The organism is Streptomyces sp. NPDC050388, from assembly GCF_040655635.1.
Lineage (GTDB): Bacteria > Actinomycetota > Actinomycetes > Streptomycetales > Streptomycetaceae > Streptomyces.
Map to the genome: position 1 here is coordinate 1 of NZ_JBFAKH010000012.1, position 55,271 is coordinate 55,271.

Sequence of the window (55,271 nt, forward strand, 5' to 3'; positions counted from 1 at the left end):
GTGGGCGAGGCCCTTGCCCTGCGGTCCGGTGCCGCCGAGCACGCCGACGACGAGCCCGGAGACGTCGGGCAGGTCCCAGGGGTCCTTGGCGGGGGCCTTCGCGGGGGCGTTCCCGGGCTGCTGAGCGCTGTCGCTGGGGATACTGGAAGTCATGGCCTGACTCTATGTGCGCGGCGGCGCCGTTTCCGGCCGAGTGAGCCCCGTCACTCCGCCGTCCGCCGTTTCCCCCGGGCCGGTGAATCCGCGGCGAACCCCGGGACGCGGCGGCCCGGCCGGGGGCAGGATGCGGCGCCATGGACGCCGTACGGGTCGCGCTGCTGCGCGAAGTGCTCGCCGGGACCGAGTGGCTGGGGGCCACCCGGCGGTTCGCGGGGACGCTGCGGGCCTCGGTGGTGTCGCACGGGGGCGGGCTGCTGATCGTGGGCACCCCGGAGTACGAGCCGTGGCACCTGGCGGCGCATCTGGTGGACGAGGCAGCCTGGTCGGGCACGCCGGAACTGGCCCCGACGCTCGTACGGCACGGCGCGCGCCCCTCGGATCCCGCGCATCTCGCGGTGGGCCTGGGGCGGCTGGAGGCGGCGCGGCGGGGCGAGACGCTGCTGGTGGTGGCGCCCGAGGAGCCCACGGCCCCGCTGCTGGAGCGGGTGTCCGACGCCCGCCGGGCCGGTGCGACGCTGCTTTCTCTCGGCGCCGGCGACGGTGAGCTTCCGGCGCTGGCCCACGAGACGCTGGCCGTCCCCGAGGGCGCCGAGCTGGACCTGGACACCGTGCAGCACCTGGTCAGCGCGGCGGCCGGGGAGAACGCGCTGCCGCCGCGGGGCCGCCGCGGCTTCCGGGACCGGCTGTCCCGGCTGGCGGACCTCCTGACGGCCCCGCCCCCGGCCCGCTGGTAGCAGGAGCGCTCCCGCCCCGCCCGTGCTCAGTCCCCGCGACCGCCCTCGGGGCCGCCCTCGGGGGCGTCGTGCCACTTGGGGTCGTTCTCCCACTGGAGGTCGCGCTCACGCGCCGTCGCCATGGCGTGCTCGGCCTCGGTGCGGCTGGTGTAGGGACCGAAGCGGTCCTTGGCGGGACACTCCGGGCCCTCCTCGACCTTCTGGTGCTCCAGGCAGTAGAACCACTCGCCCGGCTTCCCGACCGTCCGCTTCTTGAACAGGGGCATGACCGGCTCCTTTCGTCACGGAAGATGGTCCCCCGCGGCCGCTCAATTAGACTCGCCGCCATGTCTGGCCAGTCGCTGCTCATCCCAGGGGAGCTGTCTCCCACCCGTTCCGTACCCGGAAACATCCGTCGCCCCGAGTACGTCGGAAAGCCCGCTCCCACGCCGTACACCGGTCCGGAGGTGCAGACCCCCGAGACCGTCGAGGCGATGCGGACCGCCGGGCGGATCGCGGCGCGGGCGATGGCGGAGGCCGCCAAGCACATCGCGCCCGGCGTGACCACCGACGAGCTGGACCGGGTGGCGCACGAGTACATGTGCGACCACGGCGCCTACCCGTCGACGCTCGGCTACCGGGGTTTCCCCAAGTCGCTGTGCTCCTCGGTCAACGAGGTGATCTGCCACGGCATCCCGGACTCGACGGTGCTGCGCGACGGCGACATCGTCAACCTGGACGTGACGGCGTACATCGGCGGGGTGCACGGCGACAACAACGCGACGTACCTGGTCGGCGACGTGGACGAGGAGAGCCGGCTGCTGGTGGAGCGCACCCGTGAGGCGCTGAACCGGGCGATCAAGGCGGTCAAGCCGGGACGGCAGATCAACATCATCGGCCGGGTCATCGAGTCGTACGCCAAGCGTTTCGGCTACGGCGTGGTGCGGGACTTCACCGGCCACGGCATCAACACCTCGTTCCACTCCGGCCTGATCGTCCCGCACTACGACAGCCCGCACGCGACGACGGTCATCCAGCCCGGGATGACGTTCACGATCGAGCCGATGCTGACCCTGGGGACCCACGAGTACGACATGTGGGACGACGGCTGGACGGTCGTGACGAAGGACCGCAGGCGAACGGCCCAGTTCGAGCACACCCTGGTGGTCACGGACACGGGCGCGGACATCCTGACCCTGCCCTAGCCCCACCGACCAGCCCTCGGCCTCGAAGCCCGCCCTCCTCGGAGGGCGGGCTTCCGTCGTTCCGCAACGGGGCGGGGGATGCCGACGAGCTGTCGGCAAGCCATTGACTTAGGTAAGCCTAACCGTAAAAGATCTGGGCTCATGGACTCCTCCTCGACCTCCTCGGCCTCCTCGGCTTTCTCGACCCTCCTCCGCACCGCCTCCCACGAGCAGCACCTGGAGGCGGAGACCTCGACCTTCATGAGCGACCTGCTCGGCGGCCGACTGGGCATGGACGCGTACGCCCGCTACACCGAACAGCTGCGGTTCGTGTACGAGGCACTGGAGTCGGGCGCGCGGCAACTGGCGTCGGACCCGGTGGCCGGCCCCTTCATCCGCCCGGAGCTGCTGCGCCTGCCCTCCCTGGAGCAGGACCTGGCCCACCTGCGCGGCCCGGACTGGCGCTCGAACCTGAGCGCCCTGCCCGCCACCCGGGCCTACGCCGACCGGGTCGCCGAGTGCGCCCGGGACTGACCGGCCGGCTACATCGCCCACCACCACACCCGCTACCTCGGCGACCTCTCCGGCGGCCAGATCATCCGCGACAAGGCGGAACGCACCTGGGGCTTCCCGAAGAAGGGCGACGGCGTCCGCTTCTACGTCTTCGAGGGCATCTCGAACCCCGCCGCCTTCAAGCGTGAGTACCGCGAACTGCTGGACGGAGTCCGCGCGGACGACCTGGAGAAGCAGCGCGTCATTCGCCTCCAGCCGCAGCGGCCCTTCCCCCGTGGAGTGTGCGATGCGCGCCCCGATCTGCCGATCACTCGGCACCGGCACACGCAGCGCGTTGGTCACCAGTTCGGAGAGCACCAACTCGGCATCATCCAGAACCTCTTGGATGATCCCCCAGCCCCCGAGTGCCGCATGCAGCATCGCCCACGCCGTCCCCGCCCTGGCCCCCGTACGCGACAGCAAGGCCCTCAACGGACCAGTCATCCCCTCCGGCCGTGCCGCCTGGGCGCTTTCGTCACGCACCTGGGCTGACGTCGACCGGGCAAGGAACGCAGGATCAGAGCGAGGCCGCTCCCGACTACCGTTTCCCCCATGACAGCCGCTGCGAGGGACATCACCGAGGACCTGATCCGGGATCTGCTGCGCGAGCAGCAACCCGACTTGGCGGACCTTCCCCTGAAGCTCGGAGCGCTCGGCTGGGACAACCAGGTGTGGCGGCTCGGCGACGACCTCGCCGTCCGGTTGCCCTGGGCGACACAGTCCGCGGACGCGCTGCTGCGCAAGGAACACACCTGGCTGCCCCTCCTCGCCCCGCACCTTCCGCTGCAGATCCCCGTTCCGCAGCGCCTCGGTGAGCCCTCCGAGCGGTTCCCGCGGCCCTGGCTCGTCACCACCTGGGTGCCGGGCGAGCCCGCCGACCGTGCCCCCGCCACGCGCCCCGCGGAGGCGGCCGTGGCCTTGGCCGGCTTCCTGACCGCCCTCCACCGCCCCGCCCCCGACGGGGCGCCCGCCGGCCGGGACCGCGGTGGCCCGCTGGCCGACACCGCCGAACACTTCACGCAATCGCTCGCCTCAGCCACCGAGCTGGGGCTGGTGCGCGACCCGGACGCCGTCCGCGCCGTCTGGGAAGACGCCGCCGCCGCGCCCGACTGGGCGGGCCCACGTCTCTGGCTCCACGGCGACCTGCACCCGGCCAACATCCTGACCTCGTACGGCACTTTCTGCGGCGTGATCGACTTCGGCGACCTCTTCGCCGGCGACCCGGCCTGCGACCTGGCCGCCGCCTGGATCCTGCTGCCGGACGGCGCCGCCGACCTCTTCCACCAGGCCTACCGGCCAAGTCCGGACGCCGCGACCCTGCGCCGCGCCCGCGGCTGGGCGGTGCTGCGCGCCCTCGTCGGCATCCACATCGGGGACGCCGGCGTCCACGGCCGTCCCGGAGGCAAGCCCACCTGGGGCCCACCCGCCCACGCCGCACTGCAACGCCTCACCGCAACGGCCCACCAGTGACCAAGCACTCCGACAGGAGGGCAAAAGGCAAGCTCGGGGATCGAGGATCCGAGGAGTGCGGAGTGGCTCGGCCGGATGCGGCCCCGTCCGTGCGCGATGCCGGGGCAGGTGCCCGCGCCCCGGGGAGGACACACCACCCCAAAACCGTGAACACTTCGGCCGCCACTGTCCTGATGCCGCTCGTTTGAGCGCTTAAGTGACACCTGCCCGCCGACTGCTCACGGTTTTCAGCAAGGCACCCGTCCCCGGCCCCGCAGCGTCGGGACCACGGAGATCCCTCACACCACCCGGCGGGACGCGCCCACGGCGCGCCGCAGCGACCATCGTCTTCCAGGGAGGTACCGCCTACAGTCGGCGGCCCGGCGGGGTTTGCGAACCGGCGATGTGCCTCTTGAGCGCCGCGAACTCGTTCGCCCCTTCCACCGGTCGACAGGCGCCGGTCTCCGGGGCGACGAGGACGGGCCGGTTACCGCCGACGCGGATCTGACGCCCGCCCTCGTCCCTCGCGGTGGGGTACCGGATGAAGCCGAACCTGCCCGTGACGACCGGGGTTGCCCACAGGAGCCCCTACGAGAACGGGCACCGGCCCGGCGCGCACCTCCATACTCGGCGAGGTACGCTGGCAGGTGCGTCATCAGCCATCCCGTCAGCAGTTCCCAGTGCCGGACGGAGCCTCAACTCCGGGCGTGACGGATCTTCAACCGTCCGAATCCCACGCTCCCGGAGATTCGGATCTTCGGCCCGCCGGGGCAGGAAGGGCGCCGGGCCTTTTGACATCCTCGCCCGGTGAACGGGGGCGATTCCCGCCTACCGCGCCGTTGAAGGCCGCGGTGTCGGGTGGGTTCCCGCTTCGCCGCGCGGTGCCGGGACGAGTCCCGGTCTCACCTGCGCTCCACGGGCTGACACGGCCAGTCCGGCCGCCTTGGCGACGTTGACCGCCGCGTTCACATCCCGGTCCAGGACCGCCCCGCACGCCCCGCACGTCCACACGCGGACGTGCAGAGGCTTGGGGCCGTCCTGCACGCCGCACTGCGAGCACACCTGCGAGGTGGGCTCAAAGCGGCCGATCCGGACGAAGGTGCGCCCGTACCGGGCTGCCTTGCACTCCAGCATGGCCACGAACGCCGACCAGCCGGCGTCGTGCACGGACTCGGCCAGGCGCGTGCGGGCGAGTCCCTTCACCGCCAGGTCCTCCACGGCGATCGCTTGGTTCTCGCGGATCAGCTTCGTGGAGAGCCGGTGGTGGAACTCGCGGCGCGCGTCCGCGACCCGGGCGTGCGCCCGTGCGACGCGGACCCTGGCCTTGTCCCGGTCCTTGCTGCCCTTTTCCTTGCGGGAGAGGGCGCGCTGCGCCTTCTTCAGCCGTTTCTCGGCCCGGCGCAAAAAGCGCGGACTGTCGATCTTCGTGCCGTCGGAGAGGACGGCGAAGTGCCCGAGGCCGAGGTCGATGCCCAGCTCGGGCGTCGTCTCCGGCAGCACCTCGTGCGGGCCGGTCTCCACGACGAAGGACGCGAAGTACCGGCCCGCGCTGTCCTTCATCACCGTCACCGTGGACGGCGTCGACGGCAGCGTGCGGGACCACCTCACCGTGAGGTCGCCGATCTTCGGCAGGCGCAGCTTCCCACCCGCCGTGACGGACCAGCGGGCGTTCGCGGTGAAGCGGACGGCTTGCCGGGTGTCCTTCCGCGACTTGTACCGGGGCGCACCCATCCGCGGGCGCTTGCCCTTCAGGCCGCCGAAGGTCGCCGTGTCCAGGCTGGTGAACTCCCTCAGGGGCGTGTCCTCGCGCCGTCTGCGGCTGGGGGCACCTCGACCAAAGGCCGGGGGAGATTTCCCCGGCCTCGTTTCCCCGAACTCCATTGCAGAGATGAGTACTTGCACTCATCCCTGCACGGGCTCCCTGGTCCACCGTGGAGAACACCCGGCTTGGACCGACCTGAAGGAACCCGCGATGCCGAATGACTCCCGTCCGCGCAGCCTCCCGCACCGGCTCCTCGTACTCGCCACGGGCAACTGGCTCGCCAGGAGCTATCTGACTGTCTTCGCCCTCTCCCTCCTGGTCATGTTCCTCTTCCCGGAGAGCGGCTTCGCCCTGGGCTTTCTGCTGCTCACGGCGCCTCTCTCCTTTCTGGCCATGGCCCTGCCCTTCGGTCCGGGCACCGAGGGCAGCGGGGTGGTCGAGGTACTGGCCATCGGCTTCTGGGCCGTATGGTTCCTTCTGTGCGCCTTCGTGAACGCCGCCGTGCTCGGCGCCCTCCTCCGGAGATCCGCGACCTCCGCATCAACCGGCTTCCGCAGGCCCTTCCCCCGTATCTCGGGTCTCCCGGAACGGGAGGGAACGGGCACGGCGCACCCCGTGCCCCCTCGTCTGCACAGGACGCGGGCCCTGCTGGCTCCCGCGGTGGACAACTGGCTCGCGCGGGGGTATCTCGCCATGGTCGCGGCGTCGCTGGGGTTCTTCCTCGGTGCCGCGTACCTGCTGCCGGATCCGGGGTTCGCCGGGATCTGGCCGATCATGACCACGGCGCCGCTCAGCATCGTCGCCCTTCTGGTGGCGTCCCCCGTCGAGTGGGCCTCCTCCCTCGCCTGGCTGAGTCCGTTGGTCTTCTCCGCCGGTGCGGCCCTGTCCGGACTGTTCAACGCCGTACTGCTCGGCCGGCTCGCACGCACGCTGCGGGCACGGGAGACGCGCCCGGCCGCCTGATCGAACTCTCGGAGCGCACACCGCAGAGCCCGAAGACGGGCCGTGCGAAGTGACCGGCAGGCCCCTCCAACCAACGACGTGGTCGGCTGTTCACGATCGGGGCTGCCGTGCGGTCGAGGATCCGGGACACCGGCCGCAGTGCTGGTTCGGCCGCTGGTGAACGCCGGTCCTCCAGCAGGCCCTTCCTCATGTCCTCCGGGCATGGTTGATCACCGCTCGGTCGACGTGGGAGGGATCCGGCTGGCCTACCAGGTGTCGGGTCCGCAGGATGCTCCGCCGCTCGTCCTGGTCCACGCGCTGGGCGAGGACGCCACCGACTGGGATCAGGTGGTGCCCGCCTTTGCCCGCAGTCGACGGGTGTACGCCCTCGACCTGCGCGGGCACGGCCGAAGCGACTGGCCGGGGGACTACTCGCTCGAACTCATGCGGGCCGATGTGCTGCAGTTCCTGGATGCGCTGGGACTGAACCGCGTGGACCTGATCGGGCATTCCCTGGGCGGGATCGTGGCCTACCTGCTCGCACAGGACCATCCGCAGCGGGTGAGCCGACTCGTCCTGGAGGACGTGCCGGTCCCCCGTCCCCGGGAACCGAATACCCCGACCAGGCCGGACGGCGACCTGACCTTCGACTGGGCGATGGTGCCGGCCGTCAGGCCGCAGCTCGACCAGCCCGATCCCGGGTGGCTGGAGCGACTCAGCCGGATCACCGCCGAGACCCTCGTGGTGGCCGGCGGCCCACGCAGCCATGTACCTCAGGACGGCATCGCCGAGTTGGCCCGCCGCATCCCCGGCGGGCGCATGGTCACCATCCCGGTCGGACACCTGATCCATCACGCGGCGCCGGAGGCGTTCACAGAGGTGGTTGCGACGTTCCTGCCCGCGGAGGAGGACGTCCGCCCTGCTCGCCGGCCATGAGCGCGCATCTCGGCAGTCTGATGAGGAGTCGGCCGGACCATGGCAGACGCGACGCGCGTCCGTGCTGCGTGACCGCCGCAGTGGGCGCCGTCGACGGCAGACCGGGGCAGCCTTGCTCTTCGAACGTCGGTGCCCCCGAGGCACTGGCCTTCCTCAGCAGCCGTGACGCGGCCGACCAGGCGTTCGTAGCGCTGTCTGGCTGCTTGAGGAGTGCCGAGCCCGAGGCCAAAGGCGATCTCTTGCCACGTCATGCCGCGGCCGCGTGCCATCTGGATGAGTCCGGTTTCCAGTTCGGCCATGTCCCCGCGAACCAGCGGGACGAGGCTCAATGCAGCAGTGATGTCGGCGTGGTCCACCTCCGGCTCACCGTCGTCGAGCTGTACGGCCCCACTGAGCAGGAACGACACGAGTCTGACGGCCTCGTGCGGTCCGATGACCGAGGGATGAACCTGTCGGTGGCGTTGCTCGTCGGTGGTCGCGTGCCGCTCGGCGATGCGCAACAGGGACGCGTAGACGCGGTGTGCTCGCGCCTGCTCCGGCTGTGGGGGCGTCCACGCCACGTGAGCCGAGGAGTCGCTCGAACACCGTCGTGGCGTCCGCTCCTTGGACGTGCGTGCGTTCCGTGCGGGTGGTGCCATCCGGCCGGCGAGCGGGTGAATGGCACCACGGTTGTCCGCCGACCGGCTACTTGGCCGCCTCGAGAGCGGCCAGTGCCTGCGCCCACCGGACGTACTTCAATTCGGCCAGGTCCGCGACGGTCTTGACTCCGAACGCCTCCTGGAGCAGCTCGCCGTCGCGATCGGAGACTCCCTTCAGCGCTGCCACCGGGGCGGCGAGTATCTCCGGCAGGCTCTTGTCCGCCCACGCCTTGTCCAGCACCTTGTCCAGATCGATCGAAGCCATGTGTGTCGTCTCCAGGGGTGCACGACCCGGACCTCGCCCGGGCCTGTTTCTACAAACGCGTAGAAGCATAGAGTCGTCCCGGCAGGCAAGGAGCGCGCTCCGGACAGCCTCGCCGGGAAAGGCCGAAATACGCTCCTGAGCTGGCCAAAGGCCACTGCCCGCCGGCCCCGACGGGCCCCTTCGGGACACAGTCCCCGACCGTCCCGCCCAGCACTTCCTGAGCCCAGCACGCGCGGGGTGGTGCCGGAGCGGTCGCCGTTCACGCTCTCGGGCGCCCAGTTCGGCATCACCTTGTGCACACGGGGCCTCAGTTCGGTGTCCGAGCCCGCGATCTCCCACCGACCGGATTCCCTGAGTCGGTGGACGGAACGACCGCACACCTCGATGTGGAGAGCACGGCCAAGGGCGTTCTCCATGCGGAGATCGTCGCGGACCACGCGCAGTCGCAGTGGTGCTGAGGGCACGGACTCCCTGAGGGGTGTGCCGCTTCCCTCCGTGCCGTCCCTTGGTGGGGACGAGGCTCCCAGCCTTAGGGGAGACCCCGAGAACCGGGCCCGGAAGATGAGGGGTTGGTCTCCTCTGCATGCAGGATCTCGGCGGCGTACGTGATCACCAGGATGGGGTTCGTCGGAAGCGCACCCCTCTGGGAAGCAGGAGCACCCGTTCATGAATGCCCATGGCCATGTCCGTATCGCCGTTTCCTCCGCGTTGTTAGCCGGTCTGGTTTTCGGTCCCGTTGCCGGAGCGACCGCCGCCCCGCCCGTCGGAACGGCTTCCGCGGTGGCGGTGCCGAACTCCGAAGGGCCCGACGTCGCCGCCCTGGAGAAGGCCCTCACCGGGATCCCCGACGGGGACATCTCTGCCGCCCTTGTCCGGGTGGGAGGCAAGGGCAGTTGGACGGGGGTCGCCGGGGTGCGGGACCTGCGGACCGGGGCACCGGCTCTGGAGCACGCGCGGTTCCGGGCCGGGTCGACGACCAAGGTGGTCACCGCGGCGCTGGTGCTCCAACTCGTCGCGGAGGGGCGGGTGGAGCTCGACGCACCCGTCACCCGGTATCTGCCCGGCCTGCTGCCGGACTCCTTCACCGAACCGCCGACCGTACGGCACCTGCTCACGTACACCAGCGGCCTGCGGCCCGGCGCGAACCTCGGGTCGACCACCGAGGAGATGTACCCCCACCGGTTCCGGACCCTCAGCCCCGAGCGGGTGGTGGCCACCGCGGTCGCGAAGGGGCCGGCGTTCGACCCCGGGGAGCGGCAGGTGTACCAGAACATCGACTACACCGTGCTCGGTCTGCTGATCGAGAAGGTGACGGGCGACCGTTACGAGCACCGGGCCGAGGCGCGGATCTTCCGTCCGCTGGGCATGCGGCACACGAGCTTCCCGGTCGGGCCGGACCCGCGTGTCCACGGCCCGCACCACCGGGCCTACACGGACATCGGCGGCCGGACCACCGACGTGACGGAGTGGAACATGTCCGACCGCTGGGCGGTCGGCAACATGATCTCCACCACCGCCGATCTGGAGCGGTTCCTGGTGGCCCTGTTCCGGGGCCGGGTGGTGCCGCAGCCGCTTCTGGACCAGATGCTCACCGTCCCCGACGCCGAGGGCGCGACCTACGGCATGGCGTTGGAGCGCTTCGTCCACAACGGGACGGAGATCTGGGGCAAGACGGGGTCCCGGCCCGGCTACCACACGGTGCTGGCCGCGACTCGTGACCTGTCCCGGACGGTGGTGTACTCGGTGAACGCCAAGAGCGCCCGGGAGGACGGCTTCCCGCTCATCGCACGGTTCGCCCTGCCCGCCTTCAACCGCTAGACCTGTCCGTCCCCCCGGGGGGGCCGGGGCCGGGGCCGCACCATACAGGTGCGGCGAAGTGTCCCTCAGCCTTCCCGAGGTTCGACCGAACCGGCCCTCCGGGCGACTGAATCCTTGCGGGCCGAGAGCAGGAACAGGACTACAGCGACGGCCATGAAGCCCATGCCCACGTACGTGCAGGTCATGACCGTGTCGATGGAGGCGTCGGCGATCCGGGGGATGCCATTGGCGAGCATGCAGGCGTAGACACCCAGCATGCCGTAGGCGCGAAGCCGCATCCCGGCCTGTCGCTCCCGCATCCACGGCGGCGTCCACCCTGCCAGTATCGCCACCGACAACGGCACCGCGAGCACCGTGGCCACTGCCAACGCTGTCCAGTGGTACAGGGGATTGCCGTTCACCCCGCCCCCTTCGTAGATGGTCACCAACCTACGGGAGGCCGGCGTGACCTGTCCATGTCGAACATCGCGAGTTTCAGGGGAACTCGGCCGGTCGGAGCACCAGCGGCGTCGCGGGTGGGCGCTGGACGTCCGGACGCTTCGGGTCAGGCGGACGGTTCCGGGCGGGGGGTGGTGATGATGGCGGTGCGCAGGGCCTCCACGGCTCGGGTGCGGGCGCCGGCGAGTTCGGGTTCGGGGACCTGGGCCGCGGCGACCGGGACGCTGCGGGGCAGTCCGGCGAAGTGGTCGCGGATCGCCTCGGCGATGCCCGGCTCGGCGCCCCAGGTACCCCCCAGGACGATCAGTCGGGGGTCGGCCAGGGCGACCGCCGCCGCCAGCACGCCGCCCACCGCACGGGCCAGCGCGCCGCGGGTCCGCCGCGCCGTCGCGGAGTCTCCGAGGGCGGCCGCGCGCAGGGCGTCGACGTCGATGGCGGTGGACTCGGCGCGGCGCAGGCCGAGTTCGGCGAAGACCTCGATGAGCGGCAGCGCCGTGCCCCGGGGGCCGGCGGTGAAAAGGTGGGCGATCTCGCCGGCCAACCCGTGGTGTCCGCGGCGGACTTCCGCGTCGGTGACCACCGCGCAGCCCAGTCCCTCGCCGAGGTGGACGTAAACGAAGTCGTCGACGCCGAGGGCGCATCCGGTGGCGCGCTCGGCGCGGGCGGCCCAGTTGATGTCGTTGTCGACCAGCACCGTCCCGTCCACCGCACCGGCCAGCACCGCCGCCGGGTCCAGGTCCCCCACCAGGAACGGGGCGTCCGGCAGATGCACCAGGCGTCCGGTGACGCGGTCGACCGGATCGGCCGCGCTGACCACGGCCGTACGCAGTGGGCCGTGCACCCGGGGCCGGACCAGCGCGACCGCTTCGGTCAGGGCCTGTGCGGTCGCGTGCGGGCCCGGGGCGCGGCCCAGGCCGACCTCGGCGCGGGCGGTGGCGGTGCCGAAGGCGTCGACCGTCTCCGCGACGACGCCTTCGGGGCTGATGCTCGCCACCAGGGCCGCCCCGGTGTCCGCGGCCAGCGAGTAGTAGGTGCCGACCCGGCCGCGGCCGGTGGTGCGCTCGCCCGTGTCGGCGAGCAGACCGGCCTCGCTCAGCCGCCGCACGCTGTCGGAGACCGTCGGCTTGGAGATCCCGGTCCGGGCGGCGATCTCCGCGCGGGTCAGGCGCCCTTCCTCCATCAGCGCGCGCAGCACGTTCTCGTCGGTCAGCGCGCGCAGCATTTCGAGTGACGGCTTGGCCAGTGACATGCCGAGGATTTTAGTCAGGACTCTTGCCCAAACGTGGGCGGGCGGTTAGGTTGCCGTCTAGTAAGGAGTCCTGACCAAAGGAGCCGAGCAATGACGCTGGCAACCGAGACGCGGCAGGCCGGTCTCCCCGCCCTGCCGCACTGGGAGACCACCCCCGACGACCTGGCCGCCGCCATCCGCGAGATCAAGCCCGCGCTGCGCGCCCGCATCGAGGCCTCCGGACGCACCGTCGAGGAGGTCTTCGCCGTCGTCGAGGAGCGCGTCCGCGCCCGTCTGGCCGAGATCCAGGCGGACAAGGAGCGCGGCGAGACCGTGTGGCCGGTCATCGACTACGCGGACATCGCGAACGGCACCGTCACCCCGGAGCAGCTCGACAAGCTCCGCCGCCGCGGCTGCCTCGTCGTCCGCGGCCACTTCGAGCGCGACCAGGCCCTCGCCTGGGACGCCTCGATCGTGGACTACGTGGAGCGCAACGAGTTCTTCGAGAACTACCGGGGCCCCGGCGACGACTTCTTCGGCAGCGTCGGCTCCAAGCCGGAGATCTACCCCATCTACTGGTCGCAGGCCCAGATGGAGGCCCGCCAGAGCGACCGGATGGCCAACGTCCAGTCCTTCCTCAACTCCCTGTGGAAGCACGAGTCCGAGGGCGTGCAGTGGTTCGACCCGGACCGCGACGCGCTGTACCCCGACCGCATCCGCCGCCGTCCCCCGGGCACCGACTCGGGCGGGCTCGGCACCCACCTCGACCCCGGCACCCTCGACCTGTGGATGACGCAGGCCTACCAGCAGGCCTTCCGCCACCTGTTCGACGGCAGCGTCGAGGAGTACGACCCCTGGGACGCCGCCCACCGCACGGCCGGCCCCCAGTACCCCGGCTCCACCATGTGCTCGGCGTTCCGCACCTTCCAGGGCTGGACCGCCCTGTCGGACATGGACCACGACCAGGGCGTCCTGCACACCGTCCCGATCCCCGAGGCCATGGCGTACCTCATGCTGCGGCCGCTGCTCCCGGACGTCCCGGACGACGACATGTGCGGGGTGACCACCAACCAGGTCTTCCCCGCCGACGAGAAGTGGCACCCGCTCCTCATGGAGGCCCTCACCGGCATCCCCGACGTCAAGGCGGGCGACTCCGTCTGGTGGCACTGCGACATGATCCACAGCGTCGCGCCGATCACCGACCAGAAGGGCTGGGGCAACGTCATGTACATCCCCGCCGCCCCCTGGTGCCCCCGCAACGAGGAGTACTCGGCGAAGGTCCGCGAGGCGTTCCTGACCGGCTCCAGCCCCAGTGACTTCCCCGAGGAGCACTACGAGCGCACCTGGACCGACCGCTTCGACGTCGGCCGGCTCAACGAGACGGGCCGACGCGGCCTGGGCCTCGACGACTGACGGACCCGCCCCCGCGCACCGGGTCGGCGCCGTGACCTCTCGGCTGGCACGACCCGGTGTGACTCCACGTGACACGGACGGACGACGCCCGACCCTCCGCAGCCCGGTCCTTCCCGGGCGGCGGGCGGGCCGGGTGCCGTCCGGGCTCGGGCCTGCTCAAGCGCCCCGACCGACCGGTCGACCGCCCTGCTTCCCACGTCCGGAAGCCGGGCCCCCCTTCTCTTCCGAACCGAGCGCCGCCCTCCGCGGTGCGTGCACCCGCCGCGGCGCTCCCCGTCCTTGCTTCCCGCGTCTCGCTCCCCACCCGAGGCGGACGGCAGCGACACACATCACCACAGGAGTCCGTAGGTGACGAGCACAGCACAACAACCTGCCGCCGGGGGCCTCGAGGCCCGGCCGGACCGGCTGCGTCACGTCGTCTTCGTCGCGGCGTCCGCCGCCATGGGCGGCTTCCTCTTCGGCTACGACAGCGCCGTGATCAACGGTGCCGTCGAGGGCATCAGGGGACGGTTCGACGTCGGCGCCGCCACGCTCGGCGCCGTCATCGCCATCGCCCTGCTCGGCGCGGCCGCCGGCGCCATGCTCGCGGGACGGCTCGCCGACCGCCTCGGCCGCCTCCGGGTGATGCAGCTGGCCGCCCTGCTCTTCCTGGCCAGCAGCATCGGCTCGATGCTGCCGTTCACGGCATGGGACCTGTCCTTCTGGCGCATCGTGGGCGGCGTGGCCATCGGCATGGCCTCCGTGATCGGCCCGACGTACATCGCCGAGGTCGCGCCCACCGAGTACCGCGGCCGGCTCGTCTCCTTCCAGCAGGCCGCCGTCGTGCTGGGCATCGCCGTCTCCCAGCTGGTCAACTGGATGGTGCTCTCCCTCGCCGACGGGGATCAGCGCGGCAGCCTGCTGGGCCTGGAGGCGTGGCAGGTCATGCTCGGCATCGCGGCCGTCCCCGCGCTGGTCTACGGTCTGCTGGCGCTGCGCATCCCGGAGTCGCCGCGCTACCTGATCTCGGTCGGCAGGACCGACGAGGCCAAGGACGTGCTGCGCACCCTCGAGGGGGCGCAGGTGGATCTCGACGCCCGGGTGGCCGAGATCGAGCAGGCCGCGCGCAGCGACAAGGCACCGCGGTTCAAGGACCTCCGCGGCCGTTTCGGCCTGTTGCCGATCGTCTGGGTCGGCGTCGGCCTGTCGGTCTTCCAGCAGTTCGTCGGCATCAACGTGATCTTCTACTACAGCTCCTCGCTGTGGCAGTCGGTGGGCATCGACCCGTCGAGCTCGTTCTTCTACTCGTTCACCACCTCGGTCATCAACATCGTGGGCACGGTGATCGCGATGGTGCTCATCGACCGGGTCGGCCGCAAGCCGCTGGCCGCGATCGGTTCCGCCGGCATGGCGGTCTCCCTCGCGGCCGTCGCCTGGGCCTTCTCCCACAAGACCGGAACGGGCGACGACATCTCGCTGCCCGACACCCAGGCCGCCGTCGCACTGGTCGCCGCCCACACCTTCGTCCTCTTCTTCGCCATGTCGCTGGGCGTGGCGGCCTGGGTGCTGCTCGGCGAGATGTTCCCCGGCCGCATCCGCGCGGCCGCGCTCGGCGTCGCCGCCTGCGCGCAGTGGGTCGCCAACTGGCTGGTCACCGCGACGTTCCCGACCATGGCGGAGTGGAACCTGTCCGGTTCGTACGTGATCTACGCGATCTTCGCCACGCTGGCGGTCCCGTTCATCCTCAAGTGGGTGCCGGAGACCAAGGGCAGGACGCTGGAGGAGATGGGCTGAGCGCAGGCTCAGTGCTCCAGGAGCACCCGGCCGCCGATCTCGGTCCAGCCGTGCGGCTGCGGCGCGGTCAGGATCTGGGAGCCCGCGCCCTGAGTGATGTTCAGGGCGCGGCCCAGCCGGTCGGTGAGCAGGAGGGCGGCGGCGCCGGTCGCCTCGTCCTCGTCGATGAAGTCGTCCCGGCCGGGGAAAGCGCGGGCGCGGATGCGGCCCGCCGCCTCGTCCTCCCAGGCCCAGGCGTAGAGCCACTCCCCCTTCGGGGGTACCGCCAGGTCGTCGACCTCGGCGGCGGTGGCGTACTGGCGCAGGGTGCGCGGCGGCGCCCACTCCGCGCGCGCCTCGATCCAGCAGAACTCCCCGTCCTGCCGGGCGCCCACCACCCCTGCCGGGGTGACGAGTTCGGGTACGTCGAGCAGCCAGGCCGCGCCGACGCACGGGTGGCCGGCGAAGGGCAGGCGCAGGGTCGGGGTGTAGATGTCGATCACCCCGCGCTCGGGGTCGTCGACGAACACGGTCTCGCTGAAGCCGAGTTTCGCGGCGAACTCCTGCCGGTCGCTCCGCTCGGGCATCACGGACCCGTCGCGGACGACACCGAGTTCATTGCCGTACCCGCCCCGGGGGCCGCAGAAGACGCGCACCACGTCGTAATCAGTCACCGGGGCATTCAAGCATCGCGGAGGCGCGGTACCGGTCCTCCCCACCAGGGACGGCTGACGTCGGCGGGCCCCGGCCCGACTGCTTCCCGCTCCGGCTCGGTCACGGTGTGGCCGCTGTATACCGTCCGCATGTTCGCGCCGTCCCTCGTCCCGGTAGGGTTCGCCTCCGGGAAGGGGAAGGTGAAGGAACCGGATGTGCAGGGATCTCGGCCTTCGAAGGCTCCGCGGGTTCGACCGGAGCGCGCTGCTCGCGGCATCGGTGACCGCTCTGTCGTTGACGGCGAGCGGCTGCGTGGTGGTGCACGGCGAGCGCGAGGTGCTTCCGGCCACCACCCGCGCCGAAGCCGCGCAGGCGCTCCAGGAGTTCACGGTCGCTTACAACAAGGCCGATGAGGCGTACGACAGTTCCCTGGACGCCGAGTACACCACCGGCGCGCTCGGCGACATCGACAAGGCGCGGCTGACGGCCGGGAAGGCCAACAACCCGGACGGCAACCCCGGGCACTCGCCGCTGAAGCTGACGGACGCGAAGTTCACCATCCCCAAGAAGGCCGGCTGGCCCCGCTGGTTCCTCGCGGACGCGGCGGCCAACAAGGGCGGCGACGTGCGCTGGCTGCTGGTGTTCACCCGCAGCGGTCTCGAGGAGACCTGGGAGGCGGCGTATCTGACGCTGGTGGCCCCGGACGACATACCCGAGTTCCCGCTGGACAAGGACGGCTGGGCCGAGGCCGTCCCCGCGAACGCCACCGATCTCGCCGTACCGCCCGGCGAGTTGAGCGCGACCTACGCGACGTACCTGAAGGACGGGAAGGGCGGCGGTGCCGCCTTCGCCGAGGGCCCGCACACCAGCGCGTGGCGGGCGCTGCGCACCAAGCAGTCGGCGCGGCCGGGACTGGCCACGCAGTACATCGACGAGCCGCTGACGAACGGCGACTACGCGCCCCTGGCGCTGCGCACCGAGGACGGCGGGGCGCTGGTGTTCTTCACCACGCGCCACTACGAGAAGCAGACCGCCGCGGACGGGGCGTCCGTGCCGACCCCGAACAAGGACGTGCTGGCGCTGACCACGGGTGAGATCCGGCAGACCCTGACGATGGAGTTCGTCTCCAACGAGGTGGCCCTGGCCCCGGGCGACGGCCCGGTGGAGATCCTGGGGCGGATCCAGGGGCTGACGTCGGCGAAGGGCGAGTAGGGCCGGGGCCGCACGGTCCGAACACCCCGAACAACCCGAACAACCCCGAACAACAGGGCCTTATCGACGCAGGGGCCAGGTCGTGGCCGCCTGGTCGGGGTGCTCGACCGCGTGGCGGGCGCAGGCGTCGGTGAGGTACTCCAGCAGGCTCAGCGGGTCGGGCAGCGGATGCTCCGGACCGCGTACCCAGTGCACCGACCGGTTGTCGTCACCGGGCAGCCGCGCGGGCGGTACCAGGACGTAGGAGCCGCGGCAGTGCCAGCGCAGGCCGGGGTGCTCGTCCATGGTCTCGGGGTGGCAGTCTAGCTCGCACGGCCACCACTCGTCCTCATCCTCGGGGGTGCCCCGGGTGAGGGTGAAGAACAGTGTGCGGCCGTCGTCGCTCTCCGCGACGGGCCCGACCTCGACCCCTGCCGCCAGCAGGCGCTCCAACGCCTCGCGACCGGCGTTCAGGGGCACGTCGAGTACGTCGTGCACCATGCCGGTCGCGGTGATGAAGTTGGCCTGCGGCTGGTGGCGGGCCCAGCGCTCGATCTGGGCGCGGTCGGTGGTGGACTGCGTCTGCCAGGCGAACGACACCGGGTGCCGGGCGGGGGTGGGACAGCCGACGCGGTCGCACGAACATCGGTATCCGGCGGCGGGGTGGGCGGCGGGCGCGAGCGGCAGTCCCGCCTCGGCGGCGGCGAGCAGCAGTTCCTCACGGCCGCCTTCGTCGGCGGCCGGTTCCGGGCGGCGGCCGCGCAGCCACCGGGAGAGTTTGCCCTGCCTGCCGGTCCTGCCGCCGAACTCCGCGCTCATCTAACTCCTCGCCTCGCCGTCGTGCCCCTCAGCATGCCCTATGGTCCCACCATCGTGCGCATCGGGGGGCCGGAGCCCACAATAGGCGCACCTGGGACAAGCGGTGCGCGGACCGGACGAGGGGCGCCCCGGGGGGCGAAAGGTACACCCCGGGGGCACGCCGGTGCGACCGGGGAGACACCGCGGGCGACCCCGGTCAGCGGGGGGCGAGGCCGTACAGGGCGTAGTCGACGAGGGTGTCGGTGTACTCGTGGGTGATCGGCCCCGTGTACTGCAGCCAGCGCTGGGCGAGCGGGGAGACGAAGAGTTCCAGGGCGATGCGCGGGTCGATGCCGGCGCGGACCTCTCCGGCCTCCTGCGCGGAGCGCAGTCGGTCGACGTACAGCTGGAGCGACGGCTCCAGCAGCTGGGCGACGAACCTCCGGCCGAGCTCCTCGTTGACGACGCCCTCGGCGGCCAGCGCGCGGGACGGCGCCTCGAACGCCGGGTCGCGCAGCTCGTCGACCGTGGCCCGCAGGACGAGTTTGAGGTCGGCGGCGAGGTCCCCGGTGTCCGGGATCACGTACCTCTCGCCACCCTCCGACTCCTGTCCGGCGGTGCGGGCGGCCTGCTCGCTCAGGTCGAGGAACGCCTCCAGCAGGACGTCCGCCTTCGACGGCCACCACCGGTAGATCGTCTGCTTGCCGACGCCGGCGCGGGCGGCGATGCCCTCGATGGTGGTCTTCGGGTAGCCGACCTCCACGACCAGGGCGATGGCCGCGTCGTAGATGGCGCGGCGGGAGCGCTCACTGCGGCGGGTGGAGTCGGGGGGTGCGGGGTTGTTCGTGGCCATGGGTCGAATTTATCAGGTTGACAAGACGCCGCGTCTCGCCTGACAGTGAGGGAGACCGGACCGAGACGATACGTCTCGTCACCTGCGTCCGCAGAGGGCGCTCACCGGAAGGAGACCACCATGTCCCGAGGCGGATCCGGAAACATGCTGGGCGTCGGCGGTACCCGGAAGCACCTCGGCCGCGCGGCCCTGCGCGGCGGGGGGCGCGACGGACGCGTCGGGGGCCGCCTCGACCCCCGGGCCCAGAAACGCGAGCTGCTGCGCAAGCTCCAGGAGCAACGGGAGGAGCAGCAGAAGCAGCGGGAGGACCGGGAGGACCAGGAGGGCCAGGACGAAGGGGACGCCGGGCAGGAAGGCCGGCCCTAGCTCCCGCCGTCAGTCCCGTCGTCGCCGGCCGCCGGCGGCCAGGGGTCGCCCCAGGACGTGTCCCTCGCCGCCCGGTACAGGTCGCCGTGGCGCTTGGTCACGGTGGTGCGGCTCAGGGCCGGGTCCCTCTCGCAGAGGTCGAGGAGGACCTGGCCCTTGCGGATCTGCGGCTTGCGGACGACACGGGCGGCGGCCGGGGCGGCGGGCAGGCGGGTGGCGGCGACGTAGCTGAACTTCTCGTCCTCGTAGGGCAGGGAGCCGCCCTTGACCTGGCGGTGCAGTGAGGAACGGCTGACCCGGGCCGCGAAGTGGCACCAGTCCGTGCCGGGGACGATGGGGCAGGCGAGGCTGTGCGGGCAGGGGGCGGCGACCCGGAAGCCGGCCGACACCAGCCGGTCGCGGGCCTCGATGACCCGGGTGTAGCCGTCGGGGGTGCCGGGTTCGACGATCACGACGGCCTGCGCGGCGCCGGCTGCGGCGTCGACGAGGGCGGCGCGGTCGGCGGCGGTCAGTTCGTTGAGGACGTAGGAGACGGTGACGAGGTCGGTGCGCTCGAGGGTGAGCTCCGTGCCGATCCGGGAGCGGTGCCAGCGGGCGTCCTCGAGGGCGGGGTTCGCGACGGCGAGTTCCCGGCCGAGTGCTAGTGCGGGTTCGGCCCAGTCGAGGACGGTCACCGGCCGCTCCCCGTCCCAGGTGGCGCTCACCGCCCAGGCGGCGGCGCCGGTGCCGCCGCCGATGTCGACGTGGTCGCCGGGCGTCCACCCGGGTACGGCGTCCGCGAACGCCGCCAGCGCCGACCGCACGGCCTCGAACGTGGCCGGCATGCGGTACGCGGCGTAGGCGGCGACGTCCGCGCGGTCCCGCAGGATGGGCGCCCCGGTCGGGGTGGCGCCCCGGTAGGCGGCGATCAGCCGCTCGACGGCCTGCGCGGCCCGCCGCGGCGGGAGCCCGTCGAGCAGTCCGGCGAGCGCGCCGCGCAGGACGTCGGCGGGAGAAGCGGGAGAGACCGGAGAGGCGGCAGCGGGGTCGTTCACCTGGAAATTCTATGGCGCGGACCGGCCGCCGGATTCACCTCCCCCGGACCGCGCGGGCCACCCGCGTGGCCGCACGCGCGCGGGGGCCGTTGGCCGGAGCCGTGGGGCGGCGGGGGTGGACCGTGTTGGCGAGCAGGACGAGGTAGGTGCCCGTGGCGCGGTCGAGGACCAGGGACGTGCCCGTGAAGCCGGTGTGACCCGCTGCTCCGCGGCCCGCGAGCTCCCCCATGAACCACGGCTGGTCCACGGCGAAGCCCAGGCCCGGCGGGGCGAGGAGCAGGTCCACGAAGTCGGGGCCGAGGATGCGGGCGGGGCCGTGGGCGCCGCCCGCCAGCAGGGCACGGCAGAAGACCGCCAGGTCGCGGCCGGTGGAGAAGAGGCCGGCGTGGCCCGCGACCCCGCCGAGCGCCCAGGCGTTCTCGTCGTGCACCTCGCCGCGCAGCATCCCCCGGTCCGCCTTGGCCCACGGCCGCCGCTGGTCCTCGGTGGCCGCCGCGCCCGGACACGGGCCGAAGTCCGTGGCGGTCATGCCGAGCGGCCGGGTGATGCCGTCGTGGACGAGCGTGTCGAGCGTACGGCCGGTGAGGCGTTCCAGGACGTGCTGGAGCAGCAGCATGTTCAGGTCGGAGTAGCGGTACGCGCCGGGCGCCGCGACCGGCCGCTCGGCGCGCAGCAGGGCGAGCCGTTCCGCGTCGTCGGCGCAGTCGTACAGGGGGAGTTCGGGGCGCAGCCCGGAAGTGTGGGTGAGCAGGTGCCGGACGGTGATGCCGTGCCGGACGGCCGCGGGGAAGTCCGGCAGGTACGCGCCCACGCGGGCGTCGATGCCCAGGGTGCTCCGCTCGATCTGCTGCACGGCGGCCACCGAGGTGAACAGTTTGGTCAGGGACGCCAGGTCGAAGGGGGTGTCCACGGTCATCGGCACCCGGTCGTCCGGCGGCAGTTCCACCGCGGTGCCCGTGTGTTCGTCGTACGCCGCGTAGCGCACGGCCCAGCCCGCCGCCTCCTGCACGGCGAGCACCGGGCCGCGGCCGACGGCCACGACGGCGCCCGCCGCCCAGGGGCGTTCCCCGGTGGTGCCGTCGTGCACCTCGCGGACGAGGGCGCGGAGTTCGCGGGGGTCGAGCCCGGCCCGTTCGGGGGTGCCGTGGCGCAGTCTCGGGGCGCTCAGAAGCCCTCACCCTCCGCACTCGCCCGCCCCTGCCAGGGGCGGCACAGGCCCGTGAAGCAGGCCAGCGCCGCCAGGGCGGCGACCAACTGGACGACGGCCATCGGGACGGCGGTGTCCTCCCCGGCGATCCCGACCAGCGGGGAGGCGATCGCGCCGACGAGGAAGGACGTCGTGCCGAGCAGGGCCGAGGCGGCACCTGCGGCCTGCCGGATACGCATCAGGGCGAGGGTCTGGGTGTTGGGCATGGTGATGCCCATCGCGGACATCAGCACGAACAGCGCGGCGGCCACGGGCACCAGCCCGACCTCGCCGAACACACCCAGCGACATCAGCAGCAGCGCGACCGCGGCGACGACCACGACGCAGAGCCCGAAACCGAGCACCCGGTCCAGCCGGACCCGGCCGACCAGCACCTTGCCGTTGATCTGCCCCATGATCATCAGACCGATCGAGTTGAGCCCGAACAGCAGGCTGAACGTCTGCGGGGAGGCCCCGTAGATCTCCTGGACGACGAACGGGGAGGCCGCGATGTAGGCGAAGAGGGAGGCGAAGGCGAATCCTCCGGTGAGCATGTAGCCGGTGAAGACCCGGTCGGCGAGCAGCCGGCGCATCGAGCCGAGGGCCGCGCCGAAGCCGCCGCCGTGGCGGTCGGCGGGGGCCAGCGTCTCCGGCAGCTTCACCCAGACCAGGGCCGCCAGCAGCACCCCGAGGACGGCGAGGACGACGAACACGCCCCGCCAGTCCGTCACCCGCAGGACCTGCCCTCCGATGAGCGGTGCCACGATCGGCGCCAGGCCGGAGATCAGCATGAGGTTCGAGAAGAAGCGGGCCATGGCCACGCCGTCGTACAGGTCGCGGACCACCGCCCGCGCGATGACGATGGCGGCCGCGCCCGCGAGGCCCTGCAACAGCCGGAAGACGACGAGGAGTCCGACGGTCGGCGCCAACGCGCACAGCACGGTGGCGACGACGTAGACCGCGAGGCCGATGAGCAGTGGACGGCGGCGTCCCCACCGGTCGCTCATCGGGCCGACCACCAGCTGCCCGAGCGCCATGCCGGCCAGACAGGTGGTGAGCGTGAGCTGGACGGTGGCGGCGGACGCCTGCAGGGACCGGGTGACCTCCGGAAGAGCGGGGAGGTACATGTCCGTCGCCAGCGGGGGTGTGGCGGTCAGACCGCCCAGGAGGAAGGTCACCAGCAGGCCGGTGCGGCCGGCGGTCGCGCGGAGCGGCGTCGCCGCGCTCGCAGTCGGACGCGCCGCCTGCTTCGTCGCCAGGTTCGCCACCGAGTTTGTCGCCGATTCTTCCGTTGAGTCCGTTTTCGCCGTCGAGTTCGCCGTCGGATTCGATATGGACGCCCCGCCCTCGGGCATGTGGCCCCTCCCTTTCCGCGCAATCGGCTCCCTATGCTCTCAGCTCGTACGGAGTGCTCGGCGTCGACGACGATGCCATGGGAGCGCTTCCACGGATTTCCGCGGCCGATGTGCCGACGACACGAGCAGGGGTGGGGCGGATGACGGGGCGGAACGTGCGCTGGGGAATCCTGGCGACCGGCGGGATCGCCGCGAGGTTCGCGGCGGATCTGGCCGATCTGCCGGACGCGGAGATCCTGGCGGTCGCCTCCCGGTCGGCGGAGTCGGCGCGGGCGTTCGCCGACCGGTTCGGGATCGGGCGGGCGTACGGCGACTGGGAGTCGCTCGCTCGGGACGAGGAGGTCGACGTCGTCTACGTCGCCACTCCGCACTCGGCGCACCGGGCGGCGGCCGGACTGTGCCTGGAGGCCGGGCGGAACGTGCTGTGCGAGAAGCCGTTCACGCTCAACGCGCGCGAGGCCGGGGAACTGGTCACCATGGCGCGCGACCGGGGGCTTTTCCTGATGGAGGCCATGTGGATGTACTGCCATCCCATGGTGCGGCGGCTGAAGTCACTGGTCGACGACGGCGCGATCGGCGAAGTCCGCACCGTGCGGGCCGACTTCGGGCTGGCGGGGAACTTCCCGGCCTCGCACCGGCTGCGGGACCCCGCACTGGGCGGGGGCGCGCTGCTGGACCTCGGCGTGTATCCGGTGTCGTTCGCGCAACTGCTGCTCGGGGAGCCGTCGGACGTCGTGGCGAGGGCGACGCTCTCCGAGGAGAAGGTCGACCTCCAGACGGGCGCGCTGCTCTCCTGGGACGACGGCGCCCTCGCGTCGGTGCACTGCTCCCTCGTCGGCGGCACGGAGACCTCGGCGTCGATCACCGGTTCCGAGGGCCGGATCGACATCCCGTACGGCTTCTTCTTCCCGGACGGGTTCGTGCTGCACCGGGAGGGCCGGGAGGCCGAGAAGTTCACGGCCGACCCGGCGGACGGGCGCCGCGACACGCTCGGCCACGAGGCCGCCGAGGTGATGCGGGCCCTGCGGGCCGGTGAGACGGAGTCCCCGCTCGTCCCGCTGGACGGCACGCTCGCCGTGATGCGGACGCTCGACGCGATCCGCGACCGTATCGGCGTCCGCTACCCGGGGGACGCCGCGTGAACCCCGCCTCGCCGACGGCCCGTCGGGCGGAACCCCGCTCTCCTTGATCCACACAAGCGGAATACGAACATCCGCGGCATTGAGGCCGGTGGCGGACATATGCTCAACTCTCCTGCACCAAAGCTTCACACGTGAAGCAGCAGGCTTCCGCAGGCCACTTTCAGGGGGAGGGCAGCCGTTCCACCGCACCGGCAGGGGGCGGCCCCGCGTGGGGCCGCGGGGCACGCGCCGGTGGGTGGAACGGCTGCCGTGATCAGGCTCGGCCGGTCGCGGAGCGGCTGATCCCGTCGTCGTCGGCGGTGAGGCTCCAGCGGGTGCGCGTCTCGCCCCGGGTGTCGTTCCGGTAGCGGACCAGGAGGCTGCGTCCGCCGTCGGACCCGTCGTCGACGTCCATGGGGCCGTGGGAGGAGAAGACCTCCCGGTCGACCCAGTCGGCGGGATCGCGGTCGCTGCCGTCGTCCGCCATGGTCGCCCCGGGCGCGAGCAGGGCCGTGGAGCCCTCCTGGTCATGGTCGTCGACCGGGGTGACGAAGGCGCGTACGGCGGGGTCGCCGAGACGGGAGGTCCGGATCGTCACGCCTGTCGGCGTCCTGCCGGCCGGCGGCCACCGCCCCCCGCCGCCACCCGAACGGCGGGCGGCGGCGGGCCGGGCGGGACGCCGGGGTGCGACGGTGGTCACGCGAAGCGACTGCCCCGGGAGACGACGTGACCTGTTACGACCGACGCGATCTGGGCCTGCTGCTGCTCCGGCTGGGGACGGGCGGGGCGCTGGCGGCGCACGGCGCGCAGAAGCTGTTCGGCTGGTTCGGCGGTGGCGGGATCGAGGGCACCGGCCAGTTCATGGAGGCCGTCGGCTATGCGCCCGGCAAGGCCAGCGCGACGGCGGCGGGCCTCGCGGAGACGGGCGGTGGCGCGCTGCTCGCGCTCGGCCTGGCCACTCCGGCGGCGGGCGCGGCGGCGGCCGGTGCGATGGCGGGCGCGGCCGCCGTGCACGCGCCCAACGGCTTCTTCAACCAGGAGGGCGGCTACGAGCATGCCGCCCTCCTGGGCCTGACGGCGGCCGGCCTCGCCGTCGCGGGGCCCGGCCGCCTCTCGGTGGACCACGCCCTCGGCCACACGGCCGACCGGAGCTGGATGGTCTTCACGGCCTTCGCCGCGACCGCGGCGGCCACCGCGGTGGTCGTGGGCGCACGGTCCAGACGCCTGCGCAGGGCGAAGGAGGGCGAGCAGGAGGCTCTGTTCGAGTAGTACCGCCCACTACCGCCCAGTGCTGCCCGGTACCGCCGTCGTGGTGCTCCGGTCGCCGGGGTCGGGGACGCGGCGGAGACTGGAACCCGGCTTCTGTCCAGGAAACCCCGGAGCGCAGGAGAATGGGCCCCACCCGCGCGTTACCGCCCCGCGAAAGGCGGTGGTTCCGATGGCTGCCCGCCGCGCTGATCCTCGGCGTGTTCGTCCTCGACCTCCTCACCCCGCGGGGCATGAGGGTGTTCCCCCTGCTGGCGGCCGCCCCCGTGCTGGTCGCGCCCTGGCTCTCCCTGGCCGGGACGATCGCCACCGGCGGGGCGGCGCTCCTCGCCGCGGTACTCCTGCCGCTGGTGAGAGGCAGGCTGCCGTTCGGCGTCGACGACATCGTCCCGTTCTCCACCTTCGTCACCCTGACCTTCCTGGCCGTGGTCGTCAACCGGCTGCTGGCCCGTGAGCGGCGGCAGTTGAAGAACGCCCGCGAGGTCGCCGAGGCCGTCCAGCGCGCGGTGCTCCCCTCCCCGCCCGGACGGATCGGGCCGCTGGCCGTGGCCGTCCGGTACGAGGCCGCCGCGCGGGAAGCCGCCATCGGGGGCGACCTGTACGCGATCCACTCCACACCCCATGGCATCCGGCTGATGATCGCCGACGTCCGGGGCAAGGGCCTGGGCGCGGTCCGAACCGTCAACGCGCTGCTGGGCACCTTCCACGAGGCCACCCTTCGCGCTCCGGACCTGTCCGGTGTGGTCCGCTGGCTGGAGGAGCGGGTGCAGGAGGCCCACGTCGCCGAGGGCGGGGCAGGACTCGAGACGTTCGTCACCGCCGTCATCGCCGAGTTGTCCGCCGACGGTTCCACCCTGCGCATGGCCAACCGGGGGCACCCGGCGCCGTTGCTGGTCCACCGCGGCCGGGCCCGCCCGCTGGAGCCGGGCACGCCTTCACTGCCGCTGGGACTGGCCGGCCTCGGCACCCCGGACGTCCTCCCGGACGTCCCCGTCGACCAGTACGCCCTGCCCGAGGGGGCGGTCCTGGTGCTGTTCACCGACGGTGTCGTCGAGGCCCGCGACCACCGCGGGGTCTTCTACGACCCCGTCCCGCGGCTGTCCCGCCCCCTCCCGCCGGACCCGGACCGCGTGCTGGACGCCCTGCTCGCCGACCTGTACCGGTACACCGCGGAGCACCTCGACGACGACGTCGCGCTCCTCGCCATCGGCCTGCCCCGCGACGCGGCCGACGGCCCCGGCGGGGCCCCGGCCGTCCCCCGGAGGGAAGCGGACGACGGCCGGCGCGGCTGAAGGAGACCCACGACTCCGCCGGGCCCGTGCGGAGGACCGCCGGGCACTGTCCGTGGTCTGTGCCAGGGTCTGCGCATGAGCGATCCGAGCACGAACCTCTCCGTGTCCCCCGACCCCGCCCTCTCCCCCGCAGGTCTCTGGGACTCCGTGGACGCCTTGCACGCCTGGCTGGACGCCAACCGCGCGGTCGACGGCCGGGAGGGTCTGCTGCTGCGCGTCCTGAAGCTGTCCGAGGAGGTCGGCGAGGTCGCCCAGGCGGTGATCGGCGCGACCGGCCAGAACCCGCGCAAGGGCACCACCCACGGATGGGACGACGTTCAGGCGGAGTTGTGCGATGTCGCGCTCACCGCCCTGGTGGCGCTGCGCGGTCTCACGCCCGACGCCCGTGAGGTCTTCGCCCGGCATCTGGCGGGAGTCGCCGAACGCTCGCTGGGCGCCGACGGGGGTGCCCGGCACTGAGCCGGCGGGCGGCCGGCCCCTCACCCGGGGCAACACAGGCACCACCCGGGCCGGGGGCCGGTCGGGACCTGAGAGGTCGCTTCACCCTTCGACGCCAACGACCGTAGGATCGCGGGCGACTTCAACACGTACGGGACGGTCAGACCGAACAGGGCTCCCTCGACCTCCTCGCCCACCTGGAGGACCCGGAGCGCGCCCCGCCCCCGGTCGGCTGTCGGGCCCCCTTCTACAAGGCGGACCGGGTGGACGCCTGACCGCCGGGTCGGCCCGGGGGTCGGCCTCACCCAGCGCCGACGTAGGACGCGGAACGTGAGGGAACCGGTGAACGATCACGGTTCACCAGAACGAGTGCCGAAGGCCCTGGGGGCCGGTGCCGGGACGAGCGCAGCCACTGGCCGGCGGGAGGGCGGTGTGGCTGCCGACCGCGAGGGACCACGCCGGAGCGGTCCCCGGCCACCTGCGCGTCATGCGTCGGCGCAAGGAGCTGAGCAGCAACAAGATCACGATCGAGCGGACGCTCACCCCCGTCGACGAGGACCGGCACGAGTTCCTCGTGCGCCGCAGCGTCGACGAGGGCGAACCTCCTGTCCGAAGCCCGAAGGGGCTCATCCGTGTAGGCCGTCCGGAGGTGTCCGGATGGTGATCCGAATGATCGACACGGACGATGGTGCTCGAGTCCCGACTCAGCACCAGGTCTCCTGGTCCGCTGCGCGGAGCGGATGCTCCGCGGCGCCACCGCGAGGTGCGTGCCGCGGGAAGCCGGCAGGGGCTCGCCGGACGGCGCTTCACCCGTGCGGTGCCGCAGTGACGGTCGAAGTCGAAGGAGAACCCCGTGGGTCCAGTTGGTGTGGGCCGGTGCCTACCGGCGGGATTCTTCGCGGTCGGCTCGAGGGTGTGTTCCGGTCGCGGTCACCGTCAGCGCCTGGTGGACGGCCTGCGGCGTCAGGAGGTGATCACGTGAGGGCTCCCCCCGGGGCCGGCGTCGGCTCGCGCCTGCGGGCGCTGCTGATCACGACGAGCACCAGCAAGTCACCGGCTGCCATGGCGTTGATCCTGCTGGTCCTCCTCCCGACGGCGCTGCTGCTGGGTTGGTGGGGCCTCGAAGACCTCAGCCAGGCCCTGACCTACACGGGGCGCATCACCGGTGCCCTCCTCATCGTGGTCTCGGCCCTCTCGTTGTTGGGCGCTGCCGCGGTCGTGGACCACTGGGGCCGGAACATCTTCCCCTATTCCGGGATAGTCGCGCTGATCGGCGCGGTCGCGGCATTGCTGACCAACACCATGCTGCTGCTCGAGACCTTCAGAGACGGCGATTCCACGCTTTACCGGGTGCTGTTCAGCCTGCTCACGGCGGGTTCCGCAGGGGCCGTCTTCACGGTGTGGCGGACATCGGTCGTGATCCCCTCTCCGAAGCGGGTGGCCGCGGCAGTGATCGTCTCCGCGGCTCTCGCGATGGCCAATTTCGGCTACCAGCACCTCTACCAGCCGTCCCAGCACGGCGCCAGACCCCTCGTCAATATCGCCGTGGGAGATCCTGTACTGAGCAAGGACCGTAAGAAATTCGTCATACCGGTCGACATCAGGATCGAGAACCACAGCGATATGGGCTTTTACGTGCTCGGTACCGAATTCCACGCCATGGGCGAACAGGTGTCGCTCAGCCGGACGGACCGGCCTCGCGAGCAGTGGCGTGCGGACGCCAAGACGTTCCGTGACTTCCAGGTGCAACACCCGCTCTCCCGAAAGGAGGTCTACCAGCCCGGCCAGTTGGTGTCGGCGCAGCCATGGATGCCTTTCGGGAACTGGGTCGAGGCAAACGACGAGTTCGTCACCCAAACCGTTGTGCAACTTCCCATCGACACGCCGTATGACCAGTTGGCGCTCTACGCCTCCGCGCAATTGGCGCGCAAGGACCGGCTCAGCCTGGAGCAGGTCAGTCTGGAGGGGTATTCCTGGGGTGGGGGCAAGGTTCCCCAGTGGATCAAGAAGGACAAGAACCTCGACTCCGTCGCCTACCGCGGCCGGGTGTACGAAAACAATGCGATCGACCGGCACACGATGGACCCCCGCTACGCCTCTGTCTACTGGCAGTTCGGCGCGCATGGCGCATTCCTGTTGGCATCCATCACGCGAAACGGCGAAGAAAACCGCCAAGCATCCATAGCGGAAAATCTCGAGACGACGACCCGGTACGGCTTGGTCACCGCCGAAACGGGTCCGATCAAACGGACTCTCTGGGACATCAAGAACCAGGGATGACCGGCATGGCCGCACGGCGCGCGCGGGAACGCCGGTCCCCTCGCTCCAGCCACGCCACGAGGGCGAGGGAACTGTTCACGCGGTCCCAGGAATGGGAGTCCCCCATGCCGAACTGCGCCTCCCTCACTGCCCGGCACAGGATCTCGACGTCGAACATCTCCGCGATCAGCGGATGCCTCGCGGAACGGCAGAGGTCGATGAGTTCGTCGCCGTGTGTCCGCAGGCCGCGGGCGTAGAGCTGGTTGAAGGGGACATTGACGACCCGGCCGTCGATCCGGGGCGGCAGCAGATCCGCCATCGCCTCGCGCAGTACCGCCTTCGGACGGCCCGGTCGGAACGCGGCCTCGGCGGGGAGGCGGCGCATCGTGGCGATGACCTCCGGGTCGAGGAAGGGGTGCGAGAGGAAGAATCCGTCCTGCCGTGCACGGCGCCAGGACAGCGGGTCGGGAGCGGCGATGTAGTTGGCGGCCTCGTAGAGGGACTGCTCGGGCTTGCGCCCGAACACGAAGCGGCTCTCCGCGGTACTGGCCGCACGGTAGCCGTGAGCCCGCGCGAATCCGGAACGCAGCCATCGGGGGCGGGCGAAGTCACCGAGGCCGCCGAGCACCGTTCCGCGGCGGCGGGCGAGCGCTGTGATCCGTTCGGCGGCCAGTGGAAGAGCCGGCTGCACCACGTGGGCGGAGACGATGTCCCACACTCCCCGCTCGCTGCCCGCGGCCCAGTCACGTGCCTGCCTCGTCATCTGCCGGAACCGTCCCGTGCGGGCCAGCCTGTGCAGGTGGAACGGGTTGGCGTCCACGATCGGGTCGGCCCCGCAGCCGGTCAGGAGGGTGTCGCAGCCCAGATCCGCCGCGGCGGCATGGAGCCTGCTCCAGAACGGGGCGCGGAAGGCGTGCGCATGAGGCTCGTCCGGGTCTCCCGCGTGGTGCTGGAAGTCGTCGAAGTCGGCCACGTCGTCGACATCGAGGATCACCGGGCGGGCCGCGGGCGCGTGCCGGCGGATCTCCGCCATCGCCTCGTCCACGTAAGGCTGTTCGGCAGCGAGCTCTCCCCTTCCGAAGCGCCCGGCGAGCAGGACGAGGTCCCCGGGGTCGCCTTGTCCCGCGGCCGGCAGACGTGCCGCGAGCAGCGCGATGCTGGTGGAGTCGGTGCCGCCGGAAACATGGCATGCCGTCCTCCTGCCCACACGGCGCCCGACGGCGTTCTCCAGTGCGAGGCGCAGGTCCTTCGCGGCTCCGCCGAGGCCGGGTCCGTCCGCTGCCCGTACCGGCGGATCGTGGGCCTGACGGACGTGGCGCAGCACCCGACCGCGCGTCTGCCCCGTGATCGAGAGTTCCACCACCTCGCCGCCGAGTACGCGGTGCACCCCGGCGAAGGGGGTGAGTTCCGAGTGGGGTTGCGCCATGTTCCCGGTCAGGTACCGGCAGAAGTAGCGCCGTTCCGGCTCCGCTCCGCCGCCCAGGTGGCGTGCCGAGGTGCTCACCGCGGTGACACGACCACCGGACTCCCCGAAGAACAGCGGGATGCGTGCCTGCTCGTCCCGCATCAGCAGGATGCGGTCGCGGCACACCAGGACGGCCGCGTAGTCACCGGTCGGCAGAGGCGGAGCCGCTTGCGGCCGGCCCCAGTCGTCGAGGAGGCCGCGCACTCCCGCCACGCGCCCACGGACGGAGCCGACCCAGCCGGCGACCACCGCGGTCCCGGCCCGTGAGGAAATCGCCGTCACGAGCCCCTGCCGCGCCATGGTTCCGTCTGCCCAGAGCTTCGGGACGCCTCCGTCCCACTCGAGGCGGAGTGCTTCCACGTCACTGCCCTCCGCCGCCGACCGAGAGGACCGGCGCGAACGCGTGCCCGCGCGGATCGGCGTCGGGGACGCACAGGCCGGCCGAAGACGTCCAGGCGTGCAGGGCGAACGGGTGCTCGCGCACACCGACGTGAAGTACGGCCTTCAAGCCGCGCCGCCGCAGCAGGACGAAAGCCGTCACGGCCTCGGCCTTGCAGTCGCCGTTGACGAACCAGCTTCTGCGACCGTGTGATTGCACCGCCCGTTTCAGCCGTTCGACGTCCTCCGTGGCAGCGGGGTCCGCGCGGGCGTAATCCGGGGCTGCCAAGGACAGGAGCCGAAGGGCGCGTCCGAATCCCACGGTTCGGATCAGCAGGTGCACTCCGCGCAGCCAGAGCCCGATCGCGACGTCCGACTGCTGCCTCCGCCGGGCCGTCGCGCATCCGGCGCGGATGAGACCGGTGACGATTTCGGCGCGTTCCTCGGAGACTTCATCAGCGAACTTCCGGATGTCCGCCGTCGCCACTCCGAGAAAGCGCGTCCGCCGCCAGTCCGCGATCAGCGCCCCGTCGGACATTCTGGTGACACGGCAATGCGGTGACAGGATCCGCACCATGGCCGCCAGGGCATCGGTGTCCTCTGCCACGTCCTCTGCCACCGCACATCCTCCAAGGTCGGCCTGACACCGCCCCCGCGACGGACCCGGCCCGACGTGGGCACGGTGGTGTCAGGAGTGGTATCCGTGACCGTCGTAGAAGGCTCCGCTGAAGCCCCGGATCAGACGGCCGTTGCCGAGAAGGACGAGCCCGTACGGCATACGGCGCCGCAGCAGTCGGAGAAACATCGCCTACCTCCAGAATCAGGTAGTGTCGTTAAATTTCAGGCTACTCCGCCCTGGATGCCCCGCAACCGGATCGCCGGCTCCCCCGCCGCGAAGCACGAGTGATGCGCCGGACCGCCTCGTCCGTCGTTCTGGAACCGTCTCCCTCCGCCACGGACGTCGTGGGGCCCTGCGGGTGCCGATGAATCATCCGGCCCTGGTCACGCGGCGTGCCGGCCCTCGTTCGGGCCTGTCCCCCATGCGGTGGTGACGACACGTGAGGAGGGGCGTCTCCGCCTTGCGGAGAGTGCGGCCGGTGCTCTGACCTCGGTGCTTTGAAGCGGACGGCATCGCGTCGGGGTCGCTGGCCTTGTCGCGCCGGACCCTCACGGGCGGACGCCCGAGGATGAGCAGCAGGATCACAACGGTTGACGTCTCCAACCGCCCGACCGCCCTGGCTTCGTTCGGAGCCGGGGCGGTTTCTCGTCGGGTGAGGTCAGGACTGGGGACGGTTGCGACAGAGGCAGAACGGGTGCCCGGCTGGGTCGGTGTAGACCTGCCAGCCGTAGCCGGACTCGCCGACGAAGCTCTTCTGGAAGGTGGCGCCCAGTTTGATCACCCGGCGGTGCTCGGGCTCGAACTCGTCCACTTCGAAGTCGAGGTGGAACTGCTGCGGATGTTCCTGGCCCGGCCAGTCGGGCCGCTGGTAGTTCTCCACCCGCTGGAACGACAGCTCGACGCCGTCGTTGCGCAGGTTGACCCAGTCCTTGGTGCTGATGTCGGTGTTGATCTCCCAGCTCAGCAGCTCGGCGTAGAACTCGGCCAGCTTCCAGGGGTCCGGGCAGTCGAGGATGACATCGGTGAACTTCAGCATCCGATCACCATAAATCGCGGCGCCGGACGCCCGCGACGCATTAGTCGGCGCACCCCAGGACTTGGCCGGCCCCCTCGGTCAGGCCAACAGGGCGTGTTTGCACGGCCGAACAGCGGCCTCTCGGCCCGGCGGGGCAGCCCGGCCAATGGCTGCAAGATTGCCGCCGACTCCAACACTTACGGCTACGGTCAGACCAATCGGAACCGCCCGGTACGTGACGACCAGCCTCGGGTTCGCAGGGGCCGCGGACGAATCGAGCGCCTCCCGCTGCTCGCGCTCGGCCTCGGCGCGGGCCTGCTCGATCTCGTCGGCGACCTCCTGACAGTCGACAACGTACATGTCGGTCGGCATCGCCTCCCCTGCGGCGAACTCCGTTGCGCTTGTGGACGGCTCGGCGCTGAGTGCGGAAGTGGCGGCGAGACTGGCCAGGCACAGCACGGCCCGTCCCACGGCGATCCGCCGACGGGTGCTCACGAGCCGGTCGTTCCGACGGCGAGGCCGACGCGGGTGATCACGGGGCGGGCGGGCATCGGAGTTTCTTTCTCCCGGGGTCGGCACAGTCTCCGACACGCCGGTCGGGCCCTCACACCCGGAGGAAGGGACGAGGGCCCGACCCTGCTCGCCCGGATCAGGGCTTGGTCACCTCAGCGCAGGGACAGGCCCTCGGGTGAGGTGAGCCCCTTGGCGGGGTCGGCGCGGAAGGTCGCCGTCCATGCCACGGGCGAACACGAAGCGCCGTTGGGGTGCTGCTCCGTCAACCGTGCGCGGCGGCTGTCGTCCACGACGACCCGGTCGTCCCGCGCCGCCGTCACCTTCAGCCGCACCGGGACGGTGACGGCGCCGATGTCGTCCGGAAGACGGACCGACACCCCCGCGATCGGGCTGTCCGCGTCGCCGGACTTCCGCTCCTTGCACCTGTCCTCCACGCACACGCGGATCACCGCCGCGTCCGTGCCGCCGAAGTCGGCGGGCCGCCACACCACGGAGACCTCCGAGTCCATGTCCGCCTGGGTGCACAGGGGTTCCTGGCCGAAGACCGAGCAGCCGGTCAGAGCCGCCGCCGCGCCGAGGGTGAGCAGGATGCGTCGCATGTCAGGACCTCGCCACGGTGCCGGGGAGGGCGCTGTCGACCGACCCGACGTCGGTGAACATGAGGCGGCACGGGTCGAAGAACCCACCGCTGTTGTCACTTCCGCCTCCTCGCCACCGGAGATGATCCCCCTTGGCGACGGCGCGTCCATCGCTGTCGACGGTGCACGTCGGCCCTCCGGAGTCGCCCGACGTGGTGCAGACGCCCGAGTCCTTCGGGGCGCGGGCGGTTCCGGCGAGCCGTTGGACGAGGTGGCGTCGGGCCGGGCTCCGGGGTGTTGCCGGAGCCCGGGGACCGGCCGTCGGGGGCGGGGGTGGTCAGGGCTTCTTGTCCAGTGTGGGGGTGGGCGGCGCGGGGGCCACGGCCTCGTCCGTCTTCTGGGGCGGTACGGCGCCCGTCGCCCGTTTCGCCGCCTGGATCTGCTCGTACACCCGCGTCCGGAGTTCCGTGAAGCGCGGGTCCGCCCGGGTGTGCAGCTGGTCGCGTTCGGCCGGGAGGTCGATCGTCAGCTGTTCCTGGACCACCGTCGGGGACGACGACAGGACGACGACCCGCTCGCCCAGGTAGACGGCTTCGTCGATGTCGTGGGTGACGAAGAGGACGGTCACCCCGAGCTCCTGCCACAGCCGCCGGATCAGGTCCTCGAGGTCGGCGCGGGTCTGGGCGTCGACGGCCGCGAACGGTTCGTCCATCAGCAGCACTTCGGGCTCGTAGGCGACGGCCCGCGCGATGGCGACGCGCTGCTGCATGCCGCCGGAGAGCTGCCAGGGGTACGCGCCCGCGGCGTCGCCGAGACCGACGGCGTGCAGGGCGTGCTCGACCAGCTCACGGCGGCGGGCCTTCGTCAGGTGCTTCTTCTGGCGCAGCGGCAGCTCGACGTTGTCGCGCACCCGCAGCCACGGGAAGAGGCTGCGGCCGTACTCCTGGAACACGACGGCCATGCCGGGCGGTGGGCCGGTGATCCGGCTGCCCTGGAGCAGGACTTCCCCGGAGGTGGGTTCGAGCAGGCCGGCGATGCACTTCAGGAGCGTCGTCTTGCCGCAGCCGGACGGGCCGACGAGGCAGACCAGTTCGCCGGCGTCGAGGGAGAAGGTGAGGTCGCGCACCGCTTCGACGTGCCGGCCGTGTCCCTCGTAGACCTTCCGCAGGCCTCTTACGTCGAGCATGTGCTGTCCCTTTCCGGCGTTCACGCCGCTTTCCTTGCTCATGACGCCCTCCGGGACCGGCGCAGACCGTGGTACCAGGCCAGGGCCCGGCGTTCGACCACCTGGAACACCAGGGCGAGCAGCACGCCGAGCAGTCCGAGCAGCAGGATGCCGCTCCACATGCCCGGGATGGCGAAGCTGCGCTGGAACTGGACGACGGCGAAGCCGAGTCCGTTGCTGGCCGCGAACATCTCGCTGATGACCATCAGGATGACGCCGATCGACAGCGCCTGCCGCAGGCCCGCGAAGATCTGCGGACTGGCGGAGCGCAGGACCAGGTGGCCGAGGCGCGCACGGCCCTCGATGCCGTAGGACCGGGCCGTGTCGGCCAGCACGCTGTCGATGGCCCGTACGCCCTCGACGGTGTTGAGCAGCACCGGCCAGACGCATCCGGAGACGATGACGACGATCTTCATGGTGTCGCCGATCCCGGCGAAGAGCATGATGACGGGCACCAGGACGGGCGGCGGCACGGCGCGCAGGAACTCCAGCACCGGTTCGGTGGTGGCCCGTACGCGCGGGAAGGAGCCGATGACGATGCCGAGTGCCACGCCGAGGACGGCCGCGCCGGCGTAGCCGAGGAGCAGCCGGGTGACGCTGGGCACCACGTCCGCGGCGATGCGCTCGGCGGTCCACACCTCGCGCCCGGTCTCCAGGATGGTGCTCAGCGGCGGCCAGTAGACGTCGGTGCTGCCGGCGGAGGCGAACCACCAGGCGGTCGCGAGGAGGACGGGCAGGCCGACGGCGAGCAGCAGCCGCAGGGCCGCGGTGCGCAGGCTCAGGCGTTTCATGGGGTCACCTCGCCCCGGACGGACTGGTGCCAGGCCAGCGAGCGGCGCTCGACGGCACGTGCGCCCAGGTTGATCAGGACGCCGACCAGTCCGGTGACGGCGACCAGCGCGTACATGTCGGGGACGGCGTGGGAGGTCTGCGCGACGGCGATGCGGGAGCCCAGTCCGGGCGTGCCGATGATGAGTTCGGCGGTGATCGCGAGCACGAGGGCGACGGCCGCGGCGAGCCGGACGCCGGTCATGACGTACGGCAGGGCGGTCGGCCACAGCACGTGGCGGATCCGGGCCCAGGTCCCCAGGCCGTAGGAGCGGGCGGTCTCCTCCGCGACGGGGTCCAGGTCCTGGACCCCGTAGAGGACCTGGACGAGGACCTGCCAGAAGGCGGCGTAGACGACCAGCAGCAGCGTGGAGCGCAGATCGGTGCCGAAGAGCAGGACGGCGAGGGGGATCAGCGCCACCGAGGGGATCGGCCGCAGGAATTCGACGGTGCTGGCCGTCGCCTCGCGCAGGTACGGGACCACGGTGATCAGCACGCCGGCGGCGATGCCCGCGACGGTGGCGATGAGCAGTCCGAGCGCCCAGCCGGTGAGGGTGTCGCCGAGCGCCACCCAGAAGGCGGTGTCGGAGACCTCCTCCGCGAGGGCGGCGGCGATCGTGCTGGTGGGCGGCAGGTAGTCGGGGGACACCAGACCGAGCCGGGGCACCGCCTCGACCAGCCCGAGGAAGCCGCCGAGGCCGGCGAGGCCCAGCAGGGCGTTGCCCGGCCCCGGGCGGCGGGCGCCCGGGGCGTCGGTCTTCACGGCTGTCCGTGTCACGGTTTCCTGTGTCACGGCAGCAGCTTGTCCAGGTCGGGGGCCTTCTCGAACAGGCCGTCCTTCTGGCCGAGTTCGCCCAGCCGCTCAATGGAGGCGCGGTTCGGCTCCTCGGGCCAGCTGGGGAGCGTCATCTCCTTCAGCGTCTTCTCGGGGATCTTGGTGTAGGTGGAGAGGATCTCGCGGACCTCGTCGGGGTGGTTGTTGGCGTAGGTGAGGGATTCGCGGGTCGCCTCGGCGAACTTCTTCACCAGTTCCGGGTCCTGCTGGGCCAGCTTGTCGGAGGTGAAGTAGAGGGCGATGGTGAGGTCGGGCGAGACGTCGACGAAGTTGGAGGCGACGACCCGGCCGCCCTGGCCCTTGACGACGGCGAGGGAGGGCTCGACGACCCAGGCGGCGTCGATCTGTCCGGCCTGCAGCGCGGCGGGCATCTGGTCGAAGGCGAGCTCCACGAACTGGACCTTCTCGGGGTCGCCGCCGGCCTTGCGCACGGATTCCCGTACGGAGGTGTCGCCGATGTTCTTCAGCGTGTTGACCGCGACCTTCTTGCCGGCCAGGTCCTTCGCCGACTTGATCGGGCTGTCGCCCTTGACGACGACGCCGCCGACGTCGGCGTTCTCCTTCCCGGTCGAGGCGACGCCGTTGGCGACCGCCCGCACCGGCACGTTCTGGCTCTGGGCGATCAGGAGCGAGGTGGTGTTGCTGAACCCGAACTGGAACTGGCCGCTGGCCACGCCCGGCACGATCGCGGCGCCGCCCTGGCCGGACTCCAGCGTGAGGTCGAGACCGCGCTTCTTGTAGAAGCCCTGCTTCTCACCGAGGTAGATCGGGGCCACGTCGACGATGGGGATCACGCCGACCTTCACGGCGGTGGTGCCGTCGGACGACTTGCCGGAGGACCCGGATTCGGACGAACCACAAGCGGTCGCGGTGAGCGTGAGCAGCGCGACGGCAGCGACTCCGGCTGACAGACGACGCACAAGGCCTCCCCAAAAGATGCACTTCTCGATGTGTGCGCAGACGTGTGTGCGCGGACCGAACGAAAGTTCTTGCGGGGAACCTATGGTTCGTCCCATGACGGGTCAACCCCCTGACAAGGTCAACTTTCAACAACCTTGAACCACCCCTGAAATGGGCGATCTTCGACCGGCACAATCTGCTGGAAACGCCGTCCGGAGCCAGTTGACGGCCACCGGCCGCCGCCATAGCGTTCTGCCACCGCACCGACGTTCGGCACGCAAACGGGGAGGTCGCCGATGGGTGGTCAGGAACGGGAAGCCCATTTCGTACAGTCCCTGGAGCGCGGACTCGCCGTCATCCGCGCCTTCGACGGCGAGCGTCGCGAACTGACCCTCAGCGACGTCGCCCGCATCTGCGACCTGACCCGCGCGGCTGCCCGGCGCTTTCTGCTCACCCTCGCCGACCTCGGCTACGTCACCACCGACGGGAGGCTGTTCCGCCTCACCCCGCGCGTCCTGGAACTCGGCTACGCGTATCTCGCCGGCTCCTCGCTGCCCGACATCGCCGAGCCCCACCTCGAGGAACTGGTCGCCGAGGTCCGCGAGTCCTCCTCCCTCTGCGTGCTCGACGGCGACGACATCGTCTACGTCAGCCGCGTGCCCACCACGCGCATCATGACCGCCACCATCACCGTCGGCACCCGCTTCCCCGCCCATGTCACCTCGGTCGGGCGGGTGTTGCTCGCCCACCTCCCGGACGAGCAGCTCGACCGGCACCTCGCCAGGTGCGAGCTGCGCCCGCTGACCCCCCGCACCATCGTCTCCCCGCCGCAGCTGCGCGCCGAACTCCAGCGGGTCCGCAAACAGGGGTACGCCATCATGGACCAGGAGCTCGAGGTGGGTCTGCGCACCGTGGCCGCCCCGGTCCGCGACGGGGACGGCACCGTCGTCGCCGCCGTCAACATCCCCGTGCACGCGAGCCGCAACTCCGTCGACTCGGTGCGTCGCGACCTGCTGCCCGCCCTCCTGGCGACCGTGGCCCGGATCGAGGCCGACCTGCACGTGGTCCGCCGCTGACGCTCCGCACGGGTCGGGGCTCCGCTTCCGGAATGCGAAATTCCGGTTATTCACTCGGAGACCCGGCGCCGGACCTCTTGTGATCATCTTGTCGGGGCATCGTGCAGATCGTCACCATTTCTGCCCGAGACGAGGTAAGCCCCATGGCACTCCCCGCGAGAAAGTCCGTCACCGTCCTCACCTGCGCCCTGGCCGTCACCCTCGGCATCACCGCCGCGGGGATGTCCGGCATCTCAGCCGCCCAGGGTTCGGACCGCGTCGCCCGGCAGAGCAAGGCCGGCAAGTCGTACGTCGACCAGGCACTCACCGAGACCGTTCTGTGGAGCGAGGACTTCGACTCGGTGCCCACACCCACGGACTTCACGCACACGCTCCCCGAGGGCTGGTCCAAGGAGAACGCCGGATTCACCACCGGCGAGGCCCGCTGGGCGGGCTGGGCGATCACCGACATCCGTGACTGGACCTGGGCGGTGGGCACCGACAAGCGCCACTACTTCACCCGGGCGCACGACAAGCTCGCCGTCGTCGAGAGCCAACACCAGCGCCTCAACGACACCGACCGGCTGAACACCGCGCTGAAGTCCCCGGCCGTCGACGTCAAGAAGCACGACCGGATCGTCCTCGGCTTCGACTCCCACTACCGACAGGGTGACGCTCCGCAGCACGCCACCGTGAGCGTCTCCTTCGACGGCGGCAAGCCGGTGGAGCTGCGGCGCTACGACGCCGACAAGCTCAGCTCCCACGAGGCGATCACCGTCGACGTGCCCGAGGGGGCTCGCAAGGCCATCTTCACCTGGAGCTACAAGAACGGCCACAACGACTGGTTCTGGGCCATCGACAACGCCCGGGTGTCGCTGCCCATGGGCGAGGTCGAGGGCGAGCCGTCCGCCGTCATCGACGTCATCAGCGACATCCAGGGCGGCATCGACAACTACAAGTCCGCCGTCAAGCAGCTCAACGACATGCCGGACCCGGCCGGAGCCATGTTCGTCAACGGCGACTTCGTCGACCTGGGCAAGCAGGAGCTCTACGACGAGTTCGAGGCCGCTCGCAAGGAGGTCCCGCACGCCTCCGGACGCGACTACTACACCATCGGCAACCACGAGATGCTCGGCCCGGAGGGCTCCGAGGCCTACATCAACCGGTTCCTCGACTTCACCGGCCAGGACAGGGTCTGGCGCGAGGAGATCATCGACGGCATCCCCAACATCACGGTCAACACCGAGTACTACAGCGATGTGGACCGCAAGGGCGTCGAGCCGTACGTGAAGCTGTCCGACGAACAGCTGAACTGGCTGGACTCCCGTCTCGCGCACTGGGCGAAGCAGGGCAAGCCGGTCATGCTCTACAACCACCAGGCGGTCCCCTACACCGTCACGGAGACCCACAGCTCCTGGAACGGGAACGACTACTTCGACCTCGAGGCGTTCACCGAGGTCGTGGGCAAGTACTCGAACATCATCATGTTCACCAGCCACACGCACCAGTCGCTGAAGGCGGAGGACTGGTGGGGCCGGCTGCGGGCGGAGGCCACCGGCAACACGCGCGGGTTCCCCGTGGTCAACACGGGCGCGATCAAGAACGCCACCGAGCCCCACGGCGACCACCAGAGCCGGCGCCTGGAGGGCAACAACTCCTCCGGCCTGCGGGTGAAGGTGTTCGAGGACCGGGTGCGCGTGGAGGCCTGGGACTTCGTCGCCGGGAAGAAGATCAAGCACGTGGACTTCCCCGTCCCCGCCAAGCGCAAGGGCTGACCCCCTGATACCCGCCGCCGGCTTCCTGCCCCCTCCGTCACTTCCGTGCGGGGAGCCGGCGGCGCGGCTTCACCGGTGACGCCCCTACGGGCCGCGCAGTCGCCCGCACCGACACGATGATTGCAGTGTGCACATTCTCACGTGGCGAGACGCGCGGATGGCGGTAGCGTGCCGGGCGGCAGCTGACGTGACGACGGCTCCGGCTGCCCACGACACCCGTGTCACCGAAGGAGAAGCGGCCCTTGTCCACCCCCACCGCCCCCACCGCGCTCCGGGGCAGCTACTTCGAGCCCATCGACGACCACCGCTACAAGCCGACGACACACGCGGGCGGGGCCTGGGACCCGGACGAACAGCACTTCAGTCCGCTGGGCGGACTCGTGGTCCACGCCATCGACCGCCACCGGGCCGCCGGACCGGACAACGGCCTGATCCTCTCCCGGATCAGCTACGACATCCTCGGCCGCCTCGCCCTCGACGAGTGCGAGATCCAGGTGGAGACCATCCGCCCCGGGCGGACCATCGAACTCCTCGAAGCGGTCGTACGCATCGCCGGCCGCCCGGTCGTCCGGGCCCGCGCCTGGCTCCTGGCCGGCCTCGACACCACCGCGGTCGCGGGCGGCCCCGCCGACCGCCTCACCCCGCCCGAGTCACTCACCGCCTGGCCGATGTCCGACGTCTGGGCCGGCGGCTACGTCACCTCCCTGGACGTCCGCCCGGTCGCACCGCCCCGGCCGGGACGTACGACCGCCTGGCTCTCCACTCCACTCGACCTGGTCGCCGGTGAGCCCGTCAGCCCCCTCGCGTCGTACCTCGCCCTCGTCGACACCGCCAACGGCATAGCCGCCCGGCAGCCGCCCACGGCGTGGATGTTCCCCAACGTCGACCTGACCATCCACCTCCACCGCCAGCCACGAGGCGCCTGGACGGGGCTGGACACCACGGTCAGCTTCGGCCCCTCCGGCCAGGGCCTCACCAGCACGGTCCTGCACGACGTCGACGGCCCGGTCGGCCAGGCCCAGCAGATCCTCACGGTCCGGCCCCAGCCGGGGGCATGAGGATCTGCCGCATGCGCGGGAAAGGCGACGCGAAGATCACCGCACCGATGGGCGCCGGTGTGTGGCCCAGTGTTCGGCGGCGGTGATGCCGAGCAACACCACATCGTGGTGGCCACCGGCGAAGAATTCATGCTGGCGAAGCCGCCCCTCCTCGACGAAGCCCAGCCTGCGGTAGAGGGCGAGGGAGGCGTCGTTGAAGGCGTGGACTTCCACCTCGCACTTGTTGTGGCGCTGTTCGGCGAACATGTAGGTGAGGATGAGTTCGGTTGCCTCGGCCGCGTACCCCCTGCGGCGGTGCTCGCGGCTGATCTCGATACCCGTCCTGAATCGTCCCGCACGGCTGTCGGTCTCTCCGACGGTGACAGACCCTGCGAACGCGTGGTCGGCCAGCACCTCGACCACCAGGCGGAACGCGTCACCCCCCGGCGGACGCCCAGCCCGCTCAGCGGTCCAGGAACGGAAACTCTCAGCAGAACGCGGAGGCTCGACCAGGTCGGCGTTGCGGACATCGAAGGTGTTTCGGGTCAAGTCACGGAAGCCTTCCCAGTCTTCAGGCTCGACACCTCGCAGACGCACCTTCTCACCGGTCCACATGTCGCTCATGGCGCCTACCACTTCACTGTCGATTGCAGGAACTGACGGCCATGCACTTCGACTCCGCCATGCCGGGCCCCCTCGAACACCAGGGAACATAAACCACCGCCCACTCCCGGGTCTGCTGATTTTTCACACCGCGGGCACCGCGGGTGCTCTCCTCACCACCACTGCCCGCGGCAGGGCGCGCCGCATGCCTGTGGCGCGGCGGCCGGAGACCGCCGCGCCACAGGTGCCGGTCAGTTCGTACTGCAGGAGACCGTCGGCCAGGTCCAGTTGCCGTTGGGCTGGATGGTCACGCCCCAGTTGTTGCCGCTGCCGTTGGGCCGGGCGGTCAGCACCTGCGCGCTGGGATAACTCGCGCTGACGTTCCAGGTGGACAGCACCTTCGCCGGCGACGGCACGTTCATCGTCACCGTCCAGTCGCTGGATCCGGTGACGGAGACGTTGAGGTTGTACCGGTCACCCCACTGCTGACCGGCCGACAACGTCGCGGCACAACCACCACCACCCCCGCCACCACCGCCGCCACCGCCGGATCCGTCGGGAGCGACCGCGCGGCCGGTCTGCGGCGAGATCATGCCGGAGCACAAGCCCTTGCCCGCCAGGGTCTGCGCGATGCGCGGGACGGCCGCGAGCGTGTTGGCGGGCCAGTCGTGCATGAGGATGACCTGCCCGTTGCCCAGCCGGGAGACAGCCTGCACGATCGCGTCGGTACTGGCGCCGTTCCAGTCCTGTGAGTCGACGTCCCAGATCACCTCGGTCAGCCCGTACTTGGCCTCGACCGACCGCAGCGTGGAGTTGGTCTCGCCGTACGGCGGGCGGAACAGCTTGGGCGTACCACCGCCCGCGCTCGCGATGGCCTGCTGGGTCCGGGAGATCTCCGAGTCCATCTGCGACTGGCTCTGCTGGGTCATGTGCGGGTGGGTGTAGCTGTGGTTGCCGACCCACATGCCGGCGTCGACCTGGGCCCGGACCAGGGACGGATGCTGGGCCGCGTACTGGCCCTGGTTGAACATGGTGGCCCGCAGCCCGTTCTGCTTCAGCGCGTTGAGCAGGGCCTGCGTGTTGCCGCTGGACGGGCCGTCGTCGAAGGTGAGTCCGACATAGCCGTTGCAGGCGGCGGCCTGTGCCGGAGCGGCATCGGCGACGAAAGTGCCCGCCGCGGCCAGCGCGGCGACGGCCATCCCGGTGACCAGGGAACGCAAGGACGAACGGAGTCTGGTGCGCATACGAGTGGGTCCTCCTTACTGCTCGTGTCCGGTTCAGCCCGCGCTGCAGGAGACCGTCGGCCAGGTCCAGTTGCCGTTGGGCTGGATGGTCACGCCCCAGTTGTTGCCGCTGCCGTTGGGCCGGGCGGTCAGCACCTGCGCGCTGGGATAACTCGCGCTGACGTTCCAGGTGGACAGCACCTTCGCCGGCGACGGCACGTTCATCGTCACCGTCCAGTCGCTGGACCCGGTGACGGAGACGTTGAGGTTGTACCGGTCACCCCACTGCTGACCGGCCGACAACGTCGCGGCACAACCACCACCGCCCCCGCCACCACCGCCGCCACCGCCGGATCCCGTGCCGCCGACCGTGATGTTGGAGCTGCCGCTGCTCTGGTAACCCTCGGTCGCCATGATCATGTAGTTGAAGGTGCCCAGGTTCATGCCGTTCCGGGCCCACGCGTCGAAGTGGTTGCCGGTGGTGATGGTGCCGCCCGTCCGCTTGGACTGCCGGACGCTCCAGTACTGCTGGAAGGTCCTGGTGCCTTCGATGGAGGGGGCGTTGTAGCGGGTCGTCTCGTAGATGTCGTACGTGCCGCCGTCACTGGTGACGGTGCCCTTGAACGTCCCCGTGGGCCGGTAGGTGCCCCAGTTGTCGACGATGTAGTACTCCACGAGCGGGTTGGTCGACCATCCGTAGAGGGTCAGGTACGCGTTGCCCGACGGGTTGAAGGTGCCCGAGTAGGTCACACTCCGGCGCCCGCCGGTGCTCCAGCCCTTGCCGGCGACGAAGTTGCCGGTGTTGCGCCACGAGGTGCTGTACTGGCCGCCGGAACCCATGTTCATGGAGACGGTGCCCTGGCTGTCGGTCCAGAACGAGTAGTAGTAGCCGTTGTCGGTGCCGGTCTGGTTCGTCGTGACGACCGTGTCGGCGTGGGCGGTACCCGGCAGCAGCAGCGCGGCCAGCGCGGCCAGCGCGATGGCCCACGCACTTCTGATGAACAGCGCGACGGGACCGCTTCTGCGGCACCTCGGTCGGGCGAGCACGTTCATGGGGGGTTTCCTCTCCTGGAGGTTCCACGACGGCGCCAGTGTTGGCCTGCACGCGTCAGGCGTCAACAGTTTCGGTGATTATTTCGAAATCTTCGACACCCATCCAGAACCACGAGGGCAGAGAAATCGCCAGCTCAGACACGAGTTCACAGCAAGGCGAGCACCCACACAAGGAATCACTCAGAATCTAGATCAGAAATGACGTGAAGTCAGAACGAAAGTTTCGGATTCCTCGGAGAGCCGGGTCCACCGGGGGAAGGCCCGGACCCGGCGCCGGGGGACGGCCGACTCCACCTGAGTCACGTTGCGTGCGGCGACCCGGCGGGCGCAGGGACGGTCAGACAGGGAAGAGCATGCAGCTGCTGGTGGCGTGGGCGAGCAACCGGTCCGCCGAATCGACGAGTTCGACCTGGGCGAACGCCGTGCGCCGCCCGCCCTTGAGGACCGTGCCGACGGTGACCGGGCGCAGAAACTTCACGTTCAGGTCGAGCGAGGTGTACCGCGTGCCCTTCGGCAGGATCGACAGCACTGCGCAGCCCGCCGCCGAGTCGAGCAGGGTGGCGTAGACACCACCGTGCACGCTGCCGAGCGGGTTGTAGTGCTCCTCGCCGGGGACGAGTGCGAACACCACACGGCCCTGCTCGACCTCCTCGAGAGTCATCCCGAGAGCCGCAGCGACCGGCGGGTCAGGAAGACGGTCGGCCAGCCAGTCGCGCATTACGCGGCTGCGCCTGCCCGGTAGCGGCGGACCGACGGGGCTCAGCTCCACGGGTGAACTCTGACAGCCTCGCCGGATTAGGGAAGTCGAGGACCGAGGGACTGATCACCGATGAGCCGGGGGGTCCCGCGGTGGCGGAACGAGCCGACCCGAGTGGGTGTACTGCCCCTGTGCACCGGCGTGCCGGTTCTCGCGCAGGCCGAGGACCTCCGCGCGGAGCACACACGCGGTGAGGACGACGTTCGTGCCGGCCACCAGCCAGACCCACCTGGCGCTGTCGGGCGCGCTCCAGCTGGGCGGTACGGGACTGCTGCAGGGTTGGGTGACATCTGACCTGGCTTGCCATCAGGCAGGCTGGAAGGAGGGAGCAATGCCCAAGCCGTATCCCAAGGAGTTCCGCGAGGACGTCGCGCGGGTCGCGCGTAACCGCGAGCCGGGCGTCACCCTGGAACAGGTCGCCGCTGACTTCGGGGTCCACCCGGCCTCGTTGACCAAGTGGCTGCGCCGCACGGACATCGACGAGGGCGCCAGATTCGTCTGGGCCGATTGACCCCCGTCGAGTACGAGATCATCATGGCCCCTCACGCAGCACTCGCTGCATAAACCCCGACTGTCACCCGATCACGCAGCAGTCCCAAGTGTCGTACGAAGCAGCCTGGAGACTGGCCCGGGTCGCCCGGCACCCCGACGAAATGGCGTACCGGGTCCATCACCTCCCCGACCCGTTCCAGACCGAACCTTCGCCTCGTCCCGATCCGCGGCGCGAGTGAAGTGAGCTGTGGAACCTGCGAGTTCGGCGGGGTCGACATGCCGGCATCAGCTCGCGAACGGCATCTGCGCCAAGTGCTTCACGGTTTCCGCAAGGGTGTCGCCACAGGCCCAGGCCCCCCAGACGCGAAAACACCTGCTCGCCGAACCGTGCGGTACTCGGCCGTCCGTCAGGGAACCTGCCGGTAGACGTCGCGGCGATTGCCCAGGGCCATGACCCACACGATCAGTCGGCCGTCCTCGACGGTGTAGACGACGCGGTAGTCACCGACACGGAGCCACCACCGGGCGCTGTGGCCCTGCAGGGCTTTGATCTCGAATGCAGCCGTGTCCCCCGCATCCATGGCCTTCTGCAATTCGGTGAGGCGGTACAGGATCCGCAGCGCGTCCGGACGCGGGATCTTGAGCATGTCCCGCTGTGCGTGCGGCGTGAAGCGGGTGACGTACCCCATGCGGTCAGTCCTGCCCGTCCCGGAGCATGGCGGCCATCTCCTCGATCGAGACCGCCCCCTCCACCCCCTCGGACTCGGCCTCGTCGGCCAGCCGGTTGAGCCAGGCCTCTTCGGCCTCCTCGGCGATCCCGCGCAGCCGCCGGTACTCCTCGATGTCGATCACAACGGCTTCCTGCTTACCGCGTCGCGTGATGATCGTCGGGATCTCCTCGCGCCGGGCGCGGTCGATGACGTCGGCGAGGTGGCTCCGCACCTCGGCCATGGATTCAACCACCGGATCACTCATGTCACAAATGTAGCAGATGTACATGAACGCATCGGCCGCCCGTTCTTGGTCACGGTGATCCGCTCGCCGCGTCCGGCTGCGGCGAGGACCTTCGAGGCGTTCTGGTGGAACTCGCACACGGTCACCCCCCATGCCCTCAGAGGGCACCGCTCCACGTGAGTGCGTACTCGGCCCGGACCGCCTTGCCCGATCCGTCCGGACGTGGATGCCAGTCCCGGCTCGCGGTCGGCCCCGCCGCAAGGAGCAACCCACGGCCACTCTCCTCGACGCCGGCGAGACAGAGGGCGTCGATTGTGTCAGGGGCATCGGAGGCACAGGGGCGGGGCAGGAGGCGTTCGGCGCGGGTTTCAAGCCCTGGGTCAGCCCTGTCGGAGCGGAGCGTCTGAGGCACGTACGGCCGTGAGGGCCCTGCCGTCCCGAAGGAACCGGCAGGGCCCTCACGTGCGCGGGGTGCCTGATCGGCTTCCGGCCCCCTCCCGGTCACCCCGGACGGCTCGCGACCTTCGGGGCGGCACCCACCGGCCCTGCCAGGTCCACCGGAACCCTCGGGGCCTCCCCGGGCCGGGGAGGCGGGAGGGGGTGGCCGACGGCAGCGGGTTCATCGCCCGGCCGACGCTCGGACGCGGACAGCGGGACCGTCGGCGCCGTGGGCGTCCGCTCCCGGCCGTCGTCCAGGAGCGTGGGCGGGTGGCCGCCGGGGCCGTCCGCCCCCTCGACCACCCACTCGATGTCCTCCGTGTTCACGAGGCCGTAGAAGCCCGGGTCGTCCTCCGCCCAGGGGGCGTCCGGTGCCTCGCCCTCGTCGACCGCCTTCTGCGCCAGCTCCCGTACGACGGGGTCGGCACGGCCCTTGAGCGCCTCGGGGGGCAGCTTCGGCGTCAGGTCGGCGGCGGCGACCCGCTCCCGGAGCTGCTCCGCCGCCTGTTCGAGGGTCAGGCCGGCGTCGGTGAGCAGGGTCGACAGGCTCTCCCGCACACCGTCGAGATCCGGACGCCGGAGCGGTTCGGCGACGATCACCCGGCCCAGCAGCGGCAGAAAGGCCGGATCGACGCCTTCCCACGTCGGGGGCACCATCAACGGCATGTAGGGATACGGCGCCCGGCCCGTCAGCGCGAAGAAGAGGGTGGCGCCGAGGGCGTACACATCGGCGGGTGCCTCGACGTGCTTGCTGTCGCGCAGTTGCTCGACGGGCATGTAGGGGCGCGTGCCCAGGCGGTCGCCGGTCCGGGTGAGCGCCTGGCTGGACTGGCGCTCGGCGAGCACCGCCAGGCCGAAGTCGAGCACCACCGGCCCGTTCGGACCGAGCACGACGTTGCTCGGCTTGAGGTCGCGGTGCAGCAGCTTCCTCCCGTGAATGGCCGCCAACGCGTCCACGAGGGCCAGACCGAGCGCCGCGCACGGCCCGACGGGAAGGGGTCCGGCCCCCTTCACCAGGGTGTGCAGCGACGGTCCGGCGATGTAGTCCATGGCGAACCACGGCTCACCGGCCTCCGGGTCCGCCGCGCGCAGCGCCGGAACCCGGTCGCCGGCCACCGCGCGGACGGCGTCGATCTCCCGCGCGAACCGCTCGCGGGCCTGCGGCTGGCCCAGCAGGGACGGCTGGATCATCTTGACCACGACGAGCCGCGACGGGTCGGCCACCTCGTCACGGCCACGATCATGATCGGGCTCGACCAGCCGGTAGGCCGCGACCATCTCGTCGGAAAGGCCCTCCAGCGGGATTTCGCGCGCCAGATAGGCGACGCCCATGCCACCCGCGCCAAGCCGGGCGAGCAGTTCGAACGGTCCCACCACACGCGGGTCCGCATTGGTGTCCAGCGGCTTCATCGGCGCTCTCGTATCCCCACACTCTCGTCACGGTCCTCCCCCGGCCACACCGGCGCACCACAGTCTACGGACTGTGACCGCGTGAACACGGACGGCTCGACCGGGCGACCGAGAGCTTGAAGCGGCCATGTTCCAGAAGCCGTTGAGGGGCGCACGAGCTCAACGACTCGTGCGCCCCTCAGATTCGGACTGCGGGGCCCGCGGGACTCGCCCCCGGCCCCGGCCTCGACGACCCTCGGCCGCGCCAGAAGATGTCAGACGGCGTCAGAAGACGACGACCGGCTTGACCGCCGCCCCACTGGCCGAGTCGGCGAACGCCTCGTTGATCTCCTTGAGTTCGTAGGTCTGCACGAGCTCGTCGAAGGGGAAGCGGCCCTGCTGCCACAGCTCGACGAGGCGGGGGATGAAGACCTGCGGGACCGCGCTGCCCTCGATGACGGTCTTGAACGTCCAGCCCTTCAGGAGGGACTCGCCGATCTCGAAGGGGACCGTCGTACCGGCCGCCGCGGCTCCGACGAGCACGATGGCGCCCCGGATCGCCAGGGCGTCCAGCGCCTGGGTCAGCAGGGCCGGTACGGCGGTGGTGTCCACGACGTGGTCCACGCCCTTGCCGCCGGTGATCCTCTTCAGCTCGGACACGACGTCGGCACTGCCGGAGTTGACGGTGTGGGTGGCGCCGATCCGCCGGGCCAGGTCCAGCCGGGAGTCGTGCAGGTCCACGGCGACGATCGTGGTGCAGCCGGCGACCTTGGCCGCCATGACGGCCGCCGAGCCGACCGCTCCGGCCCCGAAGACCACCAGGGACGTGCCCGCGGCGGGCTGCAGTTCGTTGAGCACCGCTCCGGCGCCGGTCTGCAGGCCGCAGCCCAGCGGGCCGAGCTTCTCCAGCGGTACGTCGGCCGGAACCTTGACCACGCTGCGCTCCACGACGTTGGCGTGGGTCGCGAAGGAGGACTGGCCGAAGAAGTGGGAGGACACCTGCTCCCCGTTCGAGGACAGGGAGGTGGTGCCGTCGGAGCGCCGGCCGCCGAAGCACTGTTCGTAGGCGTTCTCGCAGTAGGTCGGGTTCCCGCTCATGCACTGCGCACAGACCCCGCAGGAGGCGGCCGACAGGACCACGTGGTCCCCGGGCACCACAGTGGTGACCGCACTGCCCACCGCCTCCACGACACCGGACCCCTCGTGACCGAGGACGGCGGGCAGCGGGGTCGGGTACACCTGGTCCCTCACGATCGCGTCCGTGTGGCACACACCGGTGGCGACCATGCGGACCCGGACCTCGTCCGGTCGGAGGTCGTCCAGCTCGAGCTCCTCGATCGTCAGCGGCTTCGACTCGCCCCGGGCGACAGCGGCGGTGACGTTCATGGCACAAACCATCCTTTCGCTCCTGCGTCGTGCGGATAGTTGAACCGTAAATGACTTTGCAAGCAAAAGCTAACCGTACTTCAAAAGGCGCTCGAACAGGGGAAATGAACATCGCGTTCCGTTTCGCGAACGAATGACGGTTGCTCCGATGGGGGGTGAGAGGTCGTCACGGATGGCAGGTGAGCGGGTGGGGAAGCCCTCCCGGGAGCATTCGGTACCGGCGCGGCGTGCGGCACCAGCCGGAAGGACCTCGATCGGTGGCAGCGGCCGTCCGGGGGTGCGAGGGTGGAAGGCACGTGACGTCCATCGAGGAGCAACGCATGATCGTCACCATCGTCGGTGCCGGGAACATGGCCCGCGGCATCGGCACCCGGGCGTTGGCTGGCGGGCACTCCGTCCGTCTGCACGACCGCGGGAAGGCCAAGGCGGAGGAGCTGGCCACCGCCTTGAGCCGGGCCGCTCCTGGAGCGGACGTCACGGCGGTCGGCGCCGATGCCGCGGCTGACTCCGACATCCTGGTGCTCGCCCTGCCCTATCCGGCCGGACGCGACGTCGCCGCCGCGTGGGCCGGCCCCCTGGCAGGGAAGATCGTCGTCGACATCTCCAACCCGGTGGATTTCGCCACCTTCGACTCACTCGTCGTGCCCGCCGGCACCTCCGCCGCCGAGCAGATCGCCGCCGCCGTGCCGGAAAGCCGGGTCGTCAAGGCCTTCAACACCACCTTCGCCGGGACGCTCACCACGGGTGAGGTGGCAGGCCGACCACTGGACGTCTTCATCGCCGGAGACGACGAGGCGGCGAAACAGACCGTCTCGGACCTGGTCTCCTCCGCGGGGCTGCGCCCCCTGGACGTGGGACCGCTGCGCCGGGCACGCGAGCTGGAAGCCTTCCAGTTCCTGCACATGGCGTCCCAGGAACGGCTCGGCCTGAACTGGTCCAGCGCCATCGCGATCCTGCCGTGACAGCCGGCGCATCGGTTTCCTCTCGCCCCGATGCACAGCGTGGTGGCTGTTCTCAGCGCCTGCACGGACCACGTCGACCACGCGCCGGAACGCAACCCGCAACACGGAAAAGGCCCGGCGGGCGGTCGATGTCCTGCGTCTGGACAACGGGCTCCGGAGTCTTCACCCGGAAGGGTCGCACGCCCCATGGCGTGTCATTGCGCGGCTTTTGAGCCGCCGTCGACGGCGAGGGTCTGCCCTGTGATCGACTTGGCGCTGTCGGAGGCGAGGAAGAGCACCAGTGCGGCGATGTCGTCGGGGTCCGTGAAGTACTTGAGGGACTGGATGCTCAGCGCGTCGGCGGTGACGTCCGCCAGGCTGCGTCCGTCGGCATCGGCTCGGCCCCGCAGGACCCGCTGGATGCGTTCACCGGCGACGGCACCGGGGGCGACGGCGTTGACGCGGATCCCGTCGGCCCCGAGTTCGAGGGCGAGCGTCTCGGTCAGACCGAGCAGTCCTCGCTTGGTGGTCGCGTAGGGGGCGCGGTTCGGGTAGCCGTAGCGACCGCCGACCGAGGACATGATGATGACGACGCCGGCCGCGGACTTCTTCAGGTGGGGGAGGGAAAGCCTGGTGACGTTGAAGGTGCCGGTGAGGTTGACGGCCAGCACCTTCTCCCACTGGTCGGGGTCCGTCTCCTCCACTGACGCGGTGGGACCGGAGATCCCCGCGTTGTTGACCAGGACGTCGATGCCCCCGAGGGTGCGCACCGCGGTCTCGACGAAGGTCTCGACAGCGTGCCGGTCCGACACGTCGCAGACCGTCCCGGTGACCCGGGGATCGGCCTGGGTGACGCGTTCCAGCGCCGACTCGTCGATGTCGCAGATGTGCACGCGGTCACCGTCGGCCGCGAAGGCCTTGGCCATCGCGAGCCCGATTCCGCTCGCTGCCGCCGTCACGACGACGTTTCGAGGTGTGTCCATGCGGGCCCTCCTCCTGGTCGACCGCGCCGCACCGTCCGGTGCCGGGGAGCGGGCTGTGTCCCGGCCGGTGCGGTCAGTTGGGTTCGGCTCTGCGCCAGGTGAGAGCCGAGTTGACGGTCTTGCCGCTCGATGAGATGGGTGACGCGGTACTCAGGTGCAACGTCTGTCCCTCGAGCCTCACCACCCGTGGCTGGGTCTGACCGGTCCAGTTGGGGAACAGGGACACGAACATGGTGTGGGTGAGGGTCTGGTTCTCCTCATCGACGTGGAAGGGACCCGAGTAGGCGATGTAGGTGGTCGCTTCCGCCGTGTAGTCGTCGGTCGTGCCGTCGAACCAGTCCCCGGAGGCGAACACGGGGCGGTCGGGCGTGGACAGCTGGGCGGACATGTACCCGTCGGGGGTGTACATGATGATGCCGTGCGGTGCGTGGCCCAGCGGTTCGAACGGCTCGGACCCGTCCACCGGGGTTTCCCGGTACGACACCAGTTTCCACGCGCCGATCAGCCGTTGGCGCAGCCCTTCAGGCACGATGACCTCCGTTGCCCCATGCACCCACCACCCCGTCTCCTCCGAGGCGCCCCGCCGGTGTCGGGAGAGGTGGGTCCATCCCCTGAACGAGAAGATCCCACGTCCGACTCGCGGGCGCTCGGCCGGTGCGGCGTTCGGGTTCGGGCCGTACCGAGCCGCCGACGCACCGGCCGGCTCGCCCCCACGGCGCGCTTCCCGTCCCGGTCGGCAACAGCGCCTGTCGCAGCGTCGCCGCCCTCGACCACTGCTTCATTCGACCCCAAGAGCTTCGACCCCAAGAGCATTGAGCCGATGCTTGTCAAGTTTGCTGAGGTGAGATATATAGGTGTTGTCGCCATGTGCATCCCGTCCCGGAGAGGAGTGACCGATGATGCTCATGCGAACCGATCCCTTCCGCGAGCTGGACCGGCTCACCCAGCAGGTCTTCGGCACCGCTGCGAGGCCCACGGCCATGCCGATGGACGCCTTCCGCGACGGCGACACCTTCGTCGTCGAACTGGATCTGCCGGGCGTGGCCCCCGAGTCGATCGACCTGGACATCGAGCGCAACGTGCTGACGGTCAAGGCAGAACGCCGTCCGAGCATCGGCCGGGACAGCGAGGTCGTGATCGCGGAGCGACCCACCGGGTCCTTCAGCCGCCAGCTCTTCCTCGGCGAAACCCTGGACACCGAACACATCGACGCCTCCTACGAGGCCGGTGTGCTGCGGCTGCGCATCCCTGTCGCCGAGCAGGCCAAGCCCCGCAAGATCACCATCAGCGGCGGTGCCTCGCGCCAGCAGATCAGCGGCTGAACCCGCAGTACGAGGCGGGCGGGAACCCGGGCCAGGGACTCCCGCCCGAGCACCCCGCTAGACGTCGGTCGGTCCCCTTCGGAGGACATCATGCGCATGCACTGGGACGCGTTCATCTCCGCGGTCCAAGAACGCGGCGAATACCCCACCCAGGAAGAGGCGGAACGGGCCTCCCGCGTCGTTCTCGGCCTGCTGGGCGCCCATCTGGTGGGCGATGTGCGCACCGAACTGGCCACCCGACTGCCGGAAACCCTGGCGCTGGTCCTGCTCAATCCCCTCCAGGCCCACGAACCGCTTTCGCCGGAGCGGTTCATCCGGGCGACTGCGGCCTGGATCGAAGGCGCCACCGAGAAGACCGCGACGTGGGACGTCAGCGCCGCCCTCAGTGTGGTGGCCGACGTCGCGGGCGACGACCTGGTCAACCGCATCCTGCTCCAGTTGCCGCCGGGCTACGACCTGCTCTTCGGCCGTCCCCGGCCGACCTGACCACTGCACCACCCGCGCGCGGACGTGACCCGACCAGGAAGCGACATCCCGCACCCGCGGCCCGGAGCGGGACGTGCGCAGCCCGACATCGGTACCTAGGGTGGGGAGTGCGGGAGTCCGGGTGTGTGACACAGCCCGGAACGAGTGACGAAGCAGGAAGACGCGCGGCGCAGTGCCCGGTCCACTGCGGGTCCGCCGCGACGAGCGGCGACCGGCGCGGACCGCGCGCACGCCGTCGGGCGTTGGGGATGGACCAAGGGCGGTTCTGAACCATGAGGGATGTACATCGGCTCGAGCCCATCTCGGCGGACCTGGGCGGCGGCACCGTGCTCGCGGCGTGGGAACGGTTCGTGCAGGGCGAGGACCAGGTCCCGGGTGTCCGGCCCCTGGTGGCGATCTCCTGGCATCGCTGCCGGGAGCGATACCGGGTCGACCCTCACCTCACGGAGGCTCCGGTGGCTGTCACGACGCCCGACCATACGCCCGAGCACGATGTCGTATTCGCCGAGCTGGGTTTTCGTGCCGCCTCCCTGGCACATGAAGTGAGCAACCTCGGTGGCGTCGTCACCGTCGCCGATGCCACTGGCCGGATCCTGGCCGAGTGGGGTGACCAAGCCACGCTCGCCAGAGCCGGCGAATCCCATCTGGCGCCCTGGTTCTGCTGGTCCGAGTGCGCGGTCGGCACGAACGGCATGGGCACGGCGCTCGAGGCGCACGGCCCGGTGCCGATCAGGGGCGCGGAGCACTGGTGCCAGGCGTTCCACCACTGGGCCTGCGCCGGCATCGCGGTGCGTGACGTGGTGACCGGGGAACCGATCGCGGTCCTGAGCATCTGCTGCTGGCGCAGTCGGCTTCCCGCGTCCGCGGAAAGCTGGCTGGCGAACGCGGTCACCATGACCCGGTACCCGATGAAGAGGCGTGCCCGGGACAGCGGCACCGAGTTGGTCGCGGCCTACACCCGGGCCAGGACACGCTCCGGTGCGGCGCTCGCCGCAGTGGACACCGCGGGCCAGGTGGTGATAGCCGACGACACGGCAAGCGTGCTCCTGGGCGTCCCGGCAGCGACCCCGGCGGTCGACCCCACGCTGAGATGGAACGCCGGGCTGCCGGAATTGATCGCAGCCGCCCGGTACGCCACCAGGCAGGCAGCCCACGATCCCGACTGGGTCGGCTCGACGCAGATCTTCGCCCACTTCGCCGACGAGCCGACAACGATCAGCATCCGACCCGTCTTCTCCTCCGGACACCTGATCGGGAACCTGGTCTCGTTCGGTGCCTCCGACGGGGCACGGTTCCCCCAGGCGGAGGAGTCCGCGCACCCTCGGATGCAACCGCGCCGACTGGTCGCGACGCGCGACAACCGGATGGTGCTGCTGCGGCTGCCGGAAGTCTCCTTCGCCGAAGCGCAGGGAAACGATGTGTGGCTCTCCACCGATCAGGGGCGATTGCGGGCCGCTTCTCCGAGCCTGGACAAGCTCGACGGTGAGCTGGCGGATGTCGGCTTCCTGCGGGTGCACCGCCGGTATGTGGTCAACCTCAGCCGCATCCGGGAGATCGAGCGCGGACCCAAGGGCGAGCTGTCTCTGGTCATGGACGGCCGGACGAACGAGATGGTGCCGGTTTCCCGGCGAAACGCGCCGACCGTGCGTCGCGCGCTGGACCTCTGAGTTTCCCGGCACAGCCTCTGTCCCGGAAGGAAGATCCCGTGTCTGACAGCCCGGACGCCGTCGGCGGCGAGAAGAACGTGGGGAGCGCGGGCGGCCTCGGCCTCTCTGCCCCGGCCGGGCACCCCGGTCACCCGATCGGGGGCGCGAGCAACCGCGACTGGTGGCCGAACCAGCTCGACCTGAGGATCCTCCGGAAACACCCCGCCATGGCCGACCCCATGGGCGAGGACTTCGACTACGCCGCGGAGTTCCGGACGCTCGACCTCGACGCCCTGGCACGGGACGTCGACGA

Annotated in this window: 57 protein-coding genes and 2 pseudogenes (1 of these 59 running past the window's edge); 26 read left to right on the top strand and 33 right to left on the bottom strand. The window is 70.8% G+C overall.

The genetic code is table 11. The annotated features are described in order from the left end of the window. Positions 1-293: 293 nt before the first annotated feature. A complete protein-coding gene (locus AB0I73_RS09105; RefSeq protein WP_363035319.1) occupies positions 294-893 on the top strand; it encodes a hypothetical protein in 600 nt (199 codons plus the stop codon). A 26-nt stretch (positions 894-919) separates the two neighbouring features. Here the strand turns inward: AB0I73_RS09105 and AB0I73_RS09110 are convergent, their stop codons facing one another. Next, positions 920-1,159: a hypothetical protein gene (locus AB0I73_RS09110; RefSeq protein WP_363035321.1), complete on the bottom strand. Its 240-nt coding sequence runs from the start codon at positions 1,157-1,159 to the stop codon at positions 920-922. A gap of 60 nt (positions 1,160-1,219) precedes the next feature. Between AB0I73_RS09110 and map the strand changes: the two genes are divergently transcribed. The 3 genes and pseudogenes from map (at position 1,220) to AB0I73_RS09125 (ending at position 4,078) form a co-directional block, all read left to right on the top strand. Next, entirely contained in the window at positions 1,220-2,077 is an 858-nt protein-coding gene (gene map / locus AB0I73_RS09115) for a type I methionyl aminopeptidase (protein WP_363035323.1), read from the top strand. A 141-nt stretch (positions 2,078-2,218) separates the two neighbouring features. Further along, positions 2,219-2,815, top strand: a pseudogene (locus AB0I73_RS09120) (biliverdin-producing heme oxygenase); the annotation flags it as partial. A 345-nt stretch (positions 2,816-3,160) separates the two neighbouring features. Continuing rightward, on the top strand, positions 3,161-4,078 hold the full coding sequence (locus AB0I73_RS09125; protein WP_363035325.1) for an aminoglycoside phosphotransferase family protein: 918 nt from the start codon (positions 3,161-3,163) through the stop codon (positions 4,076-4,078). Between the two features lie 807 nt (positions 4,079-4,885). Here the strand turns inward: AB0I73_RS09125 and AB0I73_RS09130 are convergent. After that, a complete protein-coding gene (locus AB0I73_RS09130; RefSeq protein ID WP_363035327.1) occupies positions 4,886-5,938 on the bottom strand; it encodes an RNA-guided endonuclease TnpB family protein in 1,053 nt (350 codons plus the stop codon). 91 nt (positions 5,939-6,029) lie between these two features. Between AB0I73_RS09130 and AB0I73_RS09135 the strand changes: the two genes are divergently transcribed. Both AB0I73_RS09135 and AB0I73_RS09140 read left to right on the top strand, forming a co-directional pair. Next, entirely contained in the window at positions 6,030-6,782 is a 753-nt protein-coding gene (locus tag AB0I73_RS09135) for a hypothetical protein (protein ID WP_363035329.1), read from the top strand. Positions 6,783-6,983: 201 nt separating this feature from the next. Further along, positions 6,984-7,697, top strand: coding sequence for an alpha/beta fold hydrolase (locus tag AB0I73_RS09140; protein ID WP_363035331.1), 714 nt, complete (start codon positions 6,984-6,986; stop codon positions 7,695-7,697). A gap of 167 nt (positions 7,698-7,864) precedes the next feature. Here AB0I73_RS09140 and AB0I73_RS09145 read toward each other — a convergent pair. Together AB0I73_RS09145 and AB0I73_RS09150 are read right to left on the bottom strand one after the other, a co-directional pair. Beyond that, positions 7,865-8,335: pseudogene (locus AB0I73_RS09145) on the bottom strand (DNA-binding protein); the annotation flags it as partial. A 46-nt stretch (positions 8,336-8,381) separates the two neighbouring features. Further along, positions 8,382-8,600: a hypothetical protein gene (locus AB0I73_RS09150; protein WP_363035333.1), complete on the bottom strand. Its 219-nt coding sequence runs from the start codon at positions 8,598-8,600 to the stop codon at positions 8,382-8,384. A 666-nt stretch (positions 8,601-9,266) separates the two neighbouring features. On the opposite strand from AB0I73_RS09150, the gene AB0I73_RS09155 reads away from it, so the two are divergent. Then, positions 9,267-10,418: a serine hydrolase domain-containing protein gene (locus AB0I73_RS09155; RefSeq protein WP_363035335.1), complete on the top strand. Its 1,152-nt coding sequence runs from the start codon at positions 9,267-9,269 to the stop codon at positions 10,416-10,418. A 65-nt stretch (positions 10,419-10,483) separates the two neighbouring features. On the opposite strand, the gene AB0I73_RS09160 is transcribed toward AB0I73_RS09155, so the two are convergent. After that, positions 10,484-10,843, bottom strand: a complete 360-nt coding sequence (locus AB0I73_RS09160) for a hypothetical protein (RefSeq protein ID WP_363035337.1) — start codon at positions 10,841-10,843, stop codon at positions 10,484-10,486. Positions 10,844-10,962: 119 nt separating this feature from the next. Beyond that, a complete protein-coding gene (locus AB0I73_RS09165) occupies positions 10,963-12,105 on the bottom strand; it encodes an ROK family protein (RefSeq protein ID WP_363035339.1) in 1,143 nt (380 codons plus the stop codon). Positions 12,106-12,195: 90 nt separating this feature from the next. On the opposite strand from AB0I73_RS09165, the gene AB0I73_RS09170 reads away from it, so the two are divergent. Together AB0I73_RS09170 and AB0I73_RS09175 are read left to right on the top strand one after the other, a co-directional pair. Next, positions 12,196-13,497, top strand: coding sequence for a DUF1479 domain-containing protein (locus AB0I73_RS09170; RefSeq protein WP_363035341.1), 1,302 nt, complete (start codon positions 12,196-12,198; stop codon positions 13,495-13,497). Positions 13,498-13,845: 348 nt separating this feature from the next. Beyond that, positions 13,846-15,270, top strand: coding sequence for a sugar porter family MFS transporter (locus AB0I73_RS09175; protein WP_363035342.1), 1,425 nt, complete (start codon positions 13,846-13,848; stop codon positions 15,268-15,270). Positions 15,271-15,278: 8 nt separating this feature from the next. Here the strand turns inward: AB0I73_RS09175 and AB0I73_RS09180 are convergent, their stop codons facing one another. Beyond that, the gene (locus tag AB0I73_RS09180; RefSeq protein ID WP_363035343.1) at positions 15,279-15,923 is read right to left on the bottom strand and encodes a PhzF family phenazine biosynthesis protein; all 645 of its coding nucleotides are present in this window, start codon (positions 15,921-15,923) and stop codon (positions 15,279-15,281) included. Between the two features lie 193 nt (positions 15,924-16,116). Here AB0I73_RS09180 and AB0I73_RS09185 point away from each other — a divergent pair, with 193 nt between their 5' ends. Next, complete coding sequence (locus tag AB0I73_RS09185; RefSeq protein ID WP_363035345.1) at positions 16,117-17,115, top strand: hypothetical protein; 999 nt, start codon at positions 16,117-16,119, stop codon at positions 17,113-17,115. Between the two features lie 60 nt (positions 17,116-17,175). Here AB0I73_RS09185 and AB0I73_RS09190 read toward each other — a convergent pair whose 3' ends face one another. Further along, on the bottom strand, positions 17,176-17,913 hold the full coding sequence (locus tag AB0I73_RS09190) for a bifunctional DNA primase/polymerase (protein WP_363035347.1): 738 nt from the start codon (positions 17,911-17,913) through the stop codon (positions 17,176-17,178). A 196-nt stretch (positions 17,914-18,109) separates the two neighbouring features. Beyond that, positions 18,110-18,745, bottom strand: coding sequence for a TetR/AcrR family transcriptional regulator (locus AB0I73_RS09195; protein WP_363035349.1), 636 nt, complete (start codon positions 18,743-18,745; stop codon positions 18,110-18,112). A gap of 120 nt (positions 18,746-18,865) precedes the next feature. Between AB0I73_RS09195 and AB0I73_RS09200 the strand changes: the two genes are divergently transcribed. Further along, positions 18,866-19,111 carry a DUF6243 family protein gene (locus tag AB0I73_RS09200; protein WP_363035351.1) on the top strand — a complete coding sequence of 82 codons (246 nt, stop codon included), beginning with the start codon at positions 18,866-18,868 and terminating at the stop codon, positions 19,109-19,111. Here AB0I73_RS09200 and AB0I73_RS09205 read toward each other — a convergent pair. Genes AB0I73_RS09205 through AB0I73_RS09215 form a run of 3 tightly spaced genes read right to left on the bottom strand, consistent with a single transcriptional unit; the run spans position 19,108 to position 22,686 of the window. Further along, positions 19,108-20,145, bottom strand: a complete 1,038-nt coding sequence (locus tag AB0I73_RS09205; RefSeq protein ID WP_363035353.1) for a small ribosomal subunit Rsm22 family protein — start codon at positions 20,143-20,145, stop codon at positions 19,108-19,110. The genes AB0I73_RS09200 and AB0I73_RS09205 overlap by 4 nt on opposite strands. Before the next feature lie 34 nt (positions 20,146-20,179). After that, complete coding sequence (locus AB0I73_RS09210; RefSeq protein ID WP_363035548.1) at positions 20,180-21,313, bottom strand: serine hydrolase domain-containing protein; 1,134 nt, start codon at positions 21,311-21,313, stop codon at positions 20,180-20,182. Next, positions 21,310-22,686, bottom strand: coding sequence for a multidrug effflux MFS transporter (locus AB0I73_RS09215; RefSeq protein ID WP_363035355.1), 1,377 nt, complete (start codon positions 22,684-22,686; stop codon positions 21,310-21,312). Before AB0I73_RS09215 ends, AB0I73_RS09210 begins: the two co-directional genes overlap by 4 nt. 140 nt (positions 22,687-22,826) lie before the next feature. Here AB0I73_RS09215 and AB0I73_RS09220 point away from each other — a divergent pair, with 140 nt between their 5' ends. After that, the gene (locus AB0I73_RS09220) at positions 22,827-23,828 is read left to right on the top strand and encodes a Gfo/Idh/MocA family oxidoreductase (protein ID WP_363035357.1); all 1,002 of its coding nucleotides are present in this window, start codon (positions 22,827-22,829) and stop codon (positions 23,826-23,828) included. Between the two features lie 253 nt (positions 23,829-24,081). Here AB0I73_RS09220 and AB0I73_RS09225 read toward each other — a convergent pair whose 3' ends face one another. Further along, positions 24,082-24,405, bottom strand: a complete 324-nt coding sequence (locus AB0I73_RS09225) for a nuclear transport factor 2 family protein (protein WP_363035359.1) — start codon at positions 24,403-24,405, stop codon at positions 24,082-24,084. 128 nt (positions 24,406-24,533) lie between these two features. Here AB0I73_RS09225 and AB0I73_RS09230 point away from each other — a divergent pair, with 128 nt between their 5' ends. The 5 genes from AB0I73_RS09230 to AB0I73_RS09250 all read left to right on the top strand — a co-directional run bounded on the left by AB0I73_RS09230 (position 24,534) and on the right by AB0I73_RS09250 (position 29,083). Continuing rightward, positions 24,534-25,076 carry a DoxX family protein gene (locus AB0I73_RS09230; protein ID WP_363035361.1) on the top strand — a complete coding sequence of 181 codons (543 nt, stop codon included), beginning with the start codon at positions 24,534-24,536 and terminating at the stop codon, positions 25,074-25,076. Between the two features lie 122 nt (positions 25,077-25,198). Continuing rightward, positions 25,199-26,365: a PP2C family protein-serine/threonine phosphatase gene (locus AB0I73_RS09235; RefSeq protein ID WP_363035363.1), complete on the top strand. Its 1,167-nt coding sequence runs from the start codon at positions 25,199-25,201 to the stop codon at positions 26,363-26,365. A 75-nt stretch (positions 26,366-26,440) separates the two neighbouring features. Then, positions 26,441-26,824, top strand: coding sequence for a MazG-like family protein (locus AB0I73_RS09240; protein WP_363035365.1), 384 nt, complete (start codon positions 26,441-26,443; stop codon positions 26,822-26,824). Positions 26,825-27,233: 409 nt separating this feature from the next. Further along, positions 27,234-27,467: a hypothetical protein gene (locus AB0I73_RS09245; protein ID WP_363035367.1), complete on the top strand. Its 234-nt coding sequence runs from the start codon at positions 27,234-27,236 to the stop codon at positions 27,465-27,467. Positions 27,468-27,781: 314 nt separating this feature from the next. After that, on the top strand, positions 27,782-29,083 hold the full coding sequence (locus AB0I73_RS09250; RefSeq protein WP_363035369.1) for a hypothetical protein: 1,302 nt from the start codon (positions 27,782-27,784) through the stop codon (positions 29,081-29,083). Here the strand turns inward: AB0I73_RS09250 and AB0I73_RS09255 are convergent. From AB0I73_RS09255 to AB0I73_RS09295, 9 genes are all read right to left on the bottom strand, one after another. After that, entirely contained in the window at positions 29,067-30,887 is a 1,821-nt protein-coding gene (locus AB0I73_RS09255) for an asparagine synthase-related protein (RefSeq protein WP_363035371.1), read from the bottom strand. The two genes, AB0I73_RS09250 and AB0I73_RS09255, sit on opposite strands and share 17 nt — an antisense overlap. Before the next feature lies 1 nt (position 30,888). Beyond that, positions 30,889-31,524 carry a lasso peptide biosynthesis B2 protein gene (locus AB0I73_RS09260; RefSeq protein WP_363035373.1) on the bottom strand — a complete coding sequence of 212 codons (636 nt, stop codon included), beginning with the start codon at positions 31,522-31,524 and terminating at the stop codon, positions 30,889-30,891. Between the two features lie 658 nt (positions 31,525-32,182). After that, a complete protein-coding gene (locus tag AB0I73_RS09265) occupies positions 32,183-32,560 on the bottom strand; it encodes a VOC family protein (RefSeq protein ID WP_363035375.1) in 378 nt (125 codons plus the stop codon). A 78-nt stretch (positions 32,561-32,638) separates the two neighbouring features. Beyond that, positions 32,639-33,034, bottom strand: coding sequence for a hypothetical protein (locus AB0I73_RS09270; RefSeq protein ID WP_363035377.1), 396 nt, complete (start codon positions 33,032-33,034; stop codon positions 32,639-32,641). 170 nt (positions 33,035-33,204) lie between these two features. After that, positions 33,205-33,651 carry a lipoprotein gene (locus tag AB0I73_RS09275; RefSeq protein ID WP_363035379.1) on the bottom strand — a complete coding sequence of 149 codons (447 nt, stop codon included), beginning with the start codon at positions 33,649-33,651 and terminating at the stop codon, positions 33,205-33,207. A gap of 316 nt (positions 33,652-33,967) precedes the next feature. Then, positions 33,968-34,816 (bottom strand): ABC transporter ATP-binding protein, encoded by an 849-nt coding sequence (locus tag AB0I73_RS09280; protein WP_363035550.1) that lies wholly within the window; start codon positions 34,814-34,816, stop codon positions 33,968-33,970. 38 nt (positions 34,817-34,854) lie between these two features. Further along, positions 34,855-35,646 (bottom strand): ABC transporter permease subunit, encoded by a 792-nt coding sequence (locus tag AB0I73_RS09285; protein WP_363035381.1) that lies wholly within the window; start codon positions 35,644-35,646, stop codon positions 34,855-34,857. Next, a complete protein-coding gene (locus tag AB0I73_RS09290) occupies positions 35,643-36,398 on the bottom strand; it encodes an ABC transporter permease (protein WP_363035552.1) in 756 nt (251 codons plus the stop codon). The genes AB0I73_RS09285 and AB0I73_RS09290 overlap by 4 nt, the downstream gene beginning before the upstream one ends. 74 nt (positions 36,399-36,472) lie before the next feature. Next, on the bottom strand, positions 36,473-37,438 hold the full coding sequence (locus AB0I73_RS09295) for an ABC transporter substrate-binding protein (RefSeq protein ID WP_363035383.1): 966 nt from the start codon (positions 37,436-37,438) through the stop codon (positions 36,473-36,475). 276 nt (positions 37,439-37,714) lie between these two features. On the opposite strand from AB0I73_RS09295, the gene AB0I73_RS09300 reads away from it, so the two are divergent. From AB0I73_RS09300 to AB0I73_RS09310, 3 genes are all read left to right on the top strand, one after another. Next, positions 37,715-38,494 carry an IclR family transcriptional regulator C-terminal domain-containing protein gene (locus AB0I73_RS09300; RefSeq protein ID WP_202279264.1) on the top strand — a complete coding sequence of 260 codons (780 nt, stop codon included), beginning with the start codon at positions 37,715-37,717 and terminating at the stop codon, positions 38,492-38,494. Between the two features lie 143 nt (positions 38,495-38,637). After that, a complete protein-coding gene (locus tag AB0I73_RS09305; RefSeq protein WP_363035385.1) occupies positions 38,638-40,248 on the top strand; it encodes a hypothetical protein in 1,611 nt (536 codons plus the stop codon). Positions 40,249-40,490: 242 nt separating this feature from the next. After that, entirely contained in the window at positions 40,491-41,306 is an 816-nt protein-coding gene (locus AB0I73_RS09310; RefSeq protein ID WP_363035387.1) for a thioesterase family protein, read from the top strand. 36 nt (positions 41,307-41,342) lie between these two features. On the opposite strand, the gene AB0I73_RS09315 is transcribed toward AB0I73_RS09310, so the two are convergent. From AB0I73_RS09315 to AB0I73_RS09330, 4 genes are all read right to left on the bottom strand, one after another. After that, positions 41,343-41,909: a GNAT family protein gene (locus AB0I73_RS09315; RefSeq protein ID WP_363035389.1), complete on the bottom strand. Its 567-nt coding sequence runs from the start codon at positions 41,907-41,909 to the stop codon at positions 41,343-41,345. A 230-nt stretch (positions 41,910-42,139) separates the two neighbouring features. Continuing rightward, a complete protein-coding gene (locus AB0I73_RS09320; RefSeq protein WP_363035391.1) occupies positions 42,140-43,132 on the bottom strand; it encodes a polysaccharide deacetylase family protein in 993 nt (330 codons plus the stop codon). Positions 43,133-43,165: 33 nt separating this feature from the next. Next, on the bottom strand, positions 43,166-44,164 hold the full coding sequence (locus AB0I73_RS09325; RefSeq protein ID WP_363035393.1) for a glycoside hydrolase family 11 protein: 999 nt from the start codon (positions 44,162-44,164) through the stop codon (positions 43,166-43,168). Between the two features lie 337 nt (positions 44,165-44,501). Further along, on the bottom strand, positions 44,502-44,933 hold the full coding sequence (locus tag AB0I73_RS09330) for a PaaI family thioesterase (RefSeq protein WP_363035395.1): 432 nt from the start codon (positions 44,931-44,933) through the stop codon (positions 44,502-44,504). Positions 44,934-45,252: 319 nt separating this feature from the next. Between AB0I73_RS09330 and AB0I73_RS09335 the strand changes: the two genes are divergently transcribed. Next, entirely contained in the window at positions 45,253-45,432 is a 180-nt protein-coding gene (locus AB0I73_RS09335) for a transposase (protein WP_363035397.1), read from the top strand. Positions 45,433-45,820: 388 nt separating this feature from the next. Here AB0I73_RS09335 and AB0I73_RS09340 read toward each other — a convergent pair whose 3' ends face one another. The 5 genes from AB0I73_RS09340 to AB0I73_RS09360 all read right to left on the bottom strand — a co-directional run bounded on the left by AB0I73_RS09340 (position 45,821) and on the right by AB0I73_RS09360 (position 49,580). Further along, complete coding sequence (locus AB0I73_RS09340; RefSeq protein ID WP_363035399.1) at positions 45,821-46,102, bottom strand: type II toxin-antitoxin system RelE/ParE family toxin; 282 nt, start codon at positions 46,100-46,102, stop codon at positions 45,821-45,823. A 4-nt stretch (positions 46,103-46,106) separates the two neighbouring features. After that, the gene (locus AB0I73_RS09345; RefSeq protein WP_258308724.1) at positions 46,107-46,388 is read right to left on the bottom strand and encodes a type II toxin-antitoxin system Phd/YefM family antitoxin; all 282 of its coding nucleotides are present in this window, start codon (positions 46,386-46,388) and stop codon (positions 46,107-46,109) included. Next, positions 46,385-46,543 carry a type II toxin-antitoxin system prevent-host-death family antitoxin gene (locus tag AB0I73_RS09350; protein ID WP_363035401.1) on the bottom strand — a complete coding sequence of 53 codons (159 nt, stop codon included), beginning with the start codon at positions 46,541-46,543 and terminating at the stop codon, positions 46,385-46,387. The genes AB0I73_RS09345 and AB0I73_RS09350 overlap by 4 nt, the downstream gene beginning before the upstream one ends. Before the next feature lie 325 nt (positions 46,544-46,868). Beyond that, positions 46,869-48,215 (bottom strand): serine/threonine-protein kinase, encoded by a 1,347-nt coding sequence (locus AB0I73_RS09355; RefSeq protein ID WP_363035403.1) that lies wholly within the window; start codon positions 48,213-48,215, stop codon positions 46,869-46,871. A 264-nt stretch (positions 48,216-48,479) separates the two neighbouring features. Further along, entirely contained in the window at positions 48,480-49,580 is a 1,101-nt protein-coding gene (locus AB0I73_RS09360) for an NAD(P)-dependent alcohol dehydrogenase (protein ID WP_363035405.1), read from the bottom strand. Between the two features lie 296 nt (positions 49,581-49,876). Between AB0I73_RS09360 and AB0I73_RS09365 the strand changes: the two genes are divergently transcribed. Continuing rightward, the gene (locus AB0I73_RS09365) at positions 49,877-50,542 is read left to right on the top strand and encodes an NADPH-dependent F420 reductase (protein ID WP_363035407.1); all 666 of its coding nucleotides are present in this window, start codon (positions 49,877-49,879) and stop codon (positions 50,540-50,542) included. Positions 50,543-50,736: 194 nt separating this feature from the next. Here AB0I73_RS09365 and AB0I73_RS09370 read toward each other — a convergent pair whose 3' ends face one another. Together AB0I73_RS09370 and AB0I73_RS09375 are read right to left on the bottom strand one after the other, a co-directional pair. Next, positions 50,737-51,504: an SDR family oxidoreductase gene (locus AB0I73_RS09370; RefSeq protein ID WP_363035409.1), complete on the bottom strand. Its 768-nt coding sequence runs from the start codon at positions 51,502-51,504 to the stop codon at positions 50,737-50,739. Positions 51,505-51,577: 73 nt separating this feature from the next. Continuing rightward, positions 51,578-52,033 carry a lipocalin-like domain-containing protein gene (locus AB0I73_RS09375; RefSeq protein WP_363035411.1) on the bottom strand — a complete coding sequence of 152 codons (456 nt, stop codon included), beginning with the start codon at positions 52,031-52,033 and terminating at the stop codon, positions 51,578-51,580. 370 nt (positions 52,034-52,403) lie between these two features. On the opposite strand from AB0I73_RS09375, the gene AB0I73_RS09380 reads away from it, so the two are divergent. From AB0I73_RS09380 to katG, 4 genes are all read left to right on the top strand, one after another. Next, positions 52,404-52,826, top strand: a complete 423-nt coding sequence (locus AB0I73_RS09380; RefSeq protein ID WP_363035554.1) for an Hsp20/alpha crystallin family protein — start codon at positions 52,404-52,406, stop codon at positions 52,824-52,826. Between the two features lie 90 nt (positions 52,827-52,916). Further along, positions 52,917-53,312, top strand: a complete 396-nt coding sequence (locus tag AB0I73_RS09385; protein WP_363035413.1) for a DUF2267 domain-containing protein — start codon at positions 52,917-52,919, stop codon at positions 53,310-53,312. 272 nt (positions 53,313-53,584) lie between these two features. After that, entirely contained in the window at positions 53,585-54,979 is a 1,395-nt protein-coding gene (locus AB0I73_RS09390; RefSeq protein WP_363035415.1) for a LytTR family transcriptional regulator DNA-binding domain-containing protein, read from the top strand. Between the two features lie 134 nt (positions 54,980-55,113). Then, positions 55,114-55,271, top strand: partial view of a catalase/peroxidase HPI gene (gene katG / locus AB0I73_RS09395; protein ID WP_363035556.1) — the start only. 1,996 nt of this gene lie beyond the right edge of the window; 158 of the gene's 2,154 nt are visible here — the first part of the coding sequence; the start codon lies at positions 55,114-55,116; its stop codon lies beyond the right edge, outside the window.

Coding starts and splice junctions, on each gene's coding strand:
- AB0I73_RS09135 (WP_363035329.1), top strand. CDS start 6,030: ATGCCGAATGACTCCCGTCCGCGCAGCCTCCCGCACCGGCTCCTCGTA.
- AB0I73_RS09265 (WP_363035375.1), bottom strand. CDS start 32,560: ATGCTGAAGTTCACCGATGTCATCCTCGACTGCCCGGACCCCTGGAAG.
- AB0I73_RS09105 (WP_363035319.1), top strand. CDS start 294: ATGGACGCCGTACGGGTCGCGCTGCTGCGCGAAGTGCTCGCCGGGACC.
- AB0I73_RS09130 (WP_363035327.1), bottom strand. CDS start 5,938: ATGGAGTTCGGGGAAACGAGGCCGGGGAAATCTCCCCCGGCCTTTGGT.
- AB0I73_RS09235 (WP_363035363.1), top strand. CDS start 25,199: ATGGGCCCCACCCGCGCGTTACCGCCCCGCGAAAGGCGGTGGTTCCGA.
- AB0I73_RS09190 (WP_363035347.1), bottom strand. CDS start 17,913: ATGAGCGCGGAGTTCGGCGGCAGGACCGGCAGGCAGGGCAAACTCTCC.
- AB0I73_RS09315 (WP_363035389.1), bottom strand. CDS start 41,909: ATGAGCGACATGTGGACCGGTGAGAAGGTGCGTCTGCGAGGTGTCGAG.
- AB0I73_RS09240 (WP_363035365.1), top strand. CDS start 26,441: ATGAGCGATCCGAGCACGAACCTCTCCGTGTCCCCCGACCCCGCCCTC.
- AB0I73_RS09220 (WP_363035357.1), top strand. CDS start 22,827: ATGACGGGGCGGAACGTGCGCTGGGGAATCCTGGCGACCGGCGGGATC.
- AB0I73_RS09195 (WP_363035349.1), bottom strand. CDS start 18,745: ATGGCCACGAACAACCCCGCACCCCCCGACTCCACCCGCCGCAGTGAG.
- AB0I73_RS09325 (WP_363035393.1), bottom strand. CDS start 44,164: ATGAACGTGCTCGCCCGACCGAGGTGCCGCAGAAGCGGTCCCGTCGCG.
- AB0I73_RS09170 (WP_363035341.1), top strand. CDS start 12,196: ATGACGCTGGCAACCGAGACGCGGCAGGCCGGTCTCCCCGCCCTGCCG.
- AB0I73_RS09275 (WP_363035379.1), bottom strand. CDS start 33,651: ATGCGACGCATCCTGCTCACCCTCGGCGCGGCGGCGGCTCTGACCGGC.
- AB0I73_RS09140 (WP_363035331.1), top strand. CDS start 6,984: ATGGTTGATCACCGCTCGGTCGACGTGGGAGGGATCCGGCTGGCCTAC.
- AB0I73_RS09340 (WP_363035399.1), bottom strand. CDS start 46,102: ATGGGGTACGTCACCCGCTTCACGCCGCACGCACAGCGGGACATGCTC.
- AB0I73_RS09380 (WP_363035554.1), top strand. CDS start 52,404: ATGCTCATGCGAACCGATCCCTTCCGCGAGCTGGACCGGCTCACCCAG.
- AB0I73_RS09370 (WP_363035409.1), bottom strand. CDS start 51,504: ATGGACACACCTCGAAACGTCGTCGTGACGGCGGCAGCGAGCGGAATC.
- AB0I73_RS09125 (WP_363035325.1), top strand. CDS start 3,161: ATGACAGCCGCTGCGAGGGACATCACCGAGGACCTGATCCGGGATCTG.
- AB0I73_RS09110 (WP_363035321.1), bottom strand. CDS start 1,159: ATGCCCCTGTTCAAGAAGCGGACGGTCGGGAAGCCGGGCGAGTGGTTC.
- AB0I73_RS09215 (WP_363035355.1), bottom strand. CDS start 22,686: ATGCCCGAGGGCGGGGCGTCCATATCGAATCCGACGGCGAACTCGACG.
- map (WP_363035323.1), top strand. CDS start 1,220: ATGTCTGGCCAGTCGCTGCTCATCCCAGGGGAGCTGTCTCCCACCCGT.
- AB0I73_RS09360 (WP_363035405.1), bottom strand. CDS start 49,580: ATGAACGTCACCGCCGCTGTCGCCCGGGGCGAGTCGAAGCCGCTGACG.
- AB0I73_RS09345 (WP_258308724.1), bottom strand. CDS start 46,388: ATGAGTGATCCGGTGGTTGAATCCATGGCCGAGGTGCGGAGCCACCTC.
- AB0I73_RS09305 (WP_363035385.1), top strand. CDS start 38,638: ATGGCACTCCCCGCGAGAAAGTCCGTCACCGTCCTCACCTGCGCCCTG.
- AB0I73_RS09150 (WP_363035333.1), bottom strand. CDS start 8,600: ATGGCTTCGATCGATCTGGACAAGGTGCTGGACAAGGCGTGGGCGGAC.
- AB0I73_RS09155 (WP_363035335.1), top strand. CDS start 9,267: ATGAATGCCCATGGCCATGTCCGTATCGCCGTTTCCTCCGCGTTGTTA.
- AB0I73_RS09285 (WP_363035381.1), bottom strand. CDS start 35,646: ATGAAACGCCTGAGCCTGCGCACCGCGGCCCTGCGGCTGCTGCTCGCC.
- AB0I73_RS09335 (WP_363035397.1), top strand. CDS start 45,253: ATGCCCAAGCCGTATCCCAAGGAGTTCCGCGAGGACGTCGCGCGGGTC.
- AB0I73_RS09165 (WP_363035339.1), bottom strand. CDS start 12,105: ATGTCACTGGCCAAGCCGTCACTCGAAATGCTGCGCGCGCTGACCGAC.
- AB0I73_RS09185 (WP_363035345.1), top strand. CDS start 16,117: ATGTGCAGGGATCTCGGCCTTCGAAGGCTCCGCGGGTTCGACCGGAGC.
- AB0I73_RS09320 (WP_363035391.1), bottom strand. CDS start 43,132: ATGCGCACCAGACTCCGTTCGTCCTTGCGTTCCCTGGTCACCGGGATG.
- AB0I73_RS09355 (WP_363035403.1), bottom strand. CDS start 48,215: ATGAAGCCGCTGGACACCAATGCGGACCCGCGTGTGGTGGGACCGTTC.
- AB0I73_RS09390 (WP_363035415.1), top strand. CDS start 53,585: ATGAGGGATGTACATCGGCTCGAGCCCATCTCGGCGGACCTGGGCGGC.
- AB0I73_RS09385 (WP_363035413.1), top strand. CDS start 52,917: ATGCGCATGCACTGGGACGCGTTCATCTCCGCGGTCCAAGAACGCGGC.
- AB0I73_RS09200 (WP_363035351.1), top strand. CDS start 18,866: ATGTCCCGAGGCGGATCCGGAAACATGCTGGGCGTCGGCGGTACCCGG.
- AB0I73_RS09280 (WP_363035550.1), bottom strand. CDS start 34,816: ATGCTCGACGTAAGAGGCCTGCGGAAGGTCTACGAGGGACACGGCCGG.
- AB0I73_RS09300 (WP_202279264.1), top strand. CDS start 37,715: ATGGGTGGTCAGGAACGGGAAGCCCATTTCGTACAGTCCCTGGAGCGC.